Annotated in this window: 50 protein-coding genes (2 of these 50 cut by a window edge); 23 read left to right on the forward strand and 27 right to left on the reverse strand. The window is 66.5% G+C overall.

Annotated elements, in window-relative coordinates:
• Window positions 1-112, forward strand: partial view of an SMP-30/gluconolactonase/LRE family protein gene (locus ABD791_RS15325; protein ID WP_345068296.1) — the final stretch only. The gene continues 836 nt to the left of window position 1, outside the view; only the last 112 of its 948 coding nucleotides appear in the window; the start codon falls outside the window, past its left edge; it ends in the stop codon at window positions 110-112.
• Here the strand turns inward: ABD791_RS15325 and ABD791_RS15330 are convergent.
• Window positions 90-1,031, reverse strand: a complete 942-nt coding sequence (locus tag ABD791_RS15330) for a LysR family transcriptional regulator (RefSeq protein WP_345068298.1) — start codon at window positions 1,029-1,031, stop codon at window positions 90-92. The genes ABD791_RS15325 and ABD791_RS15330 overlap by 23 nt on opposite strands.
• 187 nt (window positions 1,032-1,218) lie before the next feature.
• Between ABD791_RS15330 and ABD791_RS15335 the strand changes: the two genes are divergently transcribed.
• Genes ABD791_RS15335 through ABD791_RS15345 form a run of 3 tightly spaced genes read left to right on the forward strand, consistent with a single transcriptional unit; the run spans window position 1,219 to window position 4,571 of the window.
• Entirely contained in the window at window positions 1,219-2,298 is a 1,080-nt protein-coding gene (locus tag ABD791_RS15335; RefSeq protein WP_345068300.1) for an iron-containing alcohol dehydrogenase family protein, read from the forward strand.
• Window positions 2,299-2,334: 36 nt separating this feature from the next.
• The gene (locus ABD791_RS15340; RefSeq protein ID WP_345068302.1) at window positions 2,335-3,816 is read left to right on the forward strand and encodes an aldehyde dehydrogenase family protein; all 1,482 of its coding nucleotides are present in this window, start codon (window positions 2,335-2,337) and stop codon (window positions 3,814-3,816) included.
• 11 nt (window positions 3,817-3,827) lie between these two features.
• Window positions 3,828-4,571 (forward strand): class II aldolase/adducin family protein, encoded by a 744-nt coding sequence (locus tag ABD791_RS15345; RefSeq protein ID WP_345068304.1) that lies wholly within the window; start codon window positions 3,828-3,830, stop codon window positions 4,569-4,571.
• Between the two features lie 189 nt (window positions 4,572-4,760).
• On the opposite strand, the gene ABD791_RS15350 is transcribed toward ABD791_RS15345, so the two are convergent.
• The 7 genes from ABD791_RS15350 to yczE all read right to left on the reverse strand — a co-directional run bounded on the left by ABD791_RS15350 (window position 4,761) and on the right by yczE (window position 11,134).
• Window positions 4,761-5,621 (reverse strand): amidohydrolase family protein, encoded by an 861-nt coding sequence (locus ABD791_RS15350; protein ID WP_345068306.1) that lies wholly within the window; start codon window positions 5,619-5,621, stop codon window positions 4,761-4,763.
• Window positions 5,622-5,626: 5 nt separating this feature from the next.
• Window positions 5,627-6,610, reverse strand: a complete 984-nt coding sequence (locus ABD791_RS15355; RefSeq protein ID WP_345068308.1) for a substrate-binding domain-containing protein — start codon at window positions 6,608-6,610, stop codon at window positions 5,627-5,629.
• A gap of 55 nt (window positions 6,611-6,665) precedes the next feature.
• Window positions 6,666-7,415: an SDR family NAD(P)-dependent oxidoreductase gene (locus tag ABD791_RS15360; RefSeq protein WP_345068310.1), complete on the reverse strand. Its 750-nt coding sequence runs from the start codon at window positions 7,413-7,415 to the stop codon at window positions 6,666-6,668.
• A complete protein-coding gene (locus ABD791_RS15365; RefSeq protein ID WP_345068312.1) occupies window positions 7,412-7,987 on the reverse strand; it encodes an EthD domain-containing protein in 576 nt (191 codons plus the stop codon). The genes ABD791_RS15360 and ABD791_RS15365 overlap by 4 nt, the downstream gene beginning before the upstream one ends.
• 110 nt (window positions 7,988-8,097) lie before the next feature.
• Window positions 8,098-8,721 (reverse strand): LysE family transporter, encoded by a 624-nt coding sequence (locus ABD791_RS15370; protein WP_345068314.1) that lies wholly within the window; start codon window positions 8,719-8,721, stop codon window positions 8,098-8,100.
• A gap of 103 nt (window positions 8,722-8,824) precedes the next feature.
• Window positions 8,825-10,177 (reverse strand): MFS transporter, encoded by a 1,353-nt coding sequence (locus ABD791_RS15375; protein ID WP_345068552.1) that lies wholly within the window; start codon window positions 10,175-10,177, stop codon window positions 8,825-8,827.
• 312 nt (window positions 10,178-10,489) lie between these two features.
• Window positions 10,490-11,134, reverse strand: coding sequence for a membrane protein YczE (gene yczE, locus ABD791_RS15380; protein WP_345068554.1), 645 nt, complete (start codon window positions 11,132-11,134; stop codon window positions 10,490-10,492).
• 63 nt (window positions 11,135-11,197) lie between these two features.
• Here yczE and yczR point away from each other — a divergent pair, with 63 nt between their 5' ends.
• The gene (yczR, locus tag ABD791_RS15385; RefSeq protein WP_345068316.1) at window positions 11,198-12,658 is read left to right on the forward strand and encodes a MocR-like transcription factor YczR; all 1,461 of its coding nucleotides are present in this window, start codon (window positions 11,198-11,200) and stop codon (window positions 12,656-12,658) included.
• A 138-nt stretch (window positions 12,659-12,796) separates the two neighbouring features.
• Here the strand turns inward: yczR and ABD791_RS15390 are convergent, their stop codons facing one another.
• The gene (locus ABD791_RS15390) at window positions 12,797-13,000 is read right to left on the reverse strand and encodes a dodecin family protein (RefSeq protein WP_345068318.1); all 204 of its coding nucleotides are present in this window, start codon (window positions 12,998-13,000) and stop codon (window positions 12,797-12,799) included.
• Between the two features lie 196 nt (window positions 13,001-13,196).
• On the opposite strand from ABD791_RS15390, the gene ABD791_RS15395 reads away from it, so the two are divergent.
• The gene (locus tag ABD791_RS15395; protein ID WP_345068320.1) at window positions 13,197-17,126 is read left to right on the forward strand and encodes an efflux RND transporter permease subunit; all 3,930 of its coding nucleotides are present in this window, start codon (window positions 13,197-13,199) and stop codon (window positions 17,124-17,126) included.
• Window positions 17,127-17,871: 745 nt separating this feature from the next.
• Here the strand turns inward: ABD791_RS15395 and ABD791_RS15400 are convergent.
• Entirely contained in the window at window positions 17,872-18,231 is a 360-nt protein-coding gene (locus tag ABD791_RS15400) for a hypothetical protein (protein WP_345068321.1), read from the reverse strand.
• Between the two features lie 141 nt (window positions 18,232-18,372).
• Between ABD791_RS15400 and ABD791_RS15405 the strand changes: the two genes are divergently transcribed.
• Entirely contained in the window at window positions 18,373-19,311 is a 939-nt protein-coding gene (locus ABD791_RS15405) for an arginase family protein (RefSeq protein WP_345068323.1), read from the forward strand.
• A 440-nt stretch (window positions 19,312-19,751) separates the two neighbouring features.
• Here ABD791_RS15405 and hutI read toward each other — a convergent pair whose 3' ends face one another.
• Complete coding sequence (hutI, locus tag ABD791_RS15410; RefSeq protein WP_345068325.1) at window positions 19,752-21,029, reverse strand: imidazolonepropionase; 1,278 nt, start codon at window positions 21,027-21,029, stop codon at window positions 19,752-19,754.
• Window positions 21,030-21,033: 4 nt separating this feature from the next.
• Entirely contained in the window at window positions 21,034-22,719 is a 1,686-nt protein-coding gene (hutU, locus tag ABD791_RS15415; RefSeq protein ID WP_345068327.1) for a urocanate hydratase, read from the reverse strand.
• Between the two features lie 245 nt (window positions 22,720-22,964).
• Here hutU and ABD791_RS15420 point away from each other — a divergent pair, with 245 nt between their 5' ends.
• Complete coding sequence (locus ABD791_RS15420; RefSeq protein WP_345068329.1) at window positions 22,965-23,318, forward strand: DUF1801 domain-containing protein; 354 nt, start codon at window positions 22,965-22,967, stop codon at window positions 23,316-23,318.
• 99 nt (window positions 23,319-23,417) lie between these two features.
• Here ABD791_RS15420 and ABD791_RS15425 read toward each other — a convergent pair whose 3' ends face one another.
• Window positions 23,418-24,323 (reverse strand): LysR family transcriptional regulator ArgP, encoded by a 906-nt coding sequence (locus ABD791_RS15425; protein ID WP_345068331.1) that lies wholly within the window; start codon window positions 24,321-24,323, stop codon window positions 23,418-23,420.
• 2 nt (window positions 24,324-24,325) lie between these two features.
• Window positions 24,326-24,496 carry a hypothetical protein gene (locus ABD791_RS15430; protein ID WP_345068333.1) on the reverse strand — a complete coding sequence of 57 codons (171 nt, stop codon included), beginning with the start codon at window positions 24,494-24,496 and terminating at the stop codon, window positions 24,326-24,328.
• A 108-nt stretch (window positions 24,497-24,604) separates the two neighbouring features.
• Here ABD791_RS15430 and ABD791_RS15435 point away from each other — a divergent pair, with 108 nt between their 5' ends.
• Together ABD791_RS15435 and ABD791_RS15440 are read left to right on the forward strand one after the other, a co-directional pair.
• A complete protein-coding gene (locus tag ABD791_RS15435) occupies window positions 24,605-25,222 on the forward strand; it encodes a LysE/ArgO family amino acid transporter (RefSeq protein ID WP_425562263.1) in 618 nt (205 codons plus the stop codon).
• 71 nt (window positions 25,223-25,293) lie between these two features.
• Window positions 25,294-25,785, forward strand: a complete 492-nt coding sequence (locus tag ABD791_RS15440) for an NUDIX hydrolase (RefSeq protein ID WP_345068336.1) — start codon at window positions 25,294-25,296, stop codon at window positions 25,783-25,785.
• Window positions 25,786-25,926: 141 nt separating this feature from the next.
• Here the strand turns inward: ABD791_RS15440 and ABD791_RS15445 are convergent, their stop codons facing one another.
• A complete protein-coding gene (locus ABD791_RS15445; RefSeq protein WP_345068338.1) occupies window positions 25,927-27,156 on the reverse strand; it encodes a M23 family metallopeptidase in 1,230 nt (409 codons plus the stop codon).
• Here ABD791_RS15445 and ABD791_RS15450 point away from each other — a divergent pair.
• A complete protein-coding gene (locus tag ABD791_RS15450; protein ID WP_345068340.1) occupies window positions 27,131-27,412 on the forward strand; it encodes a hypothetical protein in 282 nt (93 codons plus the stop codon). The two genes, ABD791_RS15445 and ABD791_RS15450, sit on opposite strands and share 26 nt — an antisense overlap.
• 564 nt (window positions 27,413-27,976) lie before the next feature.
• Window positions 27,977-28,747, forward strand: coding sequence for an IclR family transcriptional regulator (locus tag ABD791_RS15455; protein ID WP_345068342.1), 771 nt, complete (start codon window positions 27,977-27,979; stop codon window positions 28,745-28,747).
• Window positions 28,748-28,919: 172 nt separating this feature from the next.
• On the opposite strand, the gene hutH is transcribed toward ABD791_RS15455, so the two are convergent.
• From hutH to ABD791_RS15470, 3 genes are all read right to left on the reverse strand, one after another.
• Window positions 28,920-30,470 (reverse strand): histidine ammonia-lyase, encoded by a 1,551-nt coding sequence (gene hutH / locus ABD791_RS15460; protein ID WP_345068343.1) that lies wholly within the window; start codon window positions 30,468-30,470, stop codon window positions 28,920-28,922.
• 251 nt (window positions 30,471-30,721) lie between these two features.
• Window positions 30,722-32,005, reverse strand: a complete 1,284-nt coding sequence (locus tag ABD791_RS15465) for an alpha/beta hydrolase (RefSeq protein ID WP_345068345.1) — start codon at window positions 32,003-32,005, stop codon at window positions 30,722-30,724.
• Window positions 32,006-32,325: 320 nt separating this feature from the next.
• Complete coding sequence (locus ABD791_RS15470) at window positions 32,326-32,850, reverse strand: GNAT family N-acetyltransferase (protein WP_345068347.1); 525 nt, start codon at window positions 32,848-32,850, stop codon at window positions 32,326-32,328.
• Window positions 32,851-32,932: 82 nt separating this feature from the next.
• Here ABD791_RS15470 and ABD791_RS15475 point away from each other — a divergent pair, with 82 nt between their 5' ends.
• The 3 genes from ABD791_RS15475 to ABD791_RS15485 all read left to right on the forward strand — a co-directional run bounded on the left by ABD791_RS15475 (window position 32,933) and on the right by ABD791_RS15485 (window position 38,085).
• Window positions 32,933-34,042, forward strand: a complete 1,110-nt coding sequence (locus tag ABD791_RS15475; protein WP_345068349.1) for a lactonase family protein — start codon at window positions 32,933-32,935, stop codon at window positions 34,040-34,042.
• A 280-nt stretch (window positions 34,043-34,322) separates the two neighbouring features.
• On the forward strand, window positions 34,323-36,731 hold the full coding sequence (locus ABD791_RS15480) for a DEAD/DEAH box helicase (RefSeq protein ID WP_345068351.1): 2,409 nt from the start codon (window positions 34,323-34,325) through the stop codon (window positions 36,729-36,731).
• A 370-nt stretch (window positions 36,732-37,101) separates the two neighbouring features.
• Entirely contained in the window at window positions 37,102-38,085 is a 984-nt protein-coding gene (locus ABD791_RS15485) for a DNA-3-methyladenine glycosylase family protein (protein ID WP_345068353.1), read from the forward strand.
• A gap of 383 nt (window positions 38,086-38,468) precedes the next feature.
• Here ABD791_RS15485 and ABD791_RS15490 read toward each other — a convergent pair whose 3' ends face one another.
• Both ABD791_RS15490 and ABD791_RS15495 read right to left on the reverse strand, forming a co-directional pair.
• The gene (locus ABD791_RS15490) at window positions 38,469-38,984 is read right to left on the reverse strand and encodes a CarD family transcriptional regulator (RefSeq protein WP_345068354.1); all 516 of its coding nucleotides are present in this window, start codon (window positions 38,982-38,984) and stop codon (window positions 38,469-38,471) included.
• A gap of 196 nt (window positions 38,985-39,180) precedes the next feature.
• Window positions 39,181-40,122 (reverse strand): EamA family transporter, encoded by a 942-nt coding sequence (locus tag ABD791_RS15495; protein ID WP_345068355.1) that lies wholly within the window; start codon window positions 40,120-40,122, stop codon window positions 39,181-39,183.
• A 114-nt stretch (window positions 40,123-40,236) separates the two neighbouring features.
• Here ABD791_RS15495 and ABD791_RS15500 point away from each other — a divergent pair, with 114 nt between their 5' ends.
• The 5 genes from ABD791_RS15500 (at window position 40,237) to ABD791_RS15520 (ending at window position 43,842) form a co-directional block, all read left to right on the forward strand.
• Window positions 40,237-40,896 carry a hypothetical protein gene (locus ABD791_RS15500; protein ID WP_345068356.1) on the forward strand — a complete coding sequence of 220 codons (660 nt, stop codon included), beginning with the start codon at window positions 40,237-40,239 and terminating at the stop codon, window positions 40,894-40,896.
• A gap of 120 nt (window positions 40,897-41,016) precedes the next feature.
• A complete protein-coding gene (locus tag ABD791_RS15505) occupies window positions 41,017-41,739 on the forward strand; it encodes a YcnI family copper-binding membrane protein (RefSeq protein WP_345068358.1) in 723 nt (240 codons plus the stop codon).
• A 9-nt stretch (window positions 41,740-41,748) separates the two neighbouring features.
• The gene (locus ABD791_RS15510) at window positions 41,749-42,456 is read left to right on the forward strand and encodes a copper resistance CopC family protein (RefSeq protein ID WP_345068360.1); all 708 of its coding nucleotides are present in this window, start codon (window positions 41,749-41,751) and stop codon (window positions 42,454-42,456) included.
• Between the two features lie 70 nt (window positions 42,457-42,526).
• Window positions 42,527-43,336: a thymidylate synthase gene (locus ABD791_RS15515; RefSeq protein ID WP_345068362.1), complete on the forward strand. Its 810-nt coding sequence runs from the start codon at window positions 42,527-42,529 to the stop codon at window positions 43,334-43,336.
• A complete protein-coding gene (locus tag ABD791_RS15520; protein WP_345068363.1) occupies window positions 43,333-43,842 on the forward strand; it encodes a dihydrofolate reductase in 510 nt (169 codons plus the stop codon). The genes ABD791_RS15515 and ABD791_RS15520 overlap by 4 nt, the downstream gene beginning before the upstream one ends.
• 143 nt (window positions 43,843-43,985) lie before the next feature.
• Here the strand turns inward: ABD791_RS15520 and ABD791_RS15525 are convergent, their stop codons facing one another.
• Window positions 43,986-44,651: a fasciclin domain-containing protein gene (locus tag ABD791_RS15525; protein WP_345068365.1), complete on the reverse strand. Its 666-nt coding sequence runs from the start codon at window positions 44,649-44,651 to the stop codon at window positions 43,986-43,988.
• Window positions 44,652-45,124: 473 nt separating this feature from the next.
• Between ABD791_RS15525 and ABD791_RS15530 the strand changes: the two genes are divergently transcribed.
• On the forward strand, window positions 45,125-46,870 hold the full coding sequence (locus tag ABD791_RS15530; protein WP_345068367.1) for a cytochrome c biogenesis protein DipZ: 1,746 nt from the start codon (window positions 45,125-45,127) through the stop codon (window positions 46,868-46,870).
• 82 nt (window positions 46,871-46,952) lie between these two features.
• Here ABD791_RS15530 and ABD791_RS15535 read toward each other — a convergent pair whose 3' ends face one another.
• Together ABD791_RS15535 and ABD791_RS15540 are read right to left on the reverse strand one after the other, a co-directional pair.
• Entirely contained in the window at window positions 46,953-49,121 is a 2,169-nt protein-coding gene (locus ABD791_RS15535) for a YhgE/Pip family protein (protein ID WP_345068368.1), read from the reverse strand.
• A gap of 57 nt (window positions 49,122-49,178) precedes the next feature.
• On the reverse strand, window positions 49,179-49,772 hold the full coding sequence (locus ABD791_RS15540; protein ID WP_345068370.1) for a TetR/AcrR family transcriptional regulator: 594 nt from the start codon (window positions 49,770-49,772) through the stop codon (window positions 49,179-49,181).
• Between the two features lie 193 nt (window positions 49,773-49,965).
• Here ABD791_RS15540 and recQ point away from each other — a divergent pair, with 193 nt between their 5' ends.
• Window positions 49,966-52,011 (forward strand): DNA helicase RecQ, encoded by a 2,046-nt coding sequence (gene recQ, locus ABD791_RS15545; RefSeq protein ID WP_345068372.1) that lies wholly within the window; start codon window positions 49,966-49,968, stop codon window positions 52,009-52,011.
• A 393-nt stretch (window positions 52,012-52,404) separates the two neighbouring features.
• On the opposite strand, the gene ABD791_RS15550 is transcribed toward recQ, so the two are convergent.
• From ABD791_RS15550 to ABD791_RS15565, 4 genes are all read right to left on the reverse strand, one after another.
• Window positions 52,405-52,989, reverse strand: a complete 585-nt coding sequence (locus ABD791_RS15550) for a YdeI/OmpD-associated family protein (protein ID WP_345068374.1) — start codon at window positions 52,987-52,989, stop codon at window positions 52,405-52,407.
• Window positions 52,989-53,513, reverse strand: coding sequence for a DUF1697 domain-containing protein (locus ABD791_RS15555; RefSeq protein WP_345068376.1), 525 nt, complete (start codon window positions 53,511-53,513; stop codon window positions 52,989-52,991). Before ABD791_RS15555 ends, ABD791_RS15550 begins: the two co-directional genes overlap by 1 nt.
• A gap of 286 nt (window positions 53,514-53,799) precedes the next feature.
• Window positions 53,800-54,960, reverse strand: a complete 1,161-nt coding sequence (locus ABD791_RS15560; protein ID WP_345068377.1) for a hypothetical protein — start codon at window positions 54,958-54,960, stop codon at window positions 53,800-53,802.
• On the reverse strand, window positions 54,957-55,322 hold the full coding sequence (locus ABD791_RS15565; protein ID WP_345068379.1) for a PadR family transcriptional regulator: 366 nt from the start codon (window positions 55,320-55,322) through the stop codon (window positions 54,957-54,959). Before ABD791_RS15565 ends, ABD791_RS15560 begins: the two co-directional genes overlap by 4 nt.
• Window positions 55,323-55,778: 456 nt before the next feature.
• Between ABD791_RS15565 and ABD791_RS15570 the strand changes: the two genes are divergently transcribed.
• Window positions 55,779-57,671, forward strand: the 5' portion of a protein-coding gene (locus ABD791_RS15570; protein ID WP_345068380.1) for an acyl-CoA dehydrogenase family protein. The gene runs 276 nt beyond the window's last position; only the first 1,893 of its 2,169 coding nucleotides appear in the window; it begins with the start codon at window positions 55,779-55,781; its stop codon lies off the right edge, out of view.

Here is a 57,671-nt window from a genome sequence, read left to right on the forward strand (position 1 = left end):
CATCCAGCCAGGAGGCACGCTCGGCGTGCTCCTGGCAGGGGGACCCACCGGCATCGGCCTGTTCACCTTCGAAGCACTCGCCCCCGGACTTATCCCGTTTTCGCACCAGTGAGCTTCGCACCAGTGAGCGCGTCGCTTGCCGGCTCCCTGGACGTCGAGTCGACCACCGCGCGGAAGACGACGCCGAGCGCCCGGCTCTGGCCGTCAGACTGAGCGATCATATAGATCGGGAGTGTCGGGCCCTCCAGGGGAATGAAGACGAGAGCGGCGTCGCTGCGGGCCGGCGCGAAATCCTCCGGCACGACCTCGATGCCATTTCCCTCTCGAACCGCGACGAAATCTTCGTCATAGTTGCTGGTCGCCGTTGTCGAGACCTTCATGCGGAAGCCCGCCTCAAGACAAAGTTTCTGCATCATCGGATTGGAGGCGAAGACGTTGGCGCTCGGCAGAATCCATTCCTCATCGCGCAGGTCCCACAGGGTGAGGGTGCGGCTCTCGGCCAGCGGATGCGTGGAGGGGAGCGCGACGACCAGGGGAGTGTTGCGCACGAGCACTGAGCGTAGCGTCGCCGTGTGCGTGGGGGCGATCACCACTGCCGCATCGAGGCGTCCCTCGATGACCGCCGTGACAAGCCTCACACTGCTCTCGCTGACGAAGTCGAGGCTCAGCTGCGGAGCCAATTCACCGAGGCGCCGCAGGATTCCCATGCGAACGCGTGACTGAATTCGCGGGTTGATGCCCACGCTGACGTGACCGGTTCCGCCACCCCGCAGCTCCGCGGCCGTGACCAACGCGTCGTCATAGGCGGCCACTGCGATACGCGCCTTGGCGGCGAATTCCTCACCACTCGGCGTGAGCATGACCGCCCTGGTGCTCCGCACCAGCAGCTGCAACTCGAGTTCTTCCTCGAGTTTCTTGATCTGGGCGCTCAGTGCTGGCTGGGCCAAATGGAGACGTTCAGCGGCGCGCGTGAAGTGAAGTTCTTCGGAAACGGCAAGGAATTGCCGCAGGTGTCTGATCTCGATCGCCATCGATCACTCCATTCGGGCTGGGAACACTGACTCGCGGCGTTCATATCGTTCCAATGATAAGTCAGTCCGGGTTACGTCTTTCCCTCTGCCCGACGGCGCTACATAGTCTGAGGGTCGACCAAGGCGCTGATCCCGTGATGACGGGGGAGTGCCCGAACATGCCTCAACCAGAGCCAAGGGATTTTCGATGAGCGCGCTGTACACCAACCCCACTCGGGTCTACTCGGGCCTCGGATCCAGTGGCTCTCTCAGCGACCACGTCCGCACTCTCGGCGGCGGTCGGATCGCCCTCATCGGGGATGCGGGGCTCAAGCGCGTCGGGGTGCTCGACCGTTTCGAAGAGCAGCTCGCCGGAGCAATCGCCGTCACCGTCCTCGCCGAGATCGACCCCACCATCGCAGCGGCGGAAGCCGCTGCCGTTCTCGCCCGTGAGGCCGGCGCTGACATCGTCGTCGGGATCGGCGGAGGGAGTGCCCTCAGCCTGAGCAAGGCGGTCGCCCTGCTCCTCACCAACCCCGCGCCCGTCGCCGCATATGAGGGTATCGGGCTGGCCCCGCACCGCCCCGCGCCGTTCATCGCGGTGCCGACCACGGCGGGATCGGGCAGCGAGGTCTCCAACGCCTTCGTGCTCTATGACACCGAGAGCAGCCACAACGTCGGCATGCGCGGTTGGGGCTATGAGCCCGACATCGCGGTTCTCGACGGAGAGCTGCTCGTCGGGCTTCCGCTCGTTCCGATGCGTGACGCCGCCGCGGATGCCCTCAGCCACGGCTTCGAGGCGCTCTGGGCCAATGGCGCAACACGCTTCACGGACACGGTGGCGCTCTCCGCCGTCCGTACGATCCGCCAGACGCTGCCACTGGCCTTGAGCGAACGTCGTCCGGCCGATCTGCAGGCCTTGCTTGAAGCATCCACGATGGCGAACTTCGCCTGTGGCAACGCCGGCCTCAGCCTTGTTCACGCGCTCTCCGGATCGTCGAAGATTCGGGTTGCGCATGGCCGCCAGAACAGCGTGTTGCTGCCCATCGTCGCCGGGTTCAACCGCTCAGTTGTCTCGGCGGAGGTCATCGCAGAAATCGACGCATTGCCTGATCTCTACGCCGCGGCCGGCATCCCCACCGTCTTCGACGCCGCAGAACTCATCCCCGACGCCGCTCTGGAATTCTATGCAGCCGCCGTCGACAGCCCTTTCCGCCGCAACAATCGCCGGGATTCCAGCACAGCCGAGCTCCGCGAGCTTGCCAACCTGGCCGCAGCAACCCGCTGACCCACCGATTTATCACTAAGGACGACCATCGTGTCTATGACCATCGCCACTCAGATCTCCAACCTCGCGCTGATCGGCGGTGAACGCCGCGGTGCCTCCGATGGGCGCACCCTCGACGTTTTGAACCCCTCCAACGGCGAGATCATCACCCAGATCCCGCGTCTGTCCGCCGCCGATGTCGACGATGCCGTTGACGCAGCGAAGCGCGCATTTCCGGCCTGGGCCGCTCTGGAGCCGCTGCAGCGCGCCGGCTACCTCGACCGTCTCGCCGACGCGATCGAGGCGAACTCCGAACGCCTCGCCCAGCTTGACTCCCTCGACAACGGAAGCCCGCTGCACGAGATGCGCTTTGACAGTAAGGTCGCGGCCGGCCAGCTGCGTTACTTCGCCGGCTTGGTGCTCGAGGCTCAGGGCAGTACCATCCCGGCCGGCAATGAGCGCCTGATGTATTCGCTGCGTCAGCCCTACGGTGTCGTCGGCCGCATCAGCGCTTTCAACCACCCGCTGCTCTTCACCGTCGGCAAGATGGCCGGTGCGCTGGCCGCAGGTAACACCGTCGTCACCAAGCCCTCAGAACACACCTCGCTGTCGTCGCTCGCCGCGGCCGACATCATCCAGGAAATCTTCCCTCCCGGGGTCATCAACATCATCACCGGCCTCGGTCACGAAGCCGGCGATGCACTCGTCGCGCACCCGGATGTTCTGCGCTTGGCGTTCATCGGGGCCGACGGCACCGGTCGCGCGATCCAGCGCCGTGCGGCCGAGGTGGCCGTCAAGCATGTCACCCTCGAGCTCGGCGGCAAGAACCCCATCGTGATCTTCCCTGACGCAGATGTGGATAAGGCCATCACCGGTGCGCTGCGCGGCATGAACTTCACCTGGCAGGGCCAGTCCTGTGGGTCGACGTCGCGTCTGATCGTGCACCGCTCCATCCACCGTCAGGTCGTCGACGGCCTCGCAGAGAAGATGGAAGCCATCCGCTCCGGTCTGCCGCAGGACGCGGACACCGACATCGGTGCCATCGTCAATGAGCAGCAGTTCAACAAGGTGATGAGCTACATCGAGATCGGCAAAGAAGAGGGTGCGGACCTCGTTGCCGGCGGCTACCGCGTCACCGACGGGGCGCTGGCCGATGGCTTCTTCATCCGTCCGACGCTCTTCGACAACGTCGACCCATACGGTCGTCTCGCGCAGGAAGAGATCTTCGGCCCGGTGCTGGCCGCGATGCCGTTCGACGACTACGACGAGGCGCTGCGCATCGCCAACAGCGTGCAGTACGGCCTGACCGCGAGCGCTTTCACTCAGGACTTGGCCACCGCTCACCGTTTCGCTCGCGATATCGAAGCCGGCTACGTCTGGATCAATGAGACGTCACGCCACTTCCTCGGCACGGGCTTCGGCGGCTACAAGAACTCAGGGATCGGACGTGAGGAGAACCACGAGGAGCTGCTCTCCTGGACCCAGTCGAAAAACGTCTCTGTGCTCTTCGGCACAGAGGCTCCCCGCGCCGGACACTGAGGGACAGTGAAATGACCACATCTCTGCAGGTGCCCGGTACCGACTCGGCCGCGGCGCGTTTGATCAGTGAGGCGAGCAAGGCGCTCGCCTTCGGCGGACTCTCTGACCTCGTCTGGGGTCATGTCTCCGTGCGCGACCACGCCAATCGCGGCATCTGGATGAAGGAATCCGGGCTGGGTTTCGAAGAGGTCGCCCCCGATTCGGTGCAGCTCATCGGTTGGGATGGCACGGTGCTGGTCGGCACTGGGCCACGCCATATCGAATACTTGATCCACACCGGGGTCTATGCGGCCAGGGCGGATGTCACGTCAATCGTGCATGCGCACAGTGACGCGGTCAACGCGTGGTGCTCGCTCGACGTGCCCATGCGGCCGCTCACCCACGCGGGAATGATTTTCAGTAATCCAGAGTTGCCCCGCTTCGATGAGACGGCCAACCTCATCCGTACCCCGGAGCTGGGTGAGCGCCTGGCCGAGGCGCTCGGCGACGCCGTGGGAGTGCTCATTCCCCAGCACGGTTTTGTGATGACGGGTGAAGACGTGCCGACAGCCGTCATGCGCGCCGTGCTTCTCGAACGTGCGGCCACGACTCTGCTGGCGGCACTCAGCGCGGGTGAGGTGCGGTCCTGGGCTTCAGACGCAGACCTGGCGGAGTTCGCCTGGCCGCCGAACCAGATTCAGGCCGGCTGGAACTACCTCGTGCGCAGCGCCCTTGCTATGGAAGCGCGGACCGTCGTGGAGCGACTCCCTCTCTAATCCAATTCGTTGATCGAGGAGCAGCCGACGGAGGAGGCCGCGTCTCGAGATCTCGCGAGCCAATCCTCAATCGCAACCCAGGTCAAGAGATCGGTTCGCCTGATCTCGAGACACGTGCTCGCAAGCTCGCGCGTTCCTCGATCAACGAAATGGTCATGTATCCAGTAGGCCTCGCTGGTTTCTGCAAGCTCAACCAGCGGCGCGCGCGAGGGCGAGCACGCGGTCGAGACCGAACGTCGCTGACGCCGCCCCGCCGCGAAGCATGCTGCTCTCGAAAGGACTGAGGCCGAGTTCGGCGAGGTAGTCGACTCCCTCCGAATAGCCCAGGAACGCATGCGTGCGCGTCCAATCTGTCCCCCACAGGGTGCGTTCCGGTCCGAACGAGTCGAGCACGCGCCGCAGCGGTGCGAACACATCGCGGTAGGGGAAGGGCTCGTGGGAGAGCGCGGGCACCCCGGTCGCCTTCACCGCCACGTTCGGCAGCGACGCGAGTGAAAGGATGCTGGGCAACTCCGCGAAAGGATCGGCCGGTGCCGGCGGCGTCGGTGCCCCGCGCATGCCGAGGTGATCGATGATCACGGGGATGCCCGGGTGGCGTTCCGCGATCAGCTGAGCCTCGGCCGTGCCCGACCCGAGGGCCAGACACAGCGGCATCCGTCGTTCTTCCAGAGCAGTGAAGAGCGCGTCGTAACCACCGTCGGCGACGCGGGTGCGTTCCTGCGGCGACCACAGCATGAGTCGCAGCCCGACGGCCCACGGGACCTCGGCCCAGGCGGCCACGAACGCGGCCGGATCAGAATCGGCCGGGTCGACGGGAGCGACCACGGCGAATCGCCCCGCAAACTTCGCTGCCACCTCGACTGCGTAACTGGGATCGGCGCGGTAGTTGAGCCACGGGGAGACGATGATCGCGGCATCGACGCCGGCGGCATCCAAGAGGTCGACCGTGCTCTGCCCTGTCGCCTCAGCGAGCGGGCTGCCGTCCCCGGTCCAGGGCCGCTCCGGCCGGTTGCGTTCGAAGACGTGCAGCTGTGCGTCAATGACAGGCATGGCGCTCAGATGACGAAGCTGGTGAGCGTTTCAGGGGCGAACAGGTCCTCCGGCTCATAGTGTTTCGTGATGAGGCCCTGGTCGTAGGAGTACCGCAGGAAGGCGGCGAGGGTGGCCCGATTGGGCTCGAGCCCGTACGACCAGTAGTCGTCGCCCATCACCTCGCGTGCCTTGCGGGCGGCGAGGTAGCTGAACGGCAGCATGCTGCTGAGTGCCGCGGTTTCTTCCGCTCGGTCGGTGACCAGCTGCTTCGCGGCGGTGAACGCCTTGACGAGAGAACTGGCCATCCAGCGATTGGCCTCGTAGACGTCACGACGGATCACGACAACGTGCATGATCGGAAAGATGCCGGTGCGCTGGAAGTAGGCCAGCTCCTCTTCTTCCGTGTTCTCCCACAGCCGGCGCACCTTCGGGTTGCCGTCGAGGTAAGGCTGCGGAACACGCGGGGTGTGCAGTGCGTCGATCTCGCCGGATACCAGCATCTCGGCCAGGGTGCGACCCTCGGCGATCGGTGCGATATCGATGCCCGGAGGGGTGATCGCGATCTTCTCGTGGCGGCCGGGGGAGTGCAGGCCGCCGGTGCGGTAGGCGACCGAGTCGACCGGAACCCCATAGTCTTCGGCGAGAAAACCCCTGATCCAGACGGTCGCGGTCATCTGATATTCCGCGACGCCGACCGTCTTGCCGATCAGGTCCTTCGGAGTGTTGATGCCGGCATCCGCGTTGACGTAGACGCCGTTGTGACGGAACGCCCGCGACGGAAAGACCGGAATCGCGACGAACTCTCGTTTGCGTTCCAGCGTCAGCGTGTAGGACGAGAGCGACATTTCAGAGACGTCGAACTCGCCGTAGACGGCGGTGCGGTAGAAAATCTCCTCGACCGGCAGGTTGAGCACGTTCAGCTCAAGACCCTCGGCCTGGACCCGCCCGGTGCTGAGGGCGGAGGTGCGATCGTAGTCGCCGCACGCGAGGGTAACGGTCTTCTTCATGGGTGTGCCAATCGTCGTGCAGCCAGAGCAGTGAGAAGGGGTCGGATGCTGCGGGTTAGGTCGAAGAGCCGCCGTCGACCGCGAACACACCGCCGGTGACATAGGAGCTCTGCTCACTGAGCAGCCAGACCGCGAGATTCGCGATCTCCTCTGGCTTGCCGAAACGGCCGAGGGGCACGATGCTGAGGAAGAAGGCCTTCTTGTCCTCTGGCGCGGCGAGCAAGGTGGGGGTTTCGGTCGGGCCGGGAAGGATCGTGTTGACGCGGATGCCGTCGGGTGCTGCCTCGATCGCCGCGGTCTTCGTCAGCGAGATGATCGCTGACTTCGTGGCCGAGTAGAACCCGGTGTGCGGGGCACCCTGCAAGGCGGTTCCCGAGGAGGTATTGAGGATGATGCCGCCCTGTTTGTGGTCGCGCACGTGGTGGATCATCCGCTGCATGCCGCGCACCGTGCCCATGATGTTCACCGCGAGCAGCTTTTCGGCAAAGCCGAGGTCGAGCTCGCTGAGCGGCACCCGGGGGGCGGTGATGCCTGCATTGTTGAACAGGCCGTCGATGCGGCCGAAGTGGTCAACGCAGGCATCGAAGTAGCGGTCGACGTCGGCGAGCACGCCGATGTCGGCGGTCACGCCGAACGCGTTGTCGGAGCCGAGCTCGGCGACGGCCTTCTCGACGCTGTCGGCGGAGATGTCGACGATGGCGACCTTGGCGCCGTTGGCGACCAGTCCGCGTGCAGTGGCGAGTCCGATGCCGTTGCCACCCGCGGTGACGATGATGGTCTTGCCGGCAACGCCGTCAATGCTCATGCTGCTGCTCCGGCGGACGCGTCAGCATCCGTGATCTCGATGGCAAGCCACTGCGGGCATTCGGCCGAGTCGGCGAGGAAGAGGGGGTAGTCGTCAGAAACGACCTTCTTCACATTCTGCAGGCCCGTCTCGTGTTCGACGAAGGTGTCGCGATCGGGGAACCACTCTTGCAGCACGCCATCCCAACTGCTCGTCTGGTCCTCTGAAATGTTGGTGATGTAGTAGTCGTAGCGGGGGTTGAGGCCGATGGCGAGCGGGGCGTGCACGGTGCGCCAGTGGTGCGCAAACTGCGCGCGGGAGATGTCGGGGCGGCGCACGTTGAGCAGTAGGCGAAGCACTCCGCCGCGGCCGGGACCTGAGCCCGGACGCTCGAACATGAGTTGACCCTCGGCGGGAATGGTGAGCAGCGAACCCGGAATCGCCTCCGGACCATCGGCGGCAAATGCGACGTTTTCGAGGCCGGCGGGCAGGCCGAACTTCTGCTTGTGGTGGGCGCGGAACTCGAGAGCGTAGAGCCGAGTTCCCTCCGGCAGATGTTCGGGGCGAACGTCGAGAAAGCTGAAAACAGTCATGTTTCCACTATCACGGGGCTGTATCCGTAACGCAAAGACCAGGCTTGTGGCGATTGATAGCCCGTGCTGAATAGATGCGAGTTTGGCCGCTCGGCCAACGAGAGCGCCGCCTAGTGAATGACCGCCAACACGATGCCCACCGCGACGAAGAGCACGCCGAACACCCGGTTCAAAACGCGCTGGCCGCGCGCATCCCGCGTGAACCGCTGGAACGACCGGGCCGCCGCGGCGAAGAAAAACCACATCACGATCACATCGACGACCACCACGGTCACGGCGATGACCAGATACTGCGGCAGCAAATCCTGACCGGGGCGCACGAACTGCGGCAAGAACGCGAGAAAGAATACGATCGCCTTCGGGTTGAGCAGATTCACCCAGAGACCACGGCGAAACAGGGAGAACGCGGGCTCATCGCGGATGGCCGCCACGTTATCCGGGTTCGCGCTCGGCTTGGCGAGAAACTGCCGAATGCCGAGATAGACGAGGTACGCGGCGCCAGAGTAGCGGATCACATTGAACGCGATCGGCGAACTCGACACCAGCACGCCCACGCCGAGCGCCACGATCAGAATTTGGATGAGGAGCGCCGTCTGCTGCCCGAGCACGCCCCAGAATGCCCGCCGGAATCCGACGTTGAGCGAGTTGCTCATGGTGTTGATCGCTCCGGCGCCGGGCGTGAAACTGATCAGCACGCTGGCGCCGAGGAGGGGGAGCCAGAGTGCGAGCTGCATCATCCAAGCCTAAAGGGCCGCTGTCGCTCGTGAGGTGCCAGCTTTTGCTAGTTGCGGGCGCCGCGCACTAGCAAAAGTTGGCACCTCACGGCGGGCAGTTCGCTCAGTCGACCGGGGGGAGCGTCCCGATGTCGCCGGGGGAATCCGGGGGCGTCGCGTCTGTCGCACCCCGCGCATCCGTCGCCCCTGACGCGCCTGCTGTCGTGTCGCCCGCATCGGCATCCGACGCCGCGTCTGCCTTCTCCCGCTGCCGCCGGCTCGCCAGGATGAAGGGCACTCCGAGCAGCTCGATGATGGCCGCAAAGCCGAGCGATGCGGCATAGCCGGAGACGTCGGCGGCTCGTCCGAGGATCGGCTGCACGACAACGCCGCCCACGCTGCCCATCAACGACTCGAACGAGAGCACCGTCGCGCGTTGCTTCGACGGGATCATGTCATTCATATAGGACTGCTGGATCGGGAGGCCGATCGCCGAGACGAGCCCCCACAACACCAGCAGCAGGAGCGCCACCCAGAACGTGGTCGTGAGCCAGAGGGCCGTGAGCACGACGACGCTGCCGAGCGTGGCACCGATGATCACGGTGGTGCGAAGACGGAACAGACGACGGATGCGCGGCGCCGCCCAGCCGCCGAGAATCTGAGCACCGGCAAGAATGGCCGCGGCCAACCCAGCGATCGAGTAGGCGGTTTTGTCGCCGTAGAGTTCGAGCAGATAGGGCTGAAGCGCATAGAAGACGTAGAACCCCACGCCGGTGGCGAAGGGCGCGGCGAACATCATGTAGCGCACGGCCCGGCGTTTGAGACCGAACTCGATCGACGCGGAGAGCACCGCCCGCGTGGCCTTGAGCGGCCCGGTCGAGTGGTCGGGGGTGAAACCGATGTCTTTCATCAGCAACGCGGCGACGACGAACATCGCCACGAGCACACCGGCACGGATGAGAAACGGCACACCCAGATTCGTCGCCTGCGCGATCACGCCGCCAGCTACCGAGCCGAAGAGGATCGCGATCCCCGACACGATTTGAGCGCGCCCGAACACCTTCTCCAGGCCCCCGGCGTAACCGACGAAGCGCAGCGCGTCGACAAGCCAGGCGTCAACGGCGCCCGAGAAGAAGGTGAAGCCGAGCCCGAGCAGCATCGAGACAACGGCCCACGCCCAGAACGGCGCGTGCACCTGCCACATCAGAAAATAGAGCAAGGTCGAGACGGCCAGCGTGATGGTGCCGAGCAAATAGGAGAGCTTGCGACCCCAGGTGTCGGCGACGACGCCGGTGGGCACCTCGAAGAGCACCATCCCGGCGGTGAAGAAGGCGTTGGCGGCGAACGCCTCCAGGTTGGTCAGCCCGGCGTCGAGCAGAAAGAGGGTATTGATGCCCCAGATGAAGGATGCCGCGAGCGTGTTGCCGAGGGTCAGCGTGAGATAGACGCGCTGGATGCGACGGGCATCGGCATTCATCTCCGGTGCCGCCGGTGCTTGTTGATCGCGGGGCGCCACGCGTCCATCATCGTCCGGCTGGGGTCAGTCGGCCAGTGCCGTCATATGTAGAGGGAAAAGGAGCATGACCATTTCGTTGATCGAGGAGCAGCCGACGAAGGAGGCCGCATCCATTAGGCATATGACCGTTTCGTTGATCGAGGAGCAGCCGACGGAGGAGGCCGCATCTCGAGATCTCGTGAGCCAATCCTTGAACCCGGGTTGCGTTTGAACGTCGGCTCGCGAGGTCTCGAGACGCGTGCTCGCATGCTCGCGGCGCTCCTCGACCAACGATTAAGCGGTCTCGACCGGCTTGGTTGCCGGAGCCGGAGCCTGCGCATCCGCTGCCACCGTCACCGTCACCGGGCGCTTGATCGCGAAGAACGGGATCGTGTAGTTGCAGATCGGCCCGATCAGCAGGGCGAAGAGCACGGTTCCCACGCCGACGTTGCCGCCGAGAAGCCAGCCGATCCCGAGCACGACCACCTCGATGCCGGTGCGTACGATCCAGATCTTCAGGCCGGTGCGCCGGTGCAGACCGGTCATCAGCCCGTCGCGCGGGCCGGGGCCGAAGTGCGCGCCGATGTAGAGGCCGGTTGCCACGCCCACCGTGAGCAGTCCGAGCGCGAAGAAGACGATGCGCAGCCAGAGTGCCTGGTCGGCGGGGATCAGCCAGAGGCCGACATCTGCACTCGGGCCGACGAGAAGTGCGTTCAAGACGGTGCCGATGCCCAGCCGCTGTCGAATCGGAATCCAGAGCAGCAGCACGACACCGCTCATCAGCATGGTGATGAGCCCGAATCCGAGATGCGTGTGCTTGTCGATGCCCTGCGTCAGCACGTCCCAGGGGGCCACGCCAATTTGGCCACGCACCATCAGGGCGATGCCGATGCCGTAGAGAAAGAGGCCAATAAGGAGTTGAGGGATGCGGCGGGTCATAGTCACCAATCCAATTGGAGATTGGCACTGTTATCAAGTAGCCAATTTGTCTAGAGTGGCCTCATGGTTGGAAACCAGATGAGTGCCCGCACCCTCGAGTCACTGCTCGGCGAATGGCAGAGCGGGGCCAGCGCCTACGTGGCGTTGGCCGATCGCATCCGTTTGCTGACCCTCGACGGACGAATTCCGATCGACAGCCGGCTGCCGGCCGAACGCGACCTGAGTGCTCGGCTCGGGCTCAGCCGCACCACAATCGCCGCGGCCTACCGGCGCCTGCGCGAGAGCGGCTTTCTGGTCAGTGTGCGTGGTTCGGGAAGCGTTGCGCGGCTGCCCGGAAGCGCGCCAACCCTCACGGTGGTCGAGGGTGGTGGAATCCTCGATTTCAGCAAGGCCACCATGCCCGCGCTGCCGGCTCTGGCGGATGCGGCGCTCGCCGCGGCCGGCGATCTGCCGCGGCACCTCGGTGATTCTGGCTTCGACCCGATCGGAATTCCCGAACTGCGCCAGGCGATTGCCGACCGCTACGCGGCCCGCGGTTTGCCGACCACCCCCGACCAGATCATGGTGACGATCGGTGCGCAGCACGCCATTGCGCTGCTCTCACGCCTGATGATCGGGCGGGGCGACCGGGCCCTGATCGAAACCCCGACCTACCCGCATGCCTACGAGGCGTTGCGCGCGGCGGGAGCCCGGCTGGTGCCGGTCAGCGTCTCGGCCGGCGCTCCCGGCGACGACGAGTCGACGCGGGGCTGGGATGAGACGGCGCTGATCCAGACCCTGCAGCGCAGCAATCCCGTGCTCGGCTACCTGATGCCCGACTTTCACAACCCGACAGGGCAGAGCATGCCGGTCGACCAGCGCGAGCGGGTTCTCGCGGCCGCCGCCCGGCAGGGCACCGTGCTGATCGCCGACGAGACGATCGGTGAGTTCAACATCGATCGACCGGGTGAGTACCTCCCGTTCGCGGCGTATGCCGACCCCGCGATGCCCGCAACCGCGGTGTCGATCGGGTCGGTCGGCAAGAGTGTCTGGGGCGGCATCCGGGTCGGCTGGATTCGGGCGGAACGGCCGTTGATTCGCAAACTCGTCGCGTCGCGTTCGGCGAACGACCTCGGCACTCCCATTCTCGAGCAGCTGATTGTGACGCGGCTGCTCGCCGAGATGCCGGCCATCCTCGAGCAGCGCCGCGGGGCGCTCCGCGCCTCCCGCGACCACCTCGAGTCGCGTCTGGCCGAGCGATTTCCCGACTGGCAGGTGCCGCATGTCAACGGCGGCATCACCGCGTGGGTCAATCTCGGCAGCCCGGTCAGCTCGCAGCTGGCGCTGTCGGCCCGCAACCACGGCCTGATCGTTCCGGCCGGTCCCCGTTTCGGAATCGACGGAGCGTTCGAACGCTTCATGCGCATCCCGTTCTGTTACAGCACTGACGAGATCGACCGTGCCGTCGATGCGCTGGGCCGCGCCTGGGATGCCCTGGGGCAGCATCCGGTGCCTGACACGGGCTATCTCGCCGACGTGGTCTAGATCCCTGCGCTTTTCGCGGGCGGGCGTGCGTGCGTGCGGGCGGGCGGGCTCGCGAGAGGTCGCAGATCGCCCCATGAATCGAGTTCAAGGGGCGATCTGCGACCTCTCGCGAGGCCTGGCGAGACAACTACTAGTCAACTAGTCGTCGAGCACGAATGTGACTTCGATGACGACCTCCCACGACGTGATGGTGCCGTCGGCGATCTCGACCTTCTGCTCCTTCACCCACGCGCCCGATACACCGCGCAGGGTTTTGTGCGCCCGGGCGATTCCGGCCGCGATCGCATCGTCGAATGACGTCTCTGACCGCACGCTGAGCGTTGTGACCCGTGCAACTGACATGGTTCCTCCTCATCGATCGAACTGGCCCAGAGCATACGCTCGGCGCCGAAGCGCCGACACCCCTGACCGGATGCTTCGCGAGAGGTCGCAGATCGCCCCATGCCTCGAGTTCAAGGGGCGATCTGCGACCCTTCGCGAGCGAAGAACACCCGAGCGGCGGCACGATCACGCCACGCCGCGCTGACATACTGAACTGGTGCATTTTCTCGCCGTTTTGAGCATGAAGAACCGGGCGCTCATCGCGCTCATCACCATCGTCGCGGCCGTCTTCGGCAGCTTGGCGTTGACGAGCCTCAAGCAGGAGCTGATCCCGTCACTCCAGCTGCCGCAGCTGCTCGTGTCGACGAGCTATCCCGGCGCGTCGCCTGAGGTCGTCAACGACGATGTCTCGACCCCGATCGAAACGGCGATCCAGGGGGTGCCCGGCCTCGAATCCACCACGACGACGAGCAGCACGAACTCGTCGATGGTGAGCGCGACCTTCACCTATGGCACCGACCTCGCCAAGGCGGAGTCCAGAATCGGCCAGGCGATCAACCGCATCAAGTCGCAGCTTCCCGACAACCTCGATCCGCAGGTGATCAGCGGCAGCATCGACGACTTTCCCGTGCTGTCGATCGCCGTCTCGGGCGGCGACCCGGCCACCCTGTCCGACCAGCTCAAGCGCAGCGTGCTCGGCGACATCCGTGACGTCACCGGCGTGCGCGATGCCGCCCTCGTCGGCGATGTCGGTCAGCGTGTGACGATCACTCCGGATGCCGCGAAGCTGGCCGAAAGCGGCCTCAGCACGCAGTCCATTCGTACCGCCATCCAGCAGAACGGCGCGTTCATTCCGGCCGGTTCGCTGACCGAGGGCGACAAGACCCTCTCGGTCCAGCTCGGATCGAAGCTCACCTCGGTCGAGGACATCAGTGCGCTGCCGTTGCTCCCGTCGGCGTCAGGCCTGCCGTCGACCAAGCCGGCGACGACGGTGACGACACTGGGCGATGTGGCCGCTGTCGCACTTGAGGCGAACCCGGCCACCAGCATCTCGCGCGTCAACGGTGAAACTGCGCTCACGATCTCGGTCACCAAGGTGCCGGCGGCCAACACGGTCGAGGTCTCGACCCAGGTGCGCGACATCCTGCCCCAGCTTGAAGCTGCGGTTCCCGGCGCGACATTCACGATCGTCTTCGACCAGGCTCCGTTCATTCAGCAGTCGATCGACTCGCTCACCCAGGAGGGCCTGCTCGGCCTGTTCTTCGCGGTGCTCGTGATCCTGGTCTTCCTGCTCTCGGTGCGGGCCACCCTGGTCACGGCGATCTCGATTCCGACCTCCGTGCTGATCACCTTCATCGGGTTGCAGTCCGTCGGCTACTCGCTGAACATTCTGACTCTCGGCGCTCTGACCATCGCGATCGGCCGAGTCGTCGACGACTCGATCGTCGTGATTGAGAACATCAAACGGCATCTCGTGGCCGGCGTTGACAAGGCGGAGACCATCGTCGGCGCCGTGCGCGAGGTGGCTGGTGCGATCACCGCGTCGACGATCACGACAGTGGCCGTCTTCTTGCCGATCTCATTCGTGAGCGGCTCGACCGGCGAGCTGTTCCGCCCGTTCGCGCTGACCATCGCGATCGCGCTGATCGCCTCGCTGCTCGTCTCGCTGACGATCGTGCCGGTGCTTGCGTACTGGTTCTTGAAGGCGCCGACGGCCGCGGTCGTTGCGGTGGCGGAGCCAGCGACTGCATCCGCTGCATCCGCTGCATCCGCTGCATCCGCTGCATCCGCCGCATCCGCCGCATCCGTCGGATCGCGCCGCTCACGCCGCGCCGAAGCAGCCGCAGAACCCGACGAATTCGAACACCCGAGCCGCCTGCAAAAGGGCTACCTGCCCATCATCCGCTGGACCCTCAACCACGCAGTGGCCACCCTGCTGCTCGCCGTGCTCGTGCTCGGCGGCACCGTCGCGATGATCCCGTATATGAAGGTCAACTTTCTCGGTTCGACCGGCCAGAACACGTTCAGCGTGACCCAGACTCTGCCTGTCGGCACCAGCTTGGCCGCCCTCGACACCGCATCGGAGCAGGTCGAGAAGACCCTGCGCGGCATCGACGGCATCGACGTTGTGCAGGTGTCGATCGGCGGCAGCAGCATCGCCGCGGCGTTCACCGGCGGCGGCTCCGCATCCAGCAACGTCACCTACTCGGTCACGACCGCCGATTCGGCCAACGCCGATGACGTGCAGGCCGAGGCACGCACCGCCCTCGATGGGCTGTCGGATGCCGGCGAGGTCTCGATCGGCGCATCCAGCGGCTTCGGCGGCTCCTCGTCGATCGACGTCGATGTGACGGCGACAACCCGCGACGACCTGCAGACCGCGACCGACGCCATCCTGGCCAAGGTGTCGAAGCTTGACTCGATCAGTGAGAGCTCCAGCAATCTCGCAGCCTCCCGCCCGTATCTTGCGATTGAGGTCGACACCGATGCCGCGGCGAAGGCCGGCCTGAGCGAGCTGGCACTCGGCACGCTCGTGTCGCAGGCCATGCAGCCGAGCGTGCTCGGTTCGATCGTCATCGACGACACGTCGCTCTCGATGTATCTGCAATCGGATGCTCCGCCCACGACCGCCGCTGAGCTCGCGGCACTGCAGATTCCCACGGCCGCAGGGCCCGTCGCTCTCGACACCCTGGCCTCGGTCAACCAGGTCGACGGTCCGTCGACCATCACGACCGCCAAGGGAATCCGCACGGCAACGGTTTCGGCCACGCCCAGCGGCGACGACCTCGGCACGGCCAGTGCGGCGATGACCGCGGTGATCGCCGACACGACGCTTCCGGCCGGGGCGACGGCGACCCTCGGTGGAGTATCGGCCGACCAGACCGAGGCCTTCTCGCAGCTGGGCATCGCGATGCTCGTGGCAATTCTGATCGTCTACATCGTGATGGTGGCGACTTTCCGCTCGCTGCGGCAGCCGCTGCTGCTGCTCGTCTCTGTGCCGTTCGCCGCGACTGGGGCCATCGCCCTGCAGGTGATCACCGGTGTTCCGCTCGGCGTCGCATCCATGATCGGCGTGCTCATGCTGATCGGCATCGTCGTCACGAACGCCATTGTGCTCGTCGACCTGGTCAACCAGTATCGGCGCCGGGGGATGAGCGTGCCTGACGCGCTCGTGCACGGCGCCTCCCGCAGGCTTCGTCCGATCCTGATGACCGCCCTGGCGACGATCTTCGCACTCCTGCCGATGGCGGTCGGCCTGACCGGACACGGCGGATTCATCTCGCAGCCGCTCGCACTCGTCGTCATCGGCGGACTCGTCTCGTCGACGGTGCTCACCCTCATCGTTTTGCCGGTGCTCTACTACCTCGTTGAGGGTCGGGCCGAGCGTCGGGCGGCGCGTCGTGAGGCCGTTGCGGCAGCGGCTGCTGCCGGGGCTGGACCGCTGGCGCTGACCGCTGCTCCTGCTGTGGCGGCGGTGGTGGTGCCGGAGCCGGTGTCCGCAACGGATGCTGCGTCAATCGAGGTGACGCAGCCGGACCTTGCCCAGCCGGGCCTTGCCCAGCCGGGCCTTGCCCAGCCGGGCCTTGCCCAGCCGGGCCTTGCCCAGCCGGACCTTGCCCAGCCGGACCTTGCCCAGCCGGACCTTGCCCAGCCGGATGTCGAACTGCCCGACGTGGCTCTTCCTGAGGTAGAGGCGCCGGCGTTCGTGCAGGTCGAGTCTGACCAGCCCGAGGTCGAGCAGCTCGGCGATGCGCAGCCCGATGTCAACCAGCCCGAAGTTGCGCTGCCTGACCTTGAACTGCCCAGCTTTGCGGGGCCCATAGCCCCGCAGTTCGAGTCCGACCAGGCTCAACCGGCGCCGGCTCAACCGGCGGTCGTAGAACCGGCGGTAGTAGAGCCGAGGGTCGCCGAGACTGAGCTGGCCGAACCGACGGCGGGCGAAACTGAGCTGGTCGAATCGGTGCAACCCGAGTCCCCGCAGCTCGCTGCCTTGCAGTCTCAGATCGTTCAGTCGGATGAGCCGCAGCCCGACGAAGAGCCTGACGATGAGTCGCAGCCCGGCGGCGGGCCCGCCGACGAGCCCGACGACGGGTCAGATGACCCGGGACTTGTCGGCGCTGAGCCGGTTCCGGCGGGCACCCACTAGGCCAACGGAACAATCTCGTTGGTCGAGCCTGTGTGAGGTATATGGGCCATTTCGTTGGTCGAGGAGCACGCGACGAAGGAGCGCGCAGCTCGAGACCCGGCGAGCCGATCTCTTGACTTGGGTTGCGTGTGAACGTCGGCTCGCGGGGTCTCTGTAACGATGGCTAGCTGGTCTGGTTTGACAGCTGGCAGGCTGGTGCTCATGCGCAAGATGGAAGGTGGCTCCCGAGGTCTCTGACCGTTCTTGTCGACCACCGGAACCGTTGCGCGGGTCGAAAACAGTGACGCCCGTTGAGTTCACTGGGCGTTGCGGTTTTCAACCCGCGTGGTGCAATTGGGCCCGGCGTCCGATCCGCGTGGCGGCATTCGACCCGCGTGGCGGATGTACGGGGAGACCTTGGCGGGCGGACTGCGCATTGCGCGCGTTGGGCGCCGCTGGGCGCGTTGGCGCCGGCCCGCGTGACGGCACCGGACCCGCGCAACGGATGCGGCCTGTCTGGCGGAGGTCCGCTTCCTCAAGCGCTACACCGCACGGTCACTTTTTAGAACCTCGACGCCCACTCGGGTTGCGTTCAAACGTCGGATCACGGGGTCTCGAGACGGCCGCGGGCGGCCTCCTCGACCAACGAAATGGGCCGCGCAGCGGCCCCATCGCTCGAGACCTCATGAGCTGATCTCACGACCAGTCGCGTGATTTCGACAGGCTCAATCCCCGAGATCTGCCCGAGCCCTCCCGCTCCCGCTCCTTAGCGGAGCGTCGACGCGAGAAGCCTGAGCGCGGCAGAGGCGACGTCGGCAACGACGTCGCGGGCGGGCGAGGCAACGACGTCGCGGGCAGGTTCGGTCTCGCCGATGGGGATGGCCACCCAATCTTTGAATGGTTTGTGACGGCCGGACGGATCCCAGAGCTCAGCGCCGGGCAGCGCCAGCGCTGTCGCGTGCGCCGGGCTTCCGTCTCCCAGCTTGAAAGCGATGCGGTCACCCTTCAGGCAGGCGAATGCCTTCTTCTGCAGGGTGATGGCACGTGCGCCGAACATCTGTCCGCCGACGGCCCCGGCTGGTGCGAGATCGAGAATTAGCTCGTCGAAAACTGTTGCAGCGCTCATTCCGCGATGCTAACCGCATCCGTCGTCGGCGACCCGCATGACCCGCATGACCCGGCGGATCAGTCTTCGCGTCCGGTATCCAAGACACGCGACAGGTTAATGCCCCTTCCCTCCTGGCACCCGATTGCTAGGGTCGAAATTGTGACCGACGCAGCGCTGCCTCATGACCCTCTCTGGCCCCGAACCGGCAACTGGCCTTCGCCCAACGACCTGGATCCGGCGACCCCGATCGACCTCGGTCTGATCGGCATCCCGACCTGGCGCACCTCGCTGTCGCTCACCAATGCCTGGCAGACTCCGCGTGCGATTCGCCGTGCGCTCAAGCGCTACAGCGGCGCGCTCATGCCCGACCGCGTCGGCCGGCCGAACCCGCGCAGCCTCGACGAGCTCACCATCGCCGACTTCGGCGATGCCCTGGAGCCAGACGGCGAGGCCGGCGAGGCACGCGCGATCGCCGCCGTCGCCGCCGCGGCATCCCGCTCGCGCGTTGTCGTGGCTCTCGGCGGCGACAACTCGCTCACCGTTCCCGTCGCCCGCGGAGCCTGGGGCGACAACGCGTCAACCGCCGGACTGATCACCCTCGACGCCCACTACGACCTGCGCGACGGCGTCTCAAACGGTTCGCCCGTGCGCCGTCTCGTCGACGAGTTCGGGCTCAACGGTCGCCGTATCGTGCAGATCGGCATCGCCGACTTCGTCAACTCGCGCGAGTACGCCCAGCGCGCCCTCGACTACGGCATCACCGTCGTGCACCGCGACGAGTTGCACCGCCGCCCGATGAGCGACGTCTTCGCCGAAGCGCTGGAGATTGCCGGAGCCGGCGGGGGACCGATCCACGTCGACCTCGACGTCGATGTCTGCGACAGATCGGTGGCTCCCGGATGCCCCGCGTCAGTTCCGGGCGGAATCTCCGCCTACGAGTTGCGCACTGCAGCCCGCGCAGCAGGTGCAGATTCGCGCGTCGTCTCGGTCGACCTTGCCGAAATCGATGCTTCAGCTGACACCGCCGATGGCCGCACGGTGCGCCTCGCTGCGCTCTGTGTGCTCGAGGTGGCGGCTGGCTTGCTCGACCGTCCCTAAACGAGACCTGGCGCGCAGGCCGTCGGGCAATTCGCGGCGGCAAGGACGGCTCGCGAAGTCGGCAATTCACCAGCTCCAACCATTTCGGCGCGGTGTATCCCGGTGGGCGCGCGTTCTAACCCGCGCCCACCGTGATACACCGCGCCGTCGACGATGCCCTGAGACATCATGCTGCAGCAGGTGTGGCGACTCGCGCAGCGACGACTGACCCGCGCAACGGAAGTTGTGGAGGGGATGGTCGAGCCTGCCGTGACCACGTGACTTGATGACGCCTGTTCGCAACAACGGAGATTTTTCACAAATCGGGGTGATTCGGGCCCGCAAGGGTCTGGTTTTCCGAAAATCTCCGAAGTTGCGAACACAGCCAGCGGCGCAGGGTTCACCGCGCGGCGGCTGCTGTCGACGGTTGCTGCCCGCGACCGCAGACAGGCGTCAGTCGCTTAGCGCGCCACCGAAGTGGCGACGCCGTCTTTCCAGACCGTGTGCACGAGTGGCACCCCCGGTCGATACGCCAGGTGTACATACGAATCAGCTTTGAGCTGCACGAGGTCGGCACGGGCGCCGACCGCGATCACTCCGATATCGGTGCGTCGCAGCGCCGCGGCACCCCCGGCGGTCGCAGCCCAGAGCGCTTCGGCCGGGGTCATTCCCATGTCACGCACGGCGACGGCCACACAGAACGGCATCGACGAGGTGAACGACGACCCCGGGTTGCAGTCACTGGCCAGAGCAACCGTGGCACCCGCGTCGAGGAGGCGACGGGCATTTGGGTACGGCTGACGGGTTGAGAACTCGACACCCGGCAGCAGTGTGGCGACGGTGTTCGAGCCGGCCAGCGCCGCGACGTCGTCATCACTCAAGAAGGTGCAGTGATCGACGCTGGCCGCGCCGAGCTCGACCGCGAGGGCAACACCCTCGCCCGGGGCGAGCTGGCTGGCATGCACCCGCACGCCGAGGCCGAGCGCCGCGCCGGCAGAAAGGATGCGCCGGCTTTGCTCCACGGTGAAGGCCCCGGTCTCGCAGAAGACGTCGACCCACCGTGCGTGCGGAGCGCAGGCGGTGAGCATGTCCCCGACAACCAGGTCGACGTAGTCATCGGCCCGGCCGGCGAACTCGGTCGGAACTACATGCGCTCCGAGGAATGTAACCTCGGAGGTGACCTCGGCAGCCAGTCGCACGAGACGGGTTTCAGACTCGAGGGAGAGGCCGTAGCCGCTCTTGATCTCGACGGTCGTCGTGCCCTGGGCCAGCATCTCGGCCAGGAAGCCCCGGGTGCGGGCGCGCAGTTCCTCATCGGAGGCCTCTCGCGTCGCGGCCACCGTCGAACGAATGCCGCCAGCGGAATACTTCTGCCCCGACATGCGCGCTTCGAACTCCGCCGAGCGGTCGCCGCCGAAAATGATGTGGCTGTGACTGTCGACGAAGCCCGGGATCACGCTGGATCCCTGCGCATCGGTGACCAGGTCGATGACCGGGCCGGCACCCGAGTCGGTACCCTGGCCGGCACCCGAGACATCGCCCGCAGCACCGACCCAGACAATGAGCCCATCCTCAATGAGAACCGCCGCATCGTGCAGGATGCCCAGGCGGGCGACATCCTGACGCGGGGCATCGGCCGAAGCCGAAGCCGAAGCCGAAGCCCCGCCCGTGCCGTCGCCCGGAGTCGACGGCACGTTGGTGACGAGTTGCCCGATGTTGGTGATGAGCTCAGTTGTCATGTGTCTACTTTTCCCACATCGGAACGCGCAGTCCACGTTCGCGCGCAACTTCGGCGGCCCGCTCGTAGCCGGCGTCGACGTGACGCATCACGCCGGTGCCCGGGTCATTGGTGAGCACGCGCTCGATCTTCTCGGCGGCCAACGGGGTCCCGTCGGCGACGATGACCTGGCCCGCGTGGATGGAGCGGCCGATTCCGACGCCGCCACCGTGGTGGATCGACACCCAGGTCGCGCCCGACGCGGTGTTCAGCAGGGCGTTAAGCAGGGGCCAGTCGGCGATGGCGTCTGAACCGTCGGCCATGGCTTCGGTCTCACGGTAGGGCGAGGCGACGGAGCCGGAGTCGAGGTGGTCGCGACCGATGACGAGGGGCGCGCTGAGTTCGCCCGACGCCACCATCTCGTTGAACTTGAGTCCGGCGAGGTGTCGTTCCTTGTAGCCGAGCCAGCAGATGCGCGCGGGCAGGCCTTCGAACTGCACCTTCTCGCCCGCGGCGGTGATCCAGCGACGCAGGTGGGCGTCTTCGGGAAAGAGCTCGAGTATCGCCTTGTCGGTGGCGGCGATGTCGGCCGGGTCACCCGACAGAGCAGCCCAACGGAACGGACCCTTGCCCTCGGCAAAGAGCGGGCGGATGTACGCGGGCACGAACCCAGGAAAGGCGAACGCACGGTCGTAGCCGCCCAGTTCGGCCTCGGCACGAATCGAGTTTCCGTAGTCGAAGACCTCGGCGCCGGCATCCTGGAACTCGACCATGGCCTGCACCTGCTTGGCCATCGAGGCGCGGGCGCGCTCGGTGAAGGCGACCGGGTCTGCGGCGGCGAGCTCGTGCCATTCGGCCACGGTGACGCCTTCTGGCAGGTACGCCAGCGGGTCGTGCGCGGAGGTTTGGTCGGTGACGATGTCGATCGGAACCTTGCGGGCCAGCAGCTCGGGAAAGACCGTCGCGGCGTTGCCGACGAGGCCGACCGAGAGGGGGCGGCGCTCGTTCTTCGCCGCGACGACGCGAGCGATCGCATCGTCGATGTCGGTGGCCAGCTCGTCGAGGTAGCCCTTGTCGATGCGGCGCTGCAGGCGGGTCTCGTCGACGTCGACGATGAGCACGACACCCTCGTTGAGGGTGACGGCGAGCGGCTGGGCGCCCCCCATTCCGCCGGCCCCGCCGGTGAGGGTGATGGTGCCGGCCAGGCTGGATTCGCCAGACGCGTCGAGATCTCCGCGGCGCTCTGCGAGCTTCACGGCCACGGCGGCGAAGGTCTCATAGGTGCCCTGCAGGATGCCCTGGGTGCCGATGTAGATCCACGACCCGGCGGTCATTTGGCCGTACATGGTCAGGCCGAGCGCTTCGAGGCGACGAAACTCGGGCCAGTTGGCCCAGTCGCCGACGAGGTTGGAGTTCGCGATGAGCACGCGCGGGGCCCACTCGTGGGTGCGGAACACGCCCACCGGCTTGCCCGATTGCACAAGCAGGGTCTCATCTTTTTCGAGGGTCGTCAGGGTGCGCACGATGGCGTCGTAGGCCTCCCAGTTGCGGGCGGCTTTGCCCGTTCCGCCATAGACGACGAGCTCTTCGGGATGCTCAGCGACCTCGGGGTCGAGGTTGTTCATCAGCATGCGCAACGGGCCCTCGGTCTGCCAGCTCTTCGCGGTCAGCGTTGATCCTCGGGCGGCACGAACGGTGCGAGAAGTAGTCATACTGCGATTGCACACCACCGGGAGCCCCCGAACAATGCGGATGCCGGCACTGCTGTCCGGAATCCCAGACTGAGCGCACTCGTCGGGGCAGTGGGCATTCGGCCATTCATCTGGCCAGACTCCGCCATTGACGGGGCAGTCGTCGGCACGATACTTTCGCGGCAGTATCGAGCGCGGCAACTGCAGAGAGCGGTGGCATCGGCCATCGTGATGCCTCGACAATCACTCGACACTGAGGAGACGCAATGCGCAACCGTGACGTCGATGACTTCGCCCAGACCAAGCTCACCCCCGAGTATCGTGAGATTCTCGAGAAGCTCAGGCAGATCGTCGAAGAGACCGTTCCCGACGCGATCGAAGTCCTCAGCGGCGGCAACCCGGCCTGGCACGTCAAGCGCACCCTCGCCACCGTGACGACCAATGACAAAAACCTCACGCTCACCTTTGAGCGGGGTGCGAGCTTGACGGATGACCACGGCTGGCTGGAGGGAACCGGCTTCAACACCCGCCATCTCAAGATGAAGACGGTCGAGGAGTTGCCCGAAGACGCACTCCGCGACTACCTCACTCAGGCTGCGACCCTCGACGGGGGCGCCTGAGCTCGTCGCCCTCGCCGACTTTGACACGTGCGGTCGAGTCTCGCTGGTGTGCCGCGCAAACTCGACCGCTCGTGGCAATCTCGATGCGCGGCGACCGGTTCAGCGCAGGTGCTCGGCCGCCGCGGCAGCGATGGCATCGGCGACCGCAGCGAGAGTGCTCGAGTGCAGCTTCCACTGCTGCCAGTAGAGCGCGACGTCGATGAAGGCGCCGGGGTCGAACTCCACCAGATCCCCGGCTGCCTCTGCGGCCGCGCTCTGCGCATCCGGCAGCATTCCCCAGCCGAGCCCGAGGCGCACGGCGCTGGCGAATTCCGAGGACGCCGGGATGAAATGCTGCGGCGGATGCAGCGCCACGCGAGTGCGCTGTCGCAGGTAGCGGTCTTGCAGATCATCGGTGCGGTCGTAGATCACGACGGGTGCCAGGGCGAGGTTCGCCACTGTTGGTCCGTCGGGCAGCCAGCTGGCGATGAACTCGGGGCTCGCCATCGGGCGATAGCGCATCCGGCCGAGCGGGCGAACGATGCAGCCCTGCACGGGTTCGGCCACCGAGGTGATCGCGGCCATCACCGTGCCGTCGCGCAGCCGCGACGTCGAGTGATCCTGATCCTCTCGAAACACGTCGAAGCTGACCCGGTGCTCGGCCGGCACCTGTGCGAGGGCGGGCAGCGCCCAGGTCGCCAGCGAGTCTGAATTGATCACGATCGGGATGCTCAGAAACGCGCCGCCCGCATCCGCCGCGGTGTCGCCGGGCGGGTCCAGCGTCGCGAGCGCATCGTTCTCGAGCAGCGCGAATTGGCGGGCGAGTCGCAGCACGACCTCTCCGGAGGCCGTCGGCCTGACCGGCTTCACCCGCTGCAGCAGCACGCGCCCCACGGCGAGTTCGAGCGCCTTGATGCGCTGGCTGATTGCCGATGGGGTGACCCGCAGGGCGGTGGCCGCCGCGTCGAACGTGCCGCTGTCGACCACCGCGACGAGGGCTCTGAGCTGTTCCAGCTGGAGGTCCATGCTCAGAGGCCTTCCGGGTTGAGCGGGTTGAGCGGGTTGAGCGGGTCGATCCGGCCCCGCCGGCCGCCCTTGTCCAGAACGCGATCGAAAATCACCACCACCGACACGTCGAGGGTTCCGTAGCGCCGTTGGAACACACCGGGGGCGACCTGAATCCACGGGTTCTCGCTCATCTCTCGAACGCTACCCCTTCGCAGCTCATTAGAGAAGCTAATGATCCATCAGAAAGATGAGCTGGAACCGCGCTCGTTCGTGACATACCGTGGTCGATTGTGGATGCATTGACTCTCGCTTTTCCTGTGCTCGCGGCCGGGTTCGGCCTCGGCCTGTCGCTGATCGTCGCGATCGGCGCGCAGAACGCGTTCGTCTTGCGCCAGGGTATTCGCCGGGAGCATGTGCTGCCGATCGTGCTGATCTGTGCGCTCTCCGACGCCGTGCTGATTCTGCTCGGCATCTCGGGAATCGGGTTTGTGATTGAACGATTTCCCGTGGCTCTGACCGTGATCAGGTTCGCCGGCGCCGCGTTCTTGATCGGTTACGGTCTGCTCGCGGCACGGCGCGCGTTCACTGCCGGTTCGCTCGAGGTCACGCCCGGCGGCGAACGGCTGTCGCTGCGCACGGCAATCCTGACCGTGCTCGCCCTCACCTGGCTGAATCCGCATGTCTACCTCGACACGGTGCTGCTGCTCGGTTCGATCGCGAACTCGCACGGCGATGACAGGCGGTGGCTCTTCGGCGTCGGCGCGGTGCTGGCGAGTGTCGTCTGGTTCGCCGTGCTCGGGTTCGGGGCCCGCTTGCTCGGGCCGCTGTTCTCCAAGCGGGTGTCCTGGCGCATTCTCGATGCCGCGATCGCCGTGACGATGCTCGCTCTCGGCATCCGTCTCTTGCTCGTGCCCTGACGTGCCGCGATCAGTCGAGGCCTGGAGCTTCCGAACCGCGTCGAACGAGTGTCGGCTACTATGATCGGCGGATGGCTACCCCCGATTTCGTCCGTGACCTTCGGCAGGCAATTGGCGGAGCACCGCTCTGGCTGAGCGGGGTGACGGCGGTCGTGCTGCGCGACGACGAGGTGCTGCTCGTTCGCCGCGCCGACAACGGTGCCTGGACACCGGTCACCGGGATCATCGACCCGGGTGAGGAGCCGGCGGATGCGGCGGTGCGCGAGATCCTCGAGGAAGCCGACGTCGTGGCATCCGTCGAACGCCTGGTGTGGGTGCACGTGCTGGAGCCACTGACCTATGACAACGGCGACCAGGCGCAGTATCTCGATCTCGTGTTCCGATGCCGGTGGGACAGCGGAGTGCCGTTTCCCGCCGACGGTGAGAACACCGAGGCGGCCTGGTTTCGGCTCGATGCGCTCCCCGAGCTGCGCGGAAATCACGCCGAGCGCATCCGACGTGCCGTCGCAGCGGATGTCGCCACCGATGCGCACTTCGAAGGCGGGCGCTCCATTCGAGCGTGAGTCCGCGTGCCGAGTGCGAGGCGGGATCGCGCGGGAGCCACTGTGCGGGCAGCCACTGTGCGGGCAGCGACTGTGCGGGCAGCCACTGTGCGGGCAGCGACCGCACGAGCCAGCCCACTGAGCTGAACCGCCGGCGCTGGATCAGCCCTGGCCGAGAGTCACGCCGCGCTGCGTCATGAACGGCTGCGGGTTCACCCGCACGCCGTCGATGTGCACCTCGAAGTGCAGGTGGCAGCCGGTGGATGCCCCGGTGCTGCCCACACCGGCGATCACCTGTCCGGCCGCCACTGGATCGCCGACCGCCACCAGAGTCTGACCGTCGGCAATATGGCCGTAGCCGGTTTCGATGCCGTCGCCGTTATTGATCAGAACCCAATTGCCGAGGGTGCCGTTCGGGCCGACCGATTCGACAAGTCCCGACGTTGCGGCGCGAATCGGCGACCCGCAGGATGCCGCGATGTCGGTTCCGTAGTGGAACTCGCCAACCCCGGCAATCGGGCGCACCGGGCGGGGGCCGAACCCGTCGGAAATCGTCCCGAGGGCGGGGGAGGCCCACCCTTGGTCGCTGAGCTGGCCGATGTCGGAGGCATCAGGGAGGCTGAAGAGGGAGAACGACGAGGCGGTCGAGCTCGGCGCGTAGGAGGCGATACTGCTGGAGAGCAGCGCGCTCAACCGGGCTTGTGCTCCGGCCAGGGCCGCTTGCGCGGCGGTCAATGCATCTTGGGCTTGCTGCACCGGAATACCGCGGGCCAGGTCGTCGGCCGCCTGCGCCTGGGCGAGCAGGTCGGTGGCGCGCTTCTCGGCGGCCTGCGCGCGCTGGCGCACGATGTCGAGGTTGCCCGACATGTGATTCAGCTGGTCGAGACTGCCGAGCTGGTCGAGCAGATCTTCGTGCGCGTTCCGGCTGGTCATGACGTCGGCCGCCGCAGCGCCCGATTGGCGTTGCGCGAGGCTGCGCACGAGTGCTCCGACCGCCCGCTGGGAGGCCTCGGTGGCTGTCGCTGCGTCGGCGGCGAGGGCGTGAAGTCTCGCCGACATGGCCGACGCCGAGTTGAAGTCGGCGGTGGCAGCGTCAAGAACCTCTTGCGCTTCATCGACGGCAGATTGCGCAGCCGTAACGGCGAGCTGGGCCGAGATAATTGCCGCCGACCGGGCGAGAGTGGCCTGGGCAAGCGCGGCTTGGTTGCGGGCCGTTGTTGCTGCCGCCGCTGCTGCAGCCCCCGCGGCGCGTGTGGAGGCGGCGAGCTGCGCGGCTTCCCGGGCGGCTGCGGCAGCTGCTGCAGCTGCTGCGCTCGCCGCAGCAGGATCGACCGGCGGTGTGCTCGAGCCCGGTGGGGGAGCCGGGGTGCTGGTCGGCGCGGGGGTGGTCACCGGCGTCGTGGTCGGTTTCGGCGTCGGAGCCGTTGGCTTTGGCGTCGGCGTGGAGGTGGGCAGCGGTGTCGATGTCGGTGTTGACGTGGGTGTTGACGTGGGTGTCGGCGTCGCTGTCGGAAGTGGAGTCGACGGAGGCGCGGGCGTGGGTGATGCGGTGACGGGCGGCGTGGTCGCGGGCGGTGTGGCGACAGGTGGTGCCGTGGCAGGCGGTGCGGTTACAGGCGGCGTGGTCGCGGGCGGTGCCGGCGACTGAATCGGAGTCGACGTGCTCGTGGGCGCCGCCGCAGTCGGGGGCGTGGTCTGGGCCGTCACCGGGGCCGGAGCCGGAACGGGTGTCGTGGCCGGCCCCGGGCTCGCCGTGGCCGTTGGCACGGCGGGAGCTGTCGCATCCGCTTGCGCGAGCGCCGGGGATCCAAGCACAACCGCTGCGATCACGACTGCGGTAAGCGAGAGGGAGCCGGCGCGGCGAAAAGCGACGGATGTCCGCCGAATCGCGGTCGGTCGAGTCAGCGTCGGTCGAGTCAGCGTCGGTCGAACAATCTCGGAGGCTCGACGCCGGAATCCGGCGTCAAATCGTCGGATAACTCGAACGATGATCTTCATCGAGGTCCTGTTCCGCAATCCACATTCGGGTGATGGATGGTCAACCCGAGAGGGCCGGCGTTGGCGCCAGTATGCCACGGTCGATCCGCGCCCCACAAGCATCGTGACCGGTGTGATGGGCGGGGAGATGGGCCGGTGCGCTCGGCGCGCAGCGGCACCTAGACTCATCACTATCTGTGATCCCAGACACGGGCGCAGGGGGTGAGGAGTGATGATGGCCGACTCGAAGGTTCCGGCGGCCGACAACGCGCTGCGCATCCTCTCGCATCTCGCGGCCCAGCGCGGCCCGGTGCCGGCTTCTGCCATTGCCACGGCGCTCGATCTGCCTCGCTCGAGCGTCTATCACCTGCTCACGGTGCTGACCGAGCGCGGCTTCGCCCTGCATCTGCCGGAGGAGAAACGCTACGGTCTCGGCGTCGCGGCCTTCGAACTCAGCACCGGATTCTCGCGTCAGGAGCCGCTCAGTCGGGTCGGCCAGCCGCTCCTGGCCAGTCTCGTCGACCGTCTCGGAGAGTCGGGCCACCTCGCGGTACTGCACGGGCGTGACGTGCTTTACATTGCCGAGGAGCGGGCCCCGCGTCGGCCGCGGCTGGTGACGGATGTCGGCATCCGGCTCCCCGGACACCTCACGGCGAGCGGGCGCGCGCTCTTGGCGACGCTGCCGGCGGCGCAGCTGCGTGCCCTCTACCCGGATTCCTCAGCCTTCGTCGATCGCACCGGAGCCGTGCCGCACAGCTATTCCGAGCTGAAACGCATCCTCAACCAGGTGCGGGAGGACGGCTATGCCACGGAAGACGGCGAGGTGACGCCCGACTTCGCGTCGGTCGCCGTCTCGGTGCGCGACCATGTCGGCTGGCCGGCCGCCGGAATTGCGATCACCTTTCCGCGCGGCAATGTGCCGCGTGAGAAGTGGCCGCAGCTCGCGGCGCAGATCGCAGAGGTGGCGGCGGAACTCTCGCGGCGCATCCGTGGTCGCGTCGTCTAATCCGTACCGGCCTCGGTGGTCGAACCCGTCGGCGTCTGTTTCGGTGGCTAACTCCTGTAATCGGTCCGGCCGAGCGGCATCCGCTGCACTGCTTCGCGGGGGAAGAAGGCCGACGTGAGCGGACTACCGGAGTTAGCCCCACGTCGCATGGCTGAGTTCAGCCACCCGCGGTTTAGCGCAGGGTTCCGACCGCGCCCGCCGCCGCATCCCGCACCGCACCCGACTGCACGAGACCCACGATCGCCTCGATCTCCGGCGACAGAAAACGGTCGTGACCCGGCCCCTCGGCCACGGTGCGCACGAGATCCCGCACGGCTCCGGTAGCCGGGCCGGGCACGAGCGGCGCACGCAGATCGAGTGAGCGAGCAGCGGTCATGACTTCAATGGCGAGCACGCGGCCGAGGCCGTCGATCGACTTGCGCAGCTTGCGTGCACCGGCCCAGCCCATCGAAACGTGGTCTTCCTGCATCGCCGACGAGGGGATCGAATCGACGGATGCCGGCACGGCCAGGCGCTTCAGCTCCGACACGATGCCGGCGGCCGTGTACTGCGCGATCATCAGGCCCGAGTCGACGCCGACTTCGTGCGCGAGAAATGGCGGCAGCCCCTTGTTGCGGGAGACATCGAGGTGGCGGTCGGTGCGGCGCTCGCTCATGCTCGCGACATCCGCCGCGGCGATAGCGAGAAAGTCGAGCACGTAGGCGACCGGAGCGCCGTGGAAGTTGCCGTTGGATTCGACCCGGCCGTCAAGCGTGACGACGGGGTTGTCGACGGCGCTCGAGAGCTCGCGGCCGGCGATCAGGGCCGCGTGGCCGGCGGTGTCGCGGGCGGCGCCGTGCACCTGGGGGGAGCAGCGCAACGAGTAGGCGTCTTGCACGGTGGTATCCCAGGGGCCGGCATGGCTGGCGACCATCGGGGAGTCGCCGAGCAGTGCGCGCAGGTTCGCGGCACTCTCACCCTGACCGAGTTGCGGGCGAAGCGCCTGCAGGTCGGCGGCGAACACGGCGTCGGTGCCGAGCAGCGCCTCGATGCTCATCGCTGCGGCCACGTCGGCGGTCGCGAGCAGCATGGCGAGGTCGTCGAGGGCGAGCACGAGCATCCCGAGCATGCCGTCGGTGCCGTTGATGAGCGCGAGGCCCTCCTTCTCGGCGAGCACGACGGGGGTGATGCCGGCTGCGGCGAGGGCCTGGCCGGCCTGCATGAACGTGCCATCGGCATCCCGTACCTCGCCCTCACCCATCACCGCGAGCGCACAGTGCGCCAGCGGGGCGAGGTCTCCCGAGCAGCCGAGCGAACCGTATTCGCGCACGACGGGCGTGATTCCGGCGTTGAGCACGGCGGCGTAGGTCTCGGCGGTGGCCGGGCGCACGCCGGTGCGACCGGTCATCAGCGTCGACAGGCGCAGCAGCATGAGCGCACGCACGACCTCGCGCTCGACCTCCGGGCCGCTGCCGGCGGCGTGCGAGCGCACGAGGCTGGCCTGCAGCTGGGCACGGCGGTCGGTGGTGATGAAGGTGGTGGCGAGGGCGCCGAAGCCCGTGGAGATTCCGTAGTGCGGGTCAACGTCACTGGCCAGATCGTCGATGATGCGCCGGGTGGTGGCGACGCCGGCGAGAGCCGTGGCGTCAAGCGTCAGAGGAGCATTGTGGCGGGCGACGGCCACGACGTCGGCGAAGCTGACGGGGCCGGTGCCCACGGTGACGGATGCTGCAGAGAAAGTCATACTCTGATTCGACACTACGTCGGGGGCTCAGGCAATCACTCCGCACCGTGTGCTGTCTGCGATCCCAGACGCACGGGTTCGCACCCCGTGCGGAGTGTCTCGAAAACCGCAAGATCTGACCACGTGCCCTCGAAAACCTCACCGATCGTGGGGCATCCGCTGCCGCTTGCGGTTTCTGCCCACGCCGCCCACGCCGCCCACGCCCGCCCACGCCACTCAAACAGCGTGAAACACCCGCGGCCGCCCGCCCGCTATCGGCCGAGCGTGCTGTGCAGAAAAGCCGCGACCGCCGCGCGCATCGTCTCGTCGAGCAGGCCGATCGAATGGGCGGCGCCCGGCACCTCGACCAGCGTGTGCGGGATGCCGACCTTCTCGAGCCGCGCGGCGTACTCAGTCGCCTGCGTCAACGGCATGAACTCATCGGCCGCGGTGCCGATGAACACGGGTGGATCGTCGGCATCCACCGCGCTCGTCGCAGAGGCGGATCGTGCCGGCTCGCACTCGGCGAGTGTGCTGCAGCCGAGGTAGCGCAGAGTGATGCGCCGCAGATCTCCGGTCAACGCCGGGGTAGAGCCCGGGGCCGTCGGAGGCGTCACCAGCCCCGCCGCGGGGCCGTCCGCTGTGCCCTCCGCCGCGTTTGCCGTCGTCCACACGTCCCGCCGCGTCGCTTCCCCGTTCGCCACTGCCGTCTCGCGCAGGTCGAAGGGTGCTGACAAGACGGCGACGGATGCGACGCGGGAGCCGGTGGTCCAGCTCCCGGATCCGCGTGCCCCGAGCAGTGCGGCGAGGTTGCCGCCGGCCGAGCCGCCGAAGACACCGATTCGGTCGGGGTCGACGCCGTGGGCCGTGGCATTCGCCGGTTCCCTGATCCACTCGACCGCACGCGACACATCGTCGATCGCGGCCGGGAACAGAGCGTCAGGCGCCAATCGATAGTTCACCGAGTAGGCGACGAAGCCGGCGGAGGCGAGCCACAGGCAGACACCCCGCCAGTCGCTGCTCGCCTTATCCCCGCGGGCCCAGCTGCCGCCGTGGATCGAGAGCACCCCCGGCCGAGTCGGCGGCGTCGCGAGCGAGACATCCGCGCGGGGTGATTCTGCCCCAGCCGCGGTGTCATCAGTCCCGGCAGCACCGGGCGAAGCGCTATCGCCGACGCGAGCGCTATCGCCAGCCGCGGCATCATCGCCGGCGACGGTGGCGTCCTGAGTCGCGGCATCCTCGTCTGCCGAGGTGTCAGCATCCGCCGGCGAGCACACGTCGAGGGTCAGCATGGTTCCGTCAGCGAGGATGTCGTAGACGACATCGGCGGTCACGGTGATTCCGGGCGGAGCTGTGAACGTGCGGATGCCGATGATCTCGCTCGTCGTCACCTCGCTGCCGGTCGCTGTCGGGTCTGACTGCACCACGGGGTGAGGCGGGACATGAAAGCCGGTGAGTACCCCGGTGCCAACGGTCACGAGCAGCGCAGCGCCGACGCTCGCCAGAATGCGGATGCGGCGGGTGCCGAATCCGAGACGAGGGCGAGCTGATCTCACACATGCTCCGAGCTTTGCTTCAGTGCGGGCTGACTCGAGACTAGGGGCACGCTGCATCGAGCAACGAATCGGCGGTCATTCGCAGCAATAGCTGCTGGCGTCGGGGCTCATTCGCCGCGGTTTGCCGCCGCCTGCCGCCGACATCCGGCACCGGTGTTCGGCCGCCAGCCGTGGACATCCGTCGCAATGGCTGTCGCAGAAACCGCAGGCGGCACCGGATGCCGCACACTCTGTGCGGTGGCTCGAGACAGTTGCACAATCCAAGCGGTTTCTGCCGCACTTCGTGCCGTGCCGTGGAGGTCAGACCCGTGCTTGTGCGCTCAGAGCGGCTTGGCGAAGCAGAGGCTCTGAGTGGCGCCGACGTACTCCCCGAAGAGCGGAATCTCGTGAAAACCGCGCTTGCGGTAGAGACGCAGTGCTGCGCTGTGCAGCGGTCCTGTTTCGAGCACGAGTTCGACGGCGCCCGCGTCGCGTGCATCGGTTTCGATTCGGTCGAGAAGCTCCGCTGCGACACCCTGGCCGCGCCCGTCGGGATGAACGAAGAGACTCTTCAGCTCGGCGATGACGGTGGCTGCGCCGTGGGCGGCACCGTCGGCTGCGCCGTGGGCTGCGCCGGTGGCCGTCTCGTCAGCCGAAGTCGACAGCACGAGAGCGGCCATGCCGAGCGCGCGGGCGGAGTCGTCCCTGGCCAGATAGACCGAGACGTCTGACCGGTCCAGCTTCTCAACCCCCAGCAGAAAGTTCGTCTCCGGCGGATAGAGAGCCTGAGCAAAGTCGGCGCTCAACTCGACCAGAGTCTCGACCTCGGATTGACGAGGCGACTCGATGGTGATGGTCAGGTTCATACGCCCAGACTAGGCGGCACAGATTTCGTGGAGGTTTCGCAGTGCGACGATGCCCGGGCGGTGATGCGCAAGGATGGCGGGTATGGTCGACCAGTCAGCAGCCCTGCCCACCGTCTCGCTGTGGTGCGGTGCGTACACCAGCCCGCACGGAACCGGGCTGGGAATCTCGGCTCTGGGCACCGGCCTCAACGCAGCCGGCCTCAACGCAGCCGGCCTCGGCACGGTACACGTCGAGGTGGCGGCGGCGGCCGACTCTCCCTCCTTTCTCGTCGAGCATCCGACGCTTCCCCTTCTCTATGCCGTTGCCGAGTTTGACGGCATGGTGCAGGCATTTCGTCGAGCGGAAGAGACCGCGCTCGAACCTCTCGGTGCACCGTGGCCGGCCGGCCCCGCAGCGTGCCACGTCTTCGTCGATCCGGACGGCCGGTTTCTCGTCGTCACCTGTTGGGGTGACGGGGCCGTGTTGTTCTACGGCCTCGACGCTGCCGGGCAGATCGTCTCGCGACAGAGCGCCGCGCCGGCCACCGATCCGTATCCGGGGGATGCCCGGCAGTCGCGGGCGCACGCCACCGCCCTGCTCCCCGACGGCCGCATTCTCACCACCGACCTCGGCTACGACCTTCTGCGTGTCTGGCGGGTTGACGCCGGCACCAGCACAGACGCCGGCACCGGCACAGACGCCGGCACCGGCCTACGTCTCGACCAGGAGCTGCCCGTGGGCGCCGGCACCGGTCCGCGTCACCTCGCCGTTCACCCGAGTGGTCACGTCTACGTCGTCACCGAATACTCGATCGAAGCAGTCGTGATCGGCCAGGACGCCGGCGAGCGCTTTGAGGTGATCGACCGCATCCCGGCCACCGACACGGGCGCCCAACCCGGCGATGCCGCGGCCGAGATCTCGCTCAACGAGACGGGTACTCGGGTCTACGTCACGGTGCGCGGCTCGAACCGGCTGGCGACTTTCGCCGTTCAGGATGCCGGCGCGCGGCTCGAACTCATCGGCGATGTCGACTGCGGCGGAAACTGGCCGCGGCACCATCTCCAGCGCGGAGACTGGCTTTTCGTCGCGAATCAGCTCTCAAACGAGGTGACCACCTTCGCCCTCGATCCCAGTACCGGGCTGCCCACAACGCCTCTGGGCAGCATCCCGGTCGGCTCGCCGACCTGCCTGATCGCTCGCAGCGTGCGGTAGCCGATAGCTCGACAGCCGGTGCCGACAGGATGCGCCGGGCGGATGTTGCCAGTGACTTTTCAGCTTCTATCCGGTAACGTAGACAAGTCGGCTCTTGACACCGCGCGGTTTTTGTTTGCGTGGATGGGTTTGTAAGTCAGGTGGGCCGGTTCCCCAGTAATCCGCTGGTGGAAAATCACTGTATGTGAACGGTCCCGGCCACTGACTGCCCGGGTTCTCAGGTTGCGTCGCAGAAGCGGCGCCGTTTGCCATGTACTCAACACAACCCAGAAATACCTCTATGCCTCAGAGCAAGAAACCTGCCGTCGGTCGCGCGGCCAAGAATTTCGATCCTAACCGCTCCGGTGGTGCACGGGGCGGCGCCCCCAAGACGGGCAGCAAGAGCCCGAGCCACCGCGGTTTCCGCGCTGACGAAGGCGCACCCAAGAAGCAGCGTTGGAACGCCGACGAGCGCGCAACGCGTTCGGCATCCCGCCCCGCCGGCGACCGTCCGGCCTACGGCAACGAGCGTCCCGCTTCCGGTGCACGCACCGAGCGTCCCGCCTACAACGACCGTGCCCCGCGCAACGACCGTCCGGCGTACAACAACGACCGTCCGTCGTACGGTGACCGTCCGGCCCGTGGCGAGCGTCCTGCCTACAACAACGACCGCGGCGACCGTGCTCCGCGCACCGACCGTCCCGCCTACAACAACGACCGTCCGTCCTACGGCGACCGTGCTCCGCGCACCGATCGTCCGGCGTACAACAACGACCGTCCGGCTCGTGGCGAGCGTCCCGCGTACAACAACGACCGCGGTGACCGTGCTCCGCGCACCGACCGTCCGGCCTACAACAACGACCGCCCGTCGTATGGTGACCGTCCGGCTCGTACCGAGCGTCCTGCATACAACAACGACCGCGGTGACCGTGCTCCGCGCACCGATCGTCCGGCGTACAACAACGACCGTCCGTCGTACGGCGACCGTCCGGCCCGTGGCGAGCGTCCTGCATACAACAACGACCGCGGTGACCGTGCTCCGCGCACCGATCGTCCGGCCTACAACAACGACCGTCCGTCGTACGGCGACCGTCCGGCTCGTACCGAGCGTCCCGCATACAACAACGACCGCGGCGACCGTGCTCCGCGCACCGATCGTCCGGCGTACAACAGCGACCGTCCGGCCCGTACCGAGCGTCCGTCCTACGGCGACCGCCCGGCCCGCACCGAGCGTCCTGCATACAACAACGACCGCGGCGATCGTGCCCCGCGCACCGATCGTCCGGCGTACAACAGCGACCGTCCGGCCCGCACCGAGCGTCCGTCTTACGGCGACCGTCCGGCTCGTACCGACCGCCCGTCCTACGGCAGCGACCGCGGCGACCGCGCCCCCCGCCGCGAGTTCAACAATGACCGTCCGGGCATGAGCAGCAGCAGCAACAGCAAGTTCTACCCGAGCCGCGACGACAAGCCGCGCTTCACCGCCGAGGAAGACGTGGTTCTTGAGCGTCTCGAGGCCCAGGCCACCACGGCATCCGATGTCGTCGGCGTCAGCTTCGCCGACCTCGGACTCGGTGGCAACATCGTGCGCGAGCTCGGACTGCTCGGTGCGGCCAGCCCGTTCCCGATCCAGGCTGCAACCATCCCCGACGTGCTCGCCGGCCGCGACGTGCTCGGCCGTGGCCGCACCGGCTCCGGCAAGACCATCGCCTTCGGTGCTCCCCTCGTGGAGAAGCTGATGGAGAACGAGGGAAGCAAGAACCGCCAGCAGGGCCGCAAGCCCCGCGCGCTGATCCTCGCCCCGACCCGCGAACTCGCGCTGCAGATCGACCGCACCGTGCAGCCCATCGCACGAAGCGTCGGCCTCTTCACCACGCAGGTCTACGGCGGAGTTCCGCAGTACCGTCAGGTCAGCGCCCTGCAGCGCGGCGTCGACATCATCATCGGCACCCCCGGCCGCATCGAAGACCTCATCGACCAGGGCAAGCTCGACCTCAGCCAGGTCAGCATCACCGTGCTCGACGAGGCCGACCACATGTGCGACCTGGGCTTCCTGGAGCCGGTGCAGCGCATCCTCAACCAGACCAAGAAGGGCGGCCAGAAGCTTCTCTTCTCGGCCACGCTCGACAAGGGTGTTGCCACCCTGGTCAAGCAGTTCCTGACCAACCCGTCAGTGCACGAGGTCGCCGGTGAAGACCAGGCCTCCTCGACCATCGACCACAAGGTTCTGGTTGTCGAGCACCGCGACAAGAGCGCCATCATCGAGCAGCTCTCCAACCGCGATGGCAAGACGCTGATCTTCAGCCGCACCCGTGCCTACGCAGAGCAGCTCGCTGACCAGCTTGAGAACGCGGGCATCAAGGCCACCAGCTTGCACGGTGACCTGAACCAAGCGCGTCGTACCCGCAACCTCGCGTTGCTGACCAGCGGTCGCGTGAACGTGCTTGTGGCAACGGATGTCGCAGCCCGCGGCATCCACGTTGACGACATCGACCTGGTGATCCAGGCCGACGCACCCGACGAGTACAAGACCTACCTGCACCGCGCTGGCCGCACCGGCCGTGCGGGCAAGACCGGTACCGTTGTCACGCTCATCCCGAAGCAGCGTCAGCGTCGCATGGACGAGCTTCTCGGCCGCGCCGAGATCGACGCCAGCTACGCCAGCGCCGTTCCGGACGATGCGTCAGTCCGGGCTCTCGCGAACCTCTAGGTTCTGAGTCGAAAAGGGGCACCCACTGTCACGGTGGGTGCCCCTTTTTCATGCTCGCAACTAGAGAAAACCGAGACCAGGCACCCAAATTGGGGGACTCGAATCTGCGCGACGCGCCGAGGGGTTGCTTTCGCAAATGGGTCGCTCACCCCTACGCTCGTCATGTTGCCAGTGTGTCCTTAGCGACGCGCACCGTGCTTTGCTGCAATTCGGGTTTGCAGTCGAGAACGTGCGACACGTAGTCTGCGGGGCGTCCATTGGGCGCCCCGCAGTCTGCGTCTCTCGGGCTGTGCCGGCGAAATCTCGGGCGGTCTTGCCGACTTGCTGACGTCGTCAGGTCGCTGAGCGTGACCAGCGCGAGAATGGAATCGTGAACCCTCAACCGCGTCTCAGTCTCGCCCTGCCGGTGCGTCAGCCGCTCGACGCACCGGGCCTCTTTCGGTTTCTGGCGGTGCGCGCGATCAGCGGTGTTGAGGCCGCCGACGTGTCCGACGGTGGCCTGCTTCGGTACGCGCGCACGCTTATCCTCCCTCACGGACCGGGCGCCGTCGAGGTGGTCGCAACGCGCACGATCGGTGCGGAGTGGCGATTGCAGCTGCACCTCGAACTCGCATCCCTGGCCGATGGCGCTACCGCCGTGGCCCGCGTGCGACGGATGCTGGACGTGGATGCTGACCCGGTCGCGATCGATGCCGCACTCATGTCGGATCCGGCCCTGGCCCCGCTCGTCGCCAGCACCCGCGGAATACGGGTGCCTGGTGCGGTGGATCCGCACGAGCTCGTCATTCGCGCGATCGTTGGACAACAGATATCCGTGGCCGCAGCCCGCACCCACCTGACTCGCCTCGCGGCGACGCTGGGTACGCAGTATGTCTCATCCTTCGCTGGCTTGGACCGACTGTTTCCCACACCCGAACAGATCGCGGCCGGAGTGCCAGAACCGGTGCGTGGCGAACCACTCGATCCAGATCGCCTGCTCAAGCTTCCCGGCCAATCCATCCGGACTGTCGTCACTACCGCGCGCGCTCTCGCCGATAGCGAGCTCTGCGTCGACGTCGGTGACGATCCCGAGTCGCTCCGTGCACAGCTCGTGGCCCGATCGGGGATCGGACCCTGGACCGCCGCCTACGTTTCGATGCGTGTACTCGGGGACCCGGATGCCTGGTTGGCCGGAGATGTCGCCCTGATCGCCGGGGCGATCGCCAGAGGTGTGCTCGCCCCCGACCTCTCCAAGCCAGCCGCTCACCGCGCCTTGGCTGAGCACGCCGCCCGGTGGGCTCCGTGGCGCTCCTATGCGGCGATGCACCTGTGGCAGGCGGCCGCAGGTGCTTCCTCTATCGGCAGGAAGATCTGAAGAACGCCAGGCATTCCCTCCACGAGTGCGCGCTAGGCGGTGGGGGATCAGCAGCTCGCTACGGGCGGTAGTCCTTCTTCTCTTCATAGAGCGAACGCGCAGAAGGGTCAGCGTCTCGACCGCCATTGGCCGCGCCGCCAAGTTGAGTGATCACTGAGGCGAACCACTGGAAAGCCCGACCCACACGAACGAGAATTCTCTTGAACATCGATTGGCCTCTTCTCTGAACAAACCATACGCGCGACAAACCATACGCGCCGGCCAGGTGGCGAGTCACCAGAATTCAGCGCGGGGCACATCGTCGAACGTCATGCGCGACGGCACAAAAAAACCTGCCGCCGCGATCAGTCCGCGGCGGCAGGTTTCAGTTACTTCGACGAGCGTTATGCAGTTTCAGTGAGCGCAGGCTCGGTGAACGCAGTGTTGAGCACGTCGTCCAACGCAATCACGGTGTCTTCAGAGGAGGTGCCGAGCGCCAGTGCCAGCTCCGATTCGAGCAGCTGTCGCGACTTGGCGAGCATCCGCTTCTCACCGGCGGAAACGCCGCCGTCCTGTTCGCGGCGCCACAGGTCGCGAACAACCTCGGCGACGCGGGTGACGCTGTCGCTGGCCATCTTCTCCTGGTTCGCCTTGAAGCGGCGGCTCCAGTTCGTGGCTTCTTCGGTGAACGGATCGCGCAGCACCTTGTAGACCTCTTCAAGCCCGGCGGCGTCGATGACGTCACGCACGCCGACAAGCTCAGCGTTCGCGATCGGAAGCTGGATGACGAGCTGCGACGAGTGCACCCTCAAAGTCATCGCCGGCTGGGCGACGCCTTTCAGCGTGATCGTGGAGAGTTCAGTGATGGTGACCGCACCGTGGTGCGGGTAGACGAGGGTTTCCCCAACGATGAACTTCAAACTTCCTCGATTCAGAATGCGGTGCGCGCGGCTACAGGGCGGCACCGACAGGTCGAACAGCTGCCCCGAAAGCGGGGGATGTGTCGTGGAGGCACCCGGCATCATACCGAATGACCAACCTTTCTATCATGCCATAACCTCCTGGGAGTCCACCGTGCAGTAAAACAGGTCAGGTAAACGCGGCCAGATCGTGAGATCAGGCGATCGCCAGCATCCCCGCAGCGACAAGCGCAAGGACAAGGCCGACCCACTGCACCGGGGCGATCCGCTCCTTGAGCACGACGGCCGCGAGCAGAATCGTGCCGGCCGGGTAGAGCGCGGTGAGAACGCTCATCACGCTGAGGTCGCCCGATCTGATGCCGAGAAGCAGCAGTACGTTGGCGGCCGCGTCGACAACCCCGCAGGCGACGGCGAGACGGATGCCGGTGCGCCGGTCAGGCGGATCGCCGTCGCCTGCTGCGGGTCGAGTGGCGGTGGCGACAGAGGCTGAACCGCCGTCGACACCGCCGTCGACACCGCCGACGACCACCGTGCGGCGACGTGCTCGCCGAATCGCGAGAACGCCGATCACCGCGCACATGATGGTGCCGGCCACAGCCCGGTTCAGTACGAGCGGAATCAGGCCGCTGTCAGGTGGAGTTCGGTCAATCAGAACAATGAACGCGCCGATCATCGCGCCGGCGCCGACCGCCATCAGAAGCGACTTCGCGCTCGGCCGCACCGCACCCTTCTCGGGGATGAAGCCGACCAAGACCACTGCAACGAGCGCCAGGCCGAGGGCCAGATAGCCGATGGGCGCGAAGGTGTCTCCGCCGATCAGCCCGACCGTCATCGGCACGACCGCCGAGATGACGGCGGTCAACGGCGAGAGGATGCTCATCGGGCCGACGGCGAGGCAGGCATAGAGCAGAGAGATCGCGACGGCGCCTGTCACGCCGGAGAGCATTCCGAAGAGAACGGCGGTGGGCGACCAGACTCCGCCGACGAACAGCAACGCGATCAGCAGGGCGACCAAACCGGCGAAGGCTGAGATCGCCGTCACCAGAAGCGCGCTGATGCGTTTGGCAGCCAGCCCGCCCAAGAAGTCGGCAGAGCCGTAGACGAGGGCGCCGGAGAGTCCGAGAACTGCGGTGAGCATAGGACGCCAGCCTAACGAGCGGTGGGTGAGGTCGCATCCGCCACCGCTGAGGACGAGCGGGTCGGCGTCTCACGGCCAGGTAGGCTGGTGAAACCACTGCACGAGGAGACGACAATGGCCACACGCTGGGCGCGATTCGCCCGCGGCTGGGTTGTCGCTCTGTTTTCAACCTTCGTGGCGGGGCTGTCGCACACACTCGGTGGCGGCGCTGTTCCGAGCGTTGTTGCCGTCGTTCTTTCTCTCGCCTTTGCCGGCATCGTCTGTGTCGGCCTGGCCGGGCGCACCCTGTCGCTCTGGCGGATGGTTGTGTCGGTGCTGGTCAGCCAGCTGATCTTTCACGGACTCTTCTCGTTCGGCGCTCCCGGCGGCGCACTGTCGGTCTCGCCGGCCGCTCCGCCCCGCACGCCGGCCTCTGCCCTGCTCGGGGCGCACGAGCACGGAGCGATCGGTGCCGTGACGGCGCTGAGTTCCGCGCCGGCCGGCCATGCGGGTGGGCACGATGCCGCCTGGATGTGGGCGGCCCACGCCGTTGCGGCAGTGATCACGATCGTCGCGCTGCGGCACGGCGAGAGTGCGTTCTGGGGCTTGTTCGCCACCGTGCGCCTCGGCATCCGTTCTCTGTTCGCCGCGCTCGCCGGTGTGCTCGCCGGGGCGACGCTGCCTGGCGCGCCACGTTCGACGGTGTCGACGGCGCGCGTGTTCACGCCGCGCGACCTCGCACTGGTTTTCTCCCGAATGCGGCATCGCGGGCCGCCTGCTCTGCGTTTCGCCTGACTTCGGTCGGGCACACAGAACAGACCATTTCCCGCACGCACCGAACCGACAGCAGACCTGGCTCTGCCCACCCCACGAATCGCGGGGCCGCGGTGCGCTCATTCGTACAAGGACATCCTCATGAAGCTCAAGAACACCCTCATTGCCTCGTCAGCGCTCGCCGCGGGCGCCCTGCTCGCCGTCGCCGTTCCGCTGTCGGCCAGCGCGCACATCTCGGTCGATTCGCCGTCGACGGCGGCCGGTTCCTACACCGTGCTGACCTTCGCACTCCCGCACGGCTGCGACGGTTCGGCCACCACGGCGCTGGCGATTTCGATTCCCGAGCAGATCAAGAGCGTCACCCCGACGGTCAACCCCGGCTGGGATGTCTCGAAGGTCGACGTCGATCTGGCGAAGCCGATCACCGACGGCAACGGAAACACGATCAGCACCCGCCTCGGTCAGGTCGTCTACACGGCGAAGGTGCCGCTCGCCGACGGTCTGCGCGACACGTTCGCGCTCAGCATGCAGCTCCCCGCCGACGCGGCAGGCACGACGCTCGAGTTCCCCATCCTGCAGAGCTGTGAGGTGGGGGAGACCAATTGGAACCAGGCCGCGAAAGCCGACGGCTCTGAGCCAGAGCACCCCGCTCCCGCGGTCGTAGTCACCGCGGCGACGGATGGCGATGGGCACGGTAGCGGGCACGACGCCGGCGCGACCACGGCGGAGGGTGCCGACGGCGCGGCCGCATCGAGCGCAGCATCCGACGATGTGATCGCTCGCGTGCTCGGCATCGGCGGATTGATCGTCGGAGCCATCGGCGTTGTGCTCGCGGTCACTGCGCGCCGCAAGACCTCGGCTTAGGCTGTCGAGATGCGACACAACGCACACAGACCAGCTCAAAACCACGCACGGGGACGAGTCGCCGCCTGGGCGCTCGGCCTTACCCTGGCCGGTTTCGTGTGTGCTGGTTCTGTTTTGGCCGGCCCGGCCGGCCCCGCCTCGGCGCACAACTCGGTGATCAGCACGACGCCGGCTGCCGGCTCGGTCGTCACCGAGCAACCGGGCGTCTTTCAGGTGACGACGAACGACGATCTTCTGAAGCTCGACACCCCCGGTGCCATGCGCATGCAGATCTCGGGGCCGGCCGACGCCGCCACGCCGCTCTACTACGGTGACGGCTGCTCGACGGTGTTCGGTCCGACGCTTGAGGCGAAGGCCCAACTCGGCGAACCCGGTAAGTACACGGTGGCCTGGCAGGTCGTCTCCACCGACGGTCACACGATCTCGGGTGACTTCGCCTTCACCTGGCAGCCGGCCGCCGGCCAGGAGCTCGCCACGGGTTCGTCGATCCCGCCGGATTGCGGTGGCACCATCACCGGCGGAACCACGCAGACGGATGCCGCGACTCCGGCTGCCCCCGCCACCGATACCGCCGCCCTCGGTGACGTGCTTTGGATCGGCGGTGCGGTGGCCGCGGTCATCCTCGCCACTGTGGTGACTCTGGTCGCGGTCGGTCGTCGCAAGCCGCCGACGGGGCCGACCGGCACTCCGCCCGAGGGCACCCCGCCGACGGAGTAGCGCGTGAAAATCGTGCCGGGCACATCTGTCATTCAGGTGCCCGGCACGATCACCCCGATACGATTGGGGGGTGACTGCGACGATTCCCACCCCCTACGAAGACCTCCTCCGCGACACCCTCGCCAACGGAGCTCAGAAGACCGATCGCACCGGAACCGGAACGCGCAGCGTCTTCGGCCGTCAGCTGCGATTCGACCTCGCCGAGGGGTTCCCGCTGATCACCACCAAGCGCGTGCACTTCAAGTCGATCGCCTACGAACTGCTCTGGTTTCTGCGCGGCGAAAGCAACGTGAGCTGGCTGCGCGACAAGGGTGTGACGATCTGGGATGAATGGGCGGATGCCGATGGCGACCTCGGTCCTGTCTATGGCGTTCAGTGGCGTTCCTGGCCCACGCCGGATGGCGGACACATCGACCAGATCTCCGAGGTCATCGAGGCGATCAAGACCACGCCAGATTCTCGCCGACTGATCGTGTCCGCCTGGAACGTGGCAGACATCCCCGACATGGCACTGGCCCCGTGCCACGCCCTGTTCCAGTTCTACGTTGCCGACGGCAAGCTCTCTTGCCAGCTCTACCAGCGCAGCGCCGACCTCTTTCTCGGTGTGCCGTTCAACATTGCCAGCTACGCCCTGCTCACCCAGCTCGTCGCTGAGCAGGTCGGCCTCGAACTCGGTGAGTTCGTCTGGACCGGCGGCGACTGCCACATCTACGACAACCACGTCGAGCAGGTGACCGAGCAGCTCAGCCGCGAACCGTTCCCGGCCCCGCAACTGCGCATTGCCGCAAAGCGCGACAGCATCTTCGACTACGAGTACGACGACCTCGTGGTCGAGAACTACCAGCACCACCCCGCCATTCGCGGCGCGGTCGCCGTATGACGATCGGACTGGTCTGGGCCGAGGCAGAGGGCGGTGTGATCGGCAAAGACGGGGTCATGCCCTGGCACGTTCCCGAAGACCTCGCGCACTTCAAGGCGGTGACGCTGGATGGCGTCGTGATCATGGGTCGCAAGACCTGGGACTCGCTGCCGCCCCGCTTTCGTCCGCTTTCCGGTCGCCGCAACATCGTGATCACCCGCCAAGCAGAGTGGGCTGCCGACGGCGTCGACATCGTGCACTCACTGGACGAGGCACTGGCGCTCGCCGGTGATGAACCGATATGGGTGATCGGCGGCGCCGAGATCTTCGCCCTGGCGATGCCGCTGGCCGACCGGCTCGAGGTGACCGAGCTGCGCGCCTCCGTCGAGGGGGACACCGTGGCACCCGCGATCGACGCGTCGTGGCGACTCGTCGCGGCTGATCCGGCTGCGTCTGATCCGGACAACGGATGGCGTCACTCGCGCACCGGCCTCGACTACCGTTTTCTGACGTACCAGCGCCCCTAACCCAAGCCTTGTCCGTGAGGTGCCAACTTTTGCTAGTTGCGCGCTCCGCGCACTAGCAAAAGTTGGCACCTCACGGCTGTCAGGGGTGAATGACGAACGGCCCGCCACCCAAGGGATGGCGGGCCGTTCGTCTGCTTCGGTGATTAGCTGGTCGGCATCAGAACGGAGTCGATCAGGTAGACCGTGGCGTTGGCGGTGTGAACGCCACCACAGATCACCTTGGCGTCGTTGACCATGATGTTGTCGCCGCTGCCGGTGACGGTGACGGTTCCACCCTCGACCGTGGTGTGGGTGCCCTCGATCGCGTCAGGCGCGATCTGTCCGGGAACCACGTGGTAGGTCAGGATCTTGCTCAACGTTGCGGCGCCTTCCGGCGTCTTCAGCGTGTCGATGGTTGCGGCATCGATCTTGGCGAATGCCGAGTCAACCGGCGCGAACACCGTGAATTCGCTGCCGTTCAGCGTGTCGACGAGGTTGACGTCAGGGTTCAGTTTGCCCGAGACTGCGGCGACCAGTGTGGTCAGGAGCGGGTTGTTCGAGGCGGCGACGGCGACCGGGTCTGACGACATTCCGGTGATCGATCCGGCTCCGCTCGGAACCTCTTTGGCGTAGGCGGCGCATCCTGAGCCGACGAGGTCGGCGGCCGGGTCGGCGGTCATGGCCGGGGCGCTCGACTCCGAGGAAGACGCAGACGGCTTGGCCGACGAGCCGGTATTGCCGCTGGCGCCCATGGAACAGGCGGAGAGGCCGACGACGGCGATCGCTGCGATGGAGAGTGTGGTCAATGCCTTGCGGGTGAAGAGTTGCATGGGAGTTCTCCTTCAAATGAAGTGGCCGGATGGCCGCCAGGCCCACCTGCTGTGCGGCCTTCACTGCATCATTCGGAGCCCCCTCCCACATGGTTTGGACAATTCTCAAAAACTTTCTGGGCGGCCAAGGCGAGACCACTTCGTTGGTCGAGGAACGAGCGAGCGCAGCGAGCCCGTGTCTCGAGACAACCGCCGGCCATTCCTCAAACGCAACCCACGTCAAGGCGCCGGCTCGCTGGGTCTCGACACACTCGACCAACGGGATGGGCGGTACCGGGTTCAGGAGTGGAGTGCGTGTCACGGATGCAGCACCCCGTCGTTCCGGGGGCGGGCCTCAGCCGACACACCTCCACTCCTGATTTCGGTCCCCACCGAGATCGAGAATCCCACGCCGCGATCCAGCCGGGCATCGCACCGGCCAATCCCAAATCCGGTTTCCTCCGAACCCCACTCGACAGACTTTGGAGGAGACCGTGCTCTCACTTGCCCTCATCGGATTCTTCGGTGGCCTCATCACCGGAATCTCACCGTGCATCCTGCCCGTGCTTCCCGTCATCTTCTTCTCGGGAGGTGTGCAGGGCGCTCGAACAACCGACGGAACAACCGGCGGCTCAACCGACGGAACAACGGATGCGCCGCCACCGCCCTCACGCTGGCGGCCGTACCTCGTCATCCTGGGCCTGGTCGTGAGCTTCAGCATCTTCACCCTCGTCGGCTCCCTGCTTCTCACCCTGCTGCACCTGCCGCAGGATGTCTTGCGCTGGGCCGGGCTGATCGTCTTGGTACTCATCGGAATCGGCTTGATCGTTCCGCAGTTCGAGCGCATCCTCGAGAAGCCGTTCTCGTGGATTCCGCAGCGCAACGTCGGCACCGAACGCGGCGGTTTTGTTCTCGGTCTCGCCCTCGGCGCCGTTTATGTGCCCTGTGCCGGTCCGGTGCTGGCCGCCATCACCGTCGCCGGATCCACCGGGCGCATCGGTCCCGAGACCGTCGTGCTCACCGTCACCTTCGCCGTCGGCGCCGCAATCCCGCTGCTCGTCTTCGCCCTGGCCGGTCGCCGGGTCGCCGAACGCGTGAAGTCGTTTCGCAAGCACCAGCGCGGCATCCGCATTGGCGGGGGCGTCGTGATGATCGCCCTCGCGATCGGCCTCGTCTTCAACGTGCCGCAGCTGCTGCAGCGCCTCGTTCCCGATTACACGAGCGTGTTGCAAGACCAGTTCAGCAACTCGAAGCAGATCAGCGCATCCCTCGATCTCGGGGGCATCGTCACCGCCGAGAACAAGAACCTCTCCAAGTGCACGAACGGCTCTCCCGAGCTGGAAAGCTGTGGCACGGCCCCGGCGATCACCGGCATCCAGCAGTGGTTCAACACTCCGGGTGACCAGCCGATCAGTCTCGCCGATGAAAAGGGCAAGGTTGTGCTGATCGACTTCTGGGCCTACTCCTGCATCAACTGCCAGCGCTCCATCCCGCACGTTGTCGCCTGGGACAAGGCCTACACAGACCTCGGCCTGCAGGTCATCGGGGTCCACTCGCCCGAATATGCCTTCGAGAAGGTGCCGACGAACGTCATGGCCGGAGCGAAAGGGTTCGGCATCACCTACCCGGTCGCCCTCGACAACAACCTGTCGACCTGGACCAACTACCGCAACCGCTACTGGCCGGCCCACTACCTGGTCGACGCTTCGGGCACCGTGCGCAACATCAAGTTCGGTGAGGGCGACTACGCCACGACGGAGAAACTCATCCGCGAGCTGCTCGTTCAGGCCAACCCGAACGTGAAACTCCCGCCGGCCACCGAGGTCGCCGACGCCACGCCCGCCGATGTCACCACGCCTGAGACCTACCTCGGCACCACCAAGCAGGTGAATTACGGGGGCAGCGAGAAGTACTCGACCGCGACGCCGTCGTTCTCCGTGCCGGCCAAGCTGGCGAAGGACTCCTTCGCGTTGAAGGGCGAGTGGAAGCTGGGTACCCAGTCGATCACCCCGACCGGCGACTCGGCCGAGATCACCCTCAACTACACCGGGCGCGAGGTGCAGATGGTGCTGGCGGGCAGCGGAACCGTGACCTACATGGTCGACGGCGTGACGAAGACGATCGACGTGTCTGGCACTCCGAACGCGCACACCCTGCTGACGACGAAGAATCCGGCTTCGGGAACCCTGAAGGCAACGCTCTCCGCCGGGGTCGAGGCGTTCTCGTTCACCTTCGGATAGCCAGTTAGAACGGGAGTGAAACGGATGCCCCCGGCCGACCTGCACAGGTCGGCCGGGGGCATCCGTTTGTGTTGCGTCGTCGCTACGCGACCTGCGGCACCGCGACGGGTAGGGGTGCCGCCGCGAGAATTTCACTGCGGTTCAGGCGTCGCCGGCTGACGAACGCTGCAATGCCGATCGCGACGAGCGCGCCGATCGCCCAGACAACGAGGTTCCACACCCAGGGGCCGACGCCGAGAGTGCCGCCGGCAATCAGGGTGCGGAATGACTGCACGGCGTCGGTGAGCGGCAGATAGTTGTGCAGCGTCTGGAAGAACGGGGCCGCGGTTTGAATGGGATAGGTGCCCCCGGCTGCGCTGAGCTGCAGAACGACGAACAGCAAGCCGACGAATCGACCGGGCGCACCGAGAAGCGCGATGAGGGCTTGATTGATGGCCATGAAGGTGAGCGAGGCGAGGATCGCGATTCCGAACGCTCCGGGGAGGTTCGCGATCTCGATGCCGACGGCGAACTTCACCGCCAGCACTGCCAGCGTCGCCTGCACGACGGCAATGAGCGCGTTCGGCAGATACGAACGCAGCGCAACCAACCACAGTGGCAGGCGCGAGCCGACCAGGCGGGTGTTGAGCGCCGGGCGCATGAAGAACACAGCGAGGCTGCCGATCCACAGGCCCAATGAAAGAAAGTACGGTGTGAGGCCGGCGCCGTAGAGTGCGACGGCATTCTCCCGCTCGGCATCGAGCGCGACTGGTGCGGCGGCAACACCGCTGAGCTGGTTGGCTTGGCTGTCGGTATAGGTCGGGATCTCCAGCACCCCGTCGGCGAGCCCGGTCGAGAGGGTGTGTGCGCCGTCGTCAACCTGGTGCGCGCCGTCGGCCGCGGAGGAGGCGCCGGACTCGAGGGTCTGTGCCCCCGTGGCGAGCTCGCCGCTGCTGCTCGCCGCGGTGTTGATCGAGGAGACCAGCGTCGTGAGCTTCACGGTCAGGCCGTCGAACCCCGTGCCGAGGCTGCCGAGTCCGGCGGCGAGGCTGGTCGCACCGGCGCTCGCAGCGCGGGTGCCGTCGCGGACATCCGCGGCACCGGCGGCCAGGGCGCTCAGCCCGGTGCCTTCACTCGCCGTGCCGACCAGGTCTTCCGCCCCGGCGTCCAGGGCCGCGACGCTGCTGTTGAGAGTCCCGGCTCCGTCGGAGACCTGATGGGCGGCGGTGTCGAGCTGCTGAAGCGCAGCGGCGCGCTGCGGATCGGTCATGGTGTCGTAGCCGGCAACAAACTGATCGAGGGAGCTGGCGACCTGCGCGGCGCCGGCCGCGAGGGTCGGTGTGGCGGCGTCGAGGGTGCTGAGTCCGCCTGAGAGCTGGGTCGCACCGGTCAGGGCCCGATCGGCCCCGTCGGCCAGAGACGACGTACCGCTCTGCAGGGTCGCCAGGCCGGTGCTGAGGTCGGTTGCCCCGGTAACGGCCTGGCCGATGCCGGCGTTCAAACTGGACAGCCCGGTGGGGAGCGCATCCGTTGCCGAGGAGATCTGGCTCAGCCCACTGCTGAGTTTGCCTGCTCCGACGGCGAGCGTGGATGCGCCGTCGGCGAGAGCGGATGCGCCAGTCGAGAGATCGGTCGTACCGTCGGCGAGGGTGGCTGCGCCGTCTGCGGCGTCGGAGATGCTGTCGTGCACAGTGGTGAAACCGAGGTAGACGTTTTCGAGATAGGTCGACGAGACCGTCTCGGCGAGGTTTCGCACCAGAGTGCTGCCCAACGACTGAGCCATGTTTCCGGTGATGTAGTTGGTCGCGTCGTTGGTCGTGATCGAGAGCATGCCCTGTTGGGCCGCGGCCGCGTCGGTCGGCTCAACCGTCGCCGACGAGGTCGCGTTCGCGGAGAAATCGGCTGGGATTGTGAGCACGGCCAAATACTCTCCGTGGGTCAATCCGGCTTGGGCCGTGTCGGCGTCGGTGATCGTCCAATCGAAGCCTTCCTTGCTGTCGCCATTCGCGTCGACGAGCGCCGAGACGACGTCGTCACCGAGCTGGATCTGGCTCGAGCTTCCGGCGCTCTCTTCGACTGTCGCGCCGGTGTCCAGATTCACGATCGCTGCCGGCACGTTGCCGATGTTGCCAACGGGGTCGTTGTTCGACCAGATCAGGGCGGCGGCGTAGATCAGCGGGATGAGGCTCAGCGCGATCAAGACGACGACGGCGAAGGGTTTCGGCAGCGTGAGCCGGCGGCGTGCGCGGGTAACTGAACGGGGGAGTGCCATGACTTTACTTTCGAATACGTGTGTGGGGAGGTGGGAGAAGCGGATGCCGCTGCGCGGTCAGCTGCGGAGGGGGTCAGGAACCCCGGCGAGGGTGAGCATGAGGTCGGTCAGGCGTTGGGCGAATGCCTCGGGGGAGTCGCGCCCGGTGAAATCCGTCTCGAGCCACTGCAACACGAGCCAGGTCGACCCAGCGGCGATGGCGGTGATCCGATCATCGTCAGCCGGGCTTCCCTGGGCCAGGTGAGCGCCGAGCACATGCTCGCTCATGCGAGTGGAGATGTATCCGACCGCCGCCGACAGCACGACATAGCTGCTCGAACCCCGTAGAACGCGCCGGTACACGTCGCGACGCAGTGACACCTGCTCGAGGAGCATCCGATTCGTCCCGCGCAAGAACTCGACACCGGTCCGGTCCGTGAACTGTGCGTCGCTGCGGGCGAAGGAGGCCTCGATCTCCGCGACAACGGCCGCCGCGATCAGTGCCGACACGTCTGCAAAATGCTGGTAGAAGGTGGGCCGACTCACCCCGGCTCGCGACGCCACCTCGGTGACGGTCAGTCCGTCGGCGTGCGCTTCATCGAGAAGCTGTTCGGCAATGGCCAGGAGGGCGTCGCGCGACCGGATCGCCCGCGGGTCGGTTGGCTCTGTCACGATCGCCCTTTCCTGGATCTATTTTACAATCGTAAAAGACTACGTCCGATGCTGGTTTCTTGTCAAAACCTGTGCCGGCCGGGCGCATGGCTGCCGGTAAGCGTGGCGGGTGCACAGCCGCCGGCGTGCGTGGCGCGTGCACAGGCTCACGCCGAACGGCGGGCGTTCAGGGGCACGCCGGTAGGCTTGCCCGGTGAGTTGGAACGACGAAATTCCGTGGGATCCGAACGAGGTTCCACCGCCCATTGATGACGGGTACGCCGGGTATGGCGGATACGACGGCGCCCCGCCGCCCCCCGACGACGCCTATCAGGCACCGGACTTCGCCGACTCACCGGTCGGGTTGCCCGGCCGACCCGCGCCCGCAGACATCCGTCGCAACCCGGCCACTGCGAAGTTCGCCACCGCGGCCGAAGCGCTGCACACGGTCTTCGGCTACGACTCGTTCCGTGGCGAGCAGGCCGAGATCATCGACCAGCTCATCGGTGGCGGCGACGCCGTCGTGCTGATGCCCACCGGCGGCGGTAAGAGCCTCTGCTACCAGATTCCGTCGCTCGTGCGCGCGGGAACCGGTATTGTCGTCTCCCCGCTGATCGCGCTCATGCAAGACCAGGTCGACGCCCTCACCGCCGTCGGCGTGCGCGCTGCTTTTTTGAACTCCAGTCAGGACAACGAGACCCGCGACCAGGTCGAACGCGACTACATCGCCGGCAACCTCGACCTGCTCTACGTCGCACCAGAGCGACTCTCTTCTGAGGCGACGAAGCGGTTTCTCGACCGCGGCGAGATCGCACTTTTCGCCATCGACGAAGCGCACTGTGTGTCGCAGTGGGGCCACGATTTCAGGCCCGATTACCTCGCGCTCTCCGAGCTGGCCGACCGCTGGCCCGACGTGCCGCGCATCGCGCTCACCGCCACGGCGACGGATGCGACGCATCAGGAGATCACCTCCCGGCTGCAGCTGGGCGAGGCGAAGCACTTCGTCGCGAGCTTCGACCGGCCGAACATCCAGTACCGCATCGTGAACAAGGCCGAGCCGCGCAAGCAGCTGCTCAGCTTCATCAAGACCGAGCATCCGGATGACGCCGGTATCGTGTACGCGCTCAGCCGCAAGAGCGTTGAGGCCACGGCCGAGTTCTTGCAGGCCAGCGGCCTGAACGCCCTGCCGTACCACGCGGGTCTCGATGCCCGGGTGCGTGCCCGCAACCAGGCCCGGTTTCTGCGCGAAGACGGAATCATCATCGTCGCCACGATCGCGTTCGGGATGGGCATCGACAAGCCTGATGTGCGTTTCGTCGCCCATATCGACCTGCCGAAGAGCGTCGAAGGCTACTACCAGGAGACCGGTCGCGCCGGCCGTGACGGCCTGCCCTCGACCGGCTGGCTCACCTATGGTCTGCAAGACGTCGTGCAGCAGCGCCGCATGATCGACGAGTCGCCCGGTGACCTCGCGCACCGGCGCAAGCTTTCCGCGCACCTCGACGCCATGCTCGCCCTCTGCGAGACCGTCGACTGCCGTCGCGTCAATCTGCTGCGCTACTTCGGCCAGCAGAGCGAGCCGTGCGGCAACTGCGACACCTGCATCACCCCGCCGGCAGCCTGGGACGGCACGATTCCCGCCCAGAAGCTGCTCTCCACGATTGTGCGCCTGTTGCGGGAGCGCAACCAACGCTTCGGAGCCGGTCATCTCGTCGACATCCTGCGCGGAAAGGTCACCCCGCGCGTCACTCAGCATGGGCACGACCAGCTCTCCACCTGGAGCATCGGCGCCGACCTCAGCGACCAGCAGTGGCGCGGCGTCGTGCGGCAGCTTCTCGCGCAGGGGCTGCTCGCGACTCATGGTGAGTATGGCGTTCTGGCGGTGACGGATGCCGCGGCCGAGGTGCTCGCCGGCAACCGGGCGGTGCAGCTGCGGCATGAGCCGGAGCGTGCCGAACGTGCGGAACGCGGCGCCCGCACATCTCGCGGTTCGAGCAAAGCGAAAGCCGCCGACCTGTCGCCGGCCGACGAGGAGCTCTTCGAAGCGCTGCGCGCCTGGCGCTCGGCCGAGTCGCGCGAGCAGGGGGTTCCCGCCTACATCGTCTTCGGCGACGCCACGCTCATCGCGATCGCCGCTGCGAAACCGGCGTCGCTCGGCGATCTCGACGGCATCACCGGGATCGGCGCGAAGAAGCTGGAGTCCTACGGGCAGAAGGTCATCGACGTGGTGGCGGCGGGGGCGTTCGTTCCGGCGTTGTAGTCGCCGTTGGTCGAGGAGCGAGCGAGCGCAGCGAGCCCTTCTCGTTGGTCGAGGAACGAGCGAGCGCAGCGAGCCCGTGTCTCTGAGGTATGTGGCCATGTCGTTGATCGAGGAGCAGCCGACGAAGGAGGCCGCATCTCGAGATCTCGCGAGCCAATCCTTGAACTCGGGTTGCTTTTGAACATTGGCTCGCGAGGTCTCGAGCTATGGGGCCGCTGCGCGGCATAGTGGTGAACGAATTTGACCATTTCGTTGGTCGAGGAGGCCGCCCGCGGCCGTCTCGAGACCCCGTGAGCTGACGTTCAAACGCAACCCAGGTCAAGAGATCGGCTCGCGTGGTCTCGAGATGCGCGCTCCTGCGTCGCGTGCTCCTCGACCAACGAAAAGGGAGCGTCACGCCTTCCGCGGATAAATCGTCTCCCCACGCGCGAGCATCTCGACATAGGTCACGATCTTGCGCTCGCGCGTTTCGGCACGTTTCACATTGCCGATCCGAAACAGAATCGCGAACCGATTGGTGCTGTCCAACTGCTCGAACAGCGCCAATGCCGCCGGCGAGGCGGCGAGAGCGGCAGCGAGATCGTCGGGAACGACAATGCTGCTCGCCGGCGCATAGGCGGCATCCCAGCGGCCATCTGCTTTCGCGCGATCGATCTCGGCCAACCCGGCCGGCGTCATCCGCCCGGCATCGATCAGGGCCTGCACCCGATCCCGGTTGATCTGCGACCAGATACTGCGCGCCCCACGAGGCGTATAGAGCTGACGAAAATGTGTCTCGTCGAGTCGGTTGCGTTGGCCGTCAATCCAGCCGAAGCAGAGGGCGACTTCGAGCGCCTCCAGATAGCTCACACTCGGGATCCCTGACCCCTTCTTGCCGATCGCCAGCTGAACACCCGGCGATTCAGAACCGTGAACCTCGAGCCATGCCCGCCATTCGGCGGCACTCGAGAACATCAGCAACTCCCGTTCAACAGCCATCAGCGCACGAGCTTCTGCAGAGTGCGCAGATTGCGCGTCGTCGTGGTCGCCTTGTGCTTGGCGCGTGCGGTCTCTTTCGCGAATACGCTGCCCAGGGTGTTGCCGCGTTCGACGGTCCAGTAGATGACACCGTCGCCCGGCCGAATGCTCTCGAACTGCGCATCGAGCTTGTCTTGCCACTCGAGCAGCTCGGCCGCCCGAGCCGGGTCGAGGGTGAAGATGACATACGGATGCCACCCCTCGCGTTCGGCCTCGAACGGAAACGCCTCGATGATGCGCCCGATCGTCTCCATGTCGAGCACGTGCACCCAGGCCTCGTAGCCGAAGCGTTCGCCGAGTGCCGCCTCGATCCGAGGCTTCAGCGTCGCGGCGGAGTCCAGTGAGTCGAAGAGCACGTTCCCACTCGCCAGCACGGTCTTCACATTCTCGAGTCCGAGCCCGGTGAACACCGCGGCGACCTCGACCATCTTCAGGTTGATGCCGCCGACATTAACACCGCGGAGCAGAGCTGCGTAACGAGTCATGAGGTGAGAATATCGGCTGGCACCGACATCCGTCATTGTCGCGACAGCGTCAGTGCTCGGTCTGACGCGCTGACTCGATAACCGATCTGCTCGTCTCCCATTCGACGGAGATTTTCGTCAATTTGCCCGGTTTTGCGGCGTGCCGCGGGTTTCAGCGCAAGAATCTCCGTCGAATGGGGTTTCCGTCAGGGGGCAGATGCGGCGTCCCCGAGCGCTTGCTTCTCGCGTTCGAGGGCTTCGGCGACGAGATAAGTGATGTCGACGAAAAGGATGCGCTCCTGCTCGGTCATGGGCTCGGCTGGGTCTCTGCAGCCGGCGCAGCCGGCGCAGCCGACGCGTTGGCGACAGCGTGCGCAGCCGCAGCCGCAGCCGCAGCCTCAGCTTCAGCGGCCGCAGCGTTCGCGGCAGCGTCGCCAGCGGCACCGCCGGCGGGATCGGCGGGAGGATCGGTGACGGGAGGTGGCGTCGGAGTGGGCGTTGGCGCAGGCGTCGGCATCCCGGGGAGCGACGGCACCTTCGCAAACGGCGGCGTCGCGGCCCGGGCGTTCGCCACGTCAGGCTCGCCGCCTTGGGGATCCGGCACGGTGTCAAGCGGGAACACGTTCCAGCCCCGGCCGCCGAATGCTCCGAGAAACGGCACGGCCACGGTGCTGTTGCCGGAATAGTAGGTCTGGTCATACGGCTGATCAAAAGAGGCGGATCCGACCGTGGTGAGCGGATCGCCGTCCTGATTGAAGAGCTGCACATTGCTCAGCGGATTGCCATCGGCGTCGTACGCAAAGATGTTTCCCACCCGGGCACCGTCGATCCAGAGGCCGCTCAGGTCGGGGGCGGGCGCTGAATTCGAGGAGCCGGCGCTGGCCGATGGGTGCATCACGGCAGCGAGCATGAACGGCAGCGCGATGACGCTGACAATACTGATCACGGTGCGGATGGTTTTCAGCCAGGATGTCGGCAGCCACTTTCCGCGCCCCCACTGCACGCTCACGACGACAGCGGCCAGAAATGCCGGCAGCCCGGCGGGAGAGAGCGGAAATGTGCCGAGGAAAACAGTGGCTATTTGGTACATCGCCCAACCGCGCAGCAGCCACCACGCCGGCCGCAACGCGACAAAGAAGTCAATGAGCCACGCCCCAACCGGCGTTGCGCGAACCCGCCGCGCGGCATCCGCACGCGCATCGGCGGCGTGCTCGCGCCACCGCCGCTTCGGCGGAATCGTTGCACTGCGCTCGGGAAAACCTGCCGACGCGCGCAGCTCCGCGGCATACAGCTCGGGGTCGCCCAGCGTCAGTGTTCCGTCGTGATCGGAGGCCTGTTCCAACAGGTCAGCCTCTAGCCCGCCCGTCAGATCGTCAACATCCTCAGCCGGAAGATCGTCGAGATGCGTGCGGATCGCTGCGGCGAAGGCCGCCACCTCGGTATCCAAGACCGTCGTGGTGTTGCTCATGATTTCTCCCCAATCTTGCGAATCACTGCTTTCTGAAGGGGCGTGGGTTCCCCCAGCAACTGCGTCATCGCGGTCGCGAACTGCCCCCAGGTCTCGCGCTGCTCGGCAAGCATGTGCGTGCCTTCCGGATTGATCGCGTAGTACTTGCGGTGCGGGCCGTCCTCGGACGGAACCACATAACTCGACAGCGCTCCCGCCGCGTACAGACGACGCAGCGTGCCGTACACCGAGGCATCGCCGACCTCTCCGAGTCCGGCGTCGCGCAGGCGTCTCACGATGTCGTAGCCGTACCCGTCTTCGTGCTGGACCACCGCGAGCACGGCGACATCCAGCACACCTTTCAACAACTGTGTTGTGTCCATTCGGCCTCCCTCAATCTGCAGTCACGGTAGCACGCACTGCACAGTAGTGTGCTGAGCGACATAGCGTGTCGTGCCGGAACCCGGGCGGCCGGTCGAACGATCCGAGGCTGAGTCGCTGACTCGAGAGGCCCGTTCACAACCGTCGTAGCCGGGGGCACGTAAAGGAGGAAATTCGGCAAATCGCCGTCTCGAACCGGCAGATGCAGGCGGCGTGTCGCAGAATCTCCTCCTTTGCGGTCAGCCGACGGATGCTTCGTCGTCGCCGCGTGGGGCAGTCGCTTTGTAGAAGACAGAACTCGAAGACGGCCCCGACCTGAGGAAACCTACAGAACGGATGCCGCGCACGGCATACTTCTTTGTCGCCGTCTCACGCACTATTTCCGCCGCGTTCGAGCCGCGCCTAACGTAGGGGCACAGCAGGCAACGACAGCACCGCGTGAAAGAGAAGGACCGACGATGGTTGATACCGCACAGCGCCCCGCCCCCCGTTCCCCCCAGAAGTCCGCAGCGGCATCCGCTACGTCAGAAACAGAAAAGACGGCCGCCACCCCCACGACCACCGCCGTCGACCCGAGCGTCAACACCGGTCCGATCAAGATCGCCGGCGACCCGACCGCGCCCCGTGTCGACCTCGAGCAGCTCGGCCGTGCACTTCTCGGCACCTGGGCCGACGTGCGCCTCGCCGCCCGCAAACTCACCGCACAGCCCGAGCTGCAGCGCATCGAAGGTCAGTCGATGGCCGAGCACCGCGCCCGAGTGCGCGAACAGATGCAGATCCTTGCTGACAACGGACACGTACTCCGCGCATTCCCCACTTCCTTGGGCGGTCACGACGACCACGGCGGAAACATCGCCGGCTTCGAAGAGCTCGTCACCGCCGACCCGAGCCTGCAGATCAAGGGCGGCGTGCAGTGGGGCCTGTTCGGCGCCGCCGTGCTGCACCTCGGCACGCAGAAGCACCACGACGCGCTTCTGCCCGACATCATGAGCCTCAAGGTGCCGGGCGCCTTCGCGATGACCGAGATCGGTCACGGGTCGGATGTCGCGAGCATCGGCACGACCGCCACCTACGATCCAGAGACCGAAGAGTTCGTCATTCACACCCCGTTCAAGGCGGCGTGGAAAGAGTACCTCGGCAACGCCGCGAACGATGGAATCGCCGCCGTTGTCTTCGCGCAACTGATCACCCAGGGCGTCAACCATGGAGTGCACGCGTTCTACACGCCCATCCGCGATGAGAACGGCGACTTCCTGCCCGGCATCGGCGGAGAAGACGACGGACTCAAGGGCGGCTTGAACGGCATCGACAACGGGCGGCTGCACTTCACGAATGTGCGCATTCCGCGTGAGAACCTCCTCAACCGCTACGGCGACGTTGCGTTCGACGGCACATACACAAGCTCCATCGGCAGCCCCGGCCGGCGATTCTTCACCATGCTCGGCACGCTCGTGCAGGGCCGGGTGTCGCTCGACGGCTCGGCGGTCGCCGCATCCGCTCTCGGCCTCACCATTGCCATCACCTACGCCGGTCAGCGCCGCCAGTTCACGGCTGGCAGCGACACCGACGAAGAGGTCATCCTCGACTACCAGCGGCACCAGCGCCGACTGCTGCCGCGCCTGGCCACCACCTATGCGGCCACGTTCGCGCACGACGAGTTTCTGGTGAAGTTCGACGAGGTGTTCAGCGGCAAGGCCGACACCGACGACGACCGGCAAGACCTCGAGACCCTGGCCGCCGCCCTCAAACCGCTGTCGACCTGGCACGCGCTCGACACCCTGCAAGAGGCCCGCGAAGCCTGCGGCGGTGCCGGTTTCATCGCCGCGAACCGCCTGGTCGGGCTGCGCGCCGACCTCGACGTCTACGCCACGTTCGAGGGCGACAACAACGTGCTGCTGCAACTCGTCGCCAAGCGTCTGCTCACCGACTACAGCAAGCAATTCGCCAAAGCGGATGCCGGCGCCCTCGCCCGCTATGTCGTCAAGACCGCCGCTGACCGCGCCTACAACGGCACCGGTCTGCACCGTCTCACCCAGAATGTCGTCGACCTCGGCTCGACGGCCCGCTCCGTCGGCGCCCTGCGCGAGACGGCACTGCAACGTGAGCTGCTGACCGACCGCGTCGAGAGCATGATCGCGACCGCGGCCGGTGTGCTGCGCCCCGCGAGCAAGCTGCCGAAGAAGCAGGCCGCCGACCTGTTCAACTCCCAACAGAATGAGCTGATCGAGGCAGCGCGCGCCCACGGCGAGCTGTTGCAGTGGGAGGCCTTCACGCGCGCGGTCGACTCGACGACGGATGCCGGCACGAAGCAGGTTCTGACCTGGTTGCGCGACCTGTTCGGGCTCGGCCTG

Source organism: Glaciibacter kafniensis (genome assembly GCF_039538945.1).
Classification (GTDB): Bacteria; Actinomycetota; Actinomycetes; order Actinomycetales; family Microbacteriaceae; genus Cryobacterium; species Cryobacterium kafniensis.

Bases quoted from the DNA above. Each gene is read 5' to 3' on its own strand.
- ABD791_RS15330 (WP_345068298.1), bottom strand. From the start codon at position 1,031: ATGGCGATCGAGATCAGACACCTGCGGCAATTCCTTGCCGTTTCCGAA.
- ABD791_RS15335 (WP_345068300.1), top strand. From the start codon at position 1,219: ATGAGCGCGCTGTACACCAACCCCACTCGGGTCTACTCGGGCCTCGGA.
- ABD791_RS15340 (WP_345068302.1), top strand. From the start codon at position 2,335: ATGACCATCGCCACTCAGATCTCCAACCTCGCGCTGATCGGCGGTGAA.
- ABD791_RS15345 (WP_345068304.1), top strand. From the start codon at position 3,828: ATGACCACATCTCTGCAGGTGCCCGGTACCGACTCGGCCGCGGCGCGT.
- ABD791_RS15350 (WP_345068306.1), bottom strand. From the start codon at position 5,621: ATGCCTGTCATTGACGCACAGCTGCACGTCTTCGAACGCAACCGGCCG.
- ABD791_RS15355 (WP_345068308.1), bottom strand. From the start codon at position 6,610: ATGAAGAAGACCGTTACCCTCGCGTGCGGCGACTACGATCGCACCTCC.
- ABD791_RS15360 (WP_345068310.1), bottom strand. From the start codon at position 7,415: ATGAGCATTGACGGCGTTGCCGGCAAGACCATCATCGTCACCGCGGGT.
- ABD791_RS15365 (WP_345068312.1), bottom strand. From the start codon at position 7,987: ATGACTGTTTTCAGCTTTCTCGACGTTCGCCCCGAACATCTGCCGGAG.
- ABD791_RS15370 (WP_345068314.1), bottom strand. From the start codon at position 8,721: ATGCAGCTCGCACTCTGGCTCCCCCTCCTCGGCGCCAGCGTGCTGATC.
- ABD791_RS15375 (WP_345068552.1), bottom strand. From the start codon at position 10,177: ATGAATGCCGATGCCCGTCGCATCCAGCGCGTCTATCTCACGCTGACC.
- yczE (WP_345068554.1), bottom strand. From the start codon at position 11,134: ATGACCCGCCGCATCCCTCAACTCCTTATTGGCCTCTTTCTCTACGGC.
- yczR (WP_345068316.1), top strand. From the start codon at position 11,198: ATGGTTGGAAACCAGATGAGTGCCCGCACCCTCGAGTCACTGCTCGGC.
- ABD791_RS15390 (WP_345068318.1), bottom strand. From the start codon at position 13,000: ATGTCAGTTGCACGGGTCACAACGCTCAGCGTGCGGTCAGAGACGTCA.
- ABD791_RS15400 (WP_345068321.1), bottom strand. From the start codon at position 18,231: ATGAGCGCTGCAACAGTTTTCGACGAGCTAATTCTCGATCTCGCACCA.
- hutI (WP_345068325.1), bottom strand. From the start codon at position 21,029: ATGACAACTGAGCTCATCACCAACATCGGGCAACTCGTCACCAACGTG.
- hutU (WP_345068327.1), bottom strand. From the start codon at position 22,719: ATGACTACTTCTCGCACCGTTCGTGCCGCCCGAGGATCAACGCTGACC.
- ABD791_RS15420 (WP_345068329.1), top strand. From the start codon at position 22,965: ATGCGCAACCGTGACGTCGATGACTTCGCCCAGACCAAGCTCACCCCC.
- ABD791_RS15425 (WP_345068331.1), bottom strand. From the start codon at position 24,323: ATGGACCTCCAGCTGGAACAGCTCAGAGCCCTCGTCGCGGTGGTCGAC.
- ABD791_RS15430 (WP_345068333.1), bottom strand. From the start codon at position 24,496: ATGAGCGAGAACCCGTGGATTCAGGTCGCCCCCGGTGTGTTCCAACGG.
- ABD791_RS15440 (WP_345068336.1), top strand. From the start codon at position 25,294: ATGGCTACCCCCGATTTCGTCCGTGACCTTCGGCAGGCAATTGGCGGA.
- ABD791_RS15455 (WP_345068342.1), top strand. From the start codon at position 27,977: ATGGCCGACTCGAAGGTTCCGGCGGCCGACAACGCGCTGCGCATCCTC.
- hutH (WP_345068343.1), bottom strand. From the start codon at position 30,470: ATGACTTTCTCTGCAGCATCCGTCACCGTGGGCACCGGCCCCGTCAGC.
- ABD791_RS15470 (WP_345068347.1), bottom strand. From the start codon at position 32,850: ATGAACCTGACCATCACCATCGAGTCGCCTCGTCAATCCGAGGTCGAG.
- ABD791_RS15475 (WP_345068349.1), top strand. From the start codon at position 32,933: ATGGTCGACCAGTCAGCAGCCCTGCCCACCGTCTCGCTGTGGTGCGGT.
- ABD791_RS15480 (WP_345068351.1), top strand. From the start codon at position 34,323: ATGCCTCAGAGCAAGAAACCTGCCGTCGGTCGCGCGGCCAAGAATTTC.
- ABD791_RS15495 (WP_345068355.1), bottom strand. From the start codon at position 40,122: ATGCTCACCGCAGTTCTCGGACTCTCCGGCGCCCTCGTCTACGGCTCT.
- ABD791_RS15500 (WP_345068356.1), top strand. From the start codon at position 40,237: ATGGCCACACGCTGGGCGCGATTCGCCCGCGGCTGGGTTGTCGCTCTG.
- ABD791_RS15505 (WP_345068358.1), top strand. From the start codon at position 41,017: ATGAAGCTCAAGAACACCCTCATTGCCTCGTCAGCGCTCGCCGCGGGC.
- ABD791_RS15510 (WP_345068360.1), top strand. From the start codon at position 41,749: ATGCGACACAACGCACACAGACCAGCTCAAAACCACGCACGGGGACGA.
- ABD791_RS15520 (WP_345068363.1), top strand. From the start codon at position 43,333: ATGACGATCGGACTGGTCTGGGCCGAGGCAGAGGGCGGTGTGATCGGC.
- ABD791_RS15525 (WP_345068365.1), bottom strand. From the start codon at position 44,651: ATGCAACTCTTCACCCGCAAGGCATTGACCACACTCTCCATCGCAGCG.
- ABD791_RS15535 (WP_345068368.1), bottom strand. From the start codon at position 49,121: ATGGCACTCCCCCGTTCAGTTACCCGCGCACGCCGCCGGCTCACGCTG.
- ABD791_RS15550 (WP_345068374.1), bottom strand. From the start codon at position 52,989: ATGGCTGTTGAACGGGAGTTGCTGATGTTCTCGAGTGCCGCCGAATGG.
- ABD791_RS15555 (WP_345068376.1), bottom strand. From the start codon at position 53,513: ATGACTCGTTACGCAGCTCTGCTCCGCGGTGTTAATGTCGGCGGCATC.
- ABD791_RS15560 (WP_345068377.1), bottom strand. From the start codon at position 54,960: ATGAGCAACACCACGACGGTCTTGGATACCGAGGTGGCGGCCTTCGCC.
- ABD791_RS15565 (WP_345068379.1), bottom strand. From the start codon at position 55,322: ATGGACACAACACAGTTGTTGAAAGGTGTGCTGGATGTCGCCGTGCTC.